Raw genomic sequence first — 57,671 nt, forward strand, 5'->3', positions numbered from 1 at the left:
TCGGATGCCTTGATGTAGATGAGTTTCGGCATCGTGGCGGGGGCGAGGTCGTATTCGTCCTGGAGGCCGGAGATCTGCTCGTCGGGGGCGACCCAGCCGTAGCTCTCCCAGTAGATGCCGATGAAGATGTCGCTCTGCTCGAGGTAGGAGCGGTAGAGGTCGCGGGGTGGGTGGGGGCGGGCGCCGAGTTCGAACATGACGGGGGCCAGGCGCATGCGTTCGATCGCGGCACGCGCTGCGCGTCGTTCGTCGGCGAGCTCGCGCAGGGTCGAGCTGACGAAGACCCGGATCCGCTGATCGGGCGTGCGGATCACGGGCCGGTGAGCCCCAGTCATGTGCACATCATCGCGCGCTCAGCCCCTGCCTGTCATGCGTATGCCTTGAAAATCCGCCGGATGCCGGCCATCCGTCGCCGGAATCGCAGGTTTATACCGCAGCATCCGAACATCGTCAAGAATCCGGCTGGACACGGCGCGTCGAAAGACATATAGTTGGTAGTTGCGCTCTTGGATACCCCCTGCCCTCATATGGTGGTCGGCTGTCTTGCGTGCCCCCGCTTCGCTGCCTTGCGTCGCCTAGCGGAGAGCGGCGCGCGGGATTCGGGGAAATGATCGAGCACTCCACCTGACGACAAGGAAACAGGCCCCGCCGGGCCCACGGAGGTAATCCCCTTGGCTGCTGCGCACAACGCATCCAACCCCACCACCAACCTCAAGAACGGCCGCGGAGCATCCCGCGTATCGTTCGCCAAGATCTCCGACACGCTGGAGGTCCCCGACCTCCTCGCGCTGCAGACCGAGTCGTTCGACTGGCTCGTCGGCAACGAGGCGTGGAAGGAGCGCGTCGCCGACGCTGTCGCGGTCGGCCGCACCGACGTCCCCGAGACGAGCGGCCTCGAGGAGATCTTCGAAGAGATCTCGCCGATCGAGGACCTCAGCGAGACGATGCAGCTGTCGTTCACGAACCCGTACCTCGAGCCCGAGAAGTACTCCATCGAGGAGTGCAAGGAGCGCGGCAAGACGTACGCGGCCCCGCTCTACGTCGAGGCCGAGTTCATGAACCACCAGACCGGTGAGATCAAGACCCAGACGGTCTTCATGGGCGACTTCCCGCTCCAGACCGGCAAGGGCACGTTCATCATCAACGGCACCGAGCGCGTCGTCGTGTCGCAGCTCGTCCGTTCGCCCGGTGTCTACTTCGACCGCACGCCCGACAAGACCTCCGACAAGGACATCGTCTCGTCGCGCATCATCCCCAGCCGCGGCGCATGGCTCGAGTTCGAGATCGACAAGCGCGACCAGGTCGGCGTCCGCATCGACCGCAAGCGCAAGCAGTCGGTCACCGTCTTCCTGAAGGCCCTCGGCCTCACCAGCGAAGACATCCTCAACGAGTTCGCCGGCTACGAGTCGATCGAGGAGACGCTGTCCAAGGACACGATCCTCACGAAGGAAGATGCGCTCCGCGACATCTACCGCAAGCTCCGTCCGGGCGAGCAGGTCGCTGCCGAGGCCGCGCGCGCGCTCCTGGACAACTTCTACTTCAACCCGAAGCGCTATGACCTCGCGAAGGTCGGCCGGTACAAGATCAACCACAAGCTGGGCCTCGACAAGCCCCTGTCCGACTCGGTCCTCACCGTCGACGACATCGTGGCCACCATCAAGTACCTGGTTCGCCTGCACCGCGGCGACACGGTCTTCGAGGGCATCCGCAACGGCGAGACGACCGAGATCCGCCTGGACGTCGATGACATCGACAACTTCGGCAACCGTCGCATCCGCGCCGTCGGCGAGCTCATCCAGAACCAGGTCCGCACGGGTCTGTCGCGCATGGAGCGCGTCGTCCGCGAGCGCATGACGACGCAGGACATCGAGGCCATCACGCCTCAGACGCTGATCAACGTGCGTCCGGTCGTCGCGGCGATCAAGGAGTTCTTCGGAACGTCCCAGCTGTCGCAGTTCATGGATCAGAACAACCCGCTCGCGGGCCTGACCCACAAGCGCCGCCTCTCGGCCCTCGGCCCCGGCGGTCTGTCGCGTGAGCGCGCAGGCGTCGAGGTCCGTGACGTCCACCCCTCGCACTACGGCCGCATGTGCCCCATCGAGACCCCGGAAGGCCCGAACATCGGCCTGATCGGCTCGCTGGCGTCGTTCGCGCGGATCAACGCGTTCGGCTTCATCGAGACGCCGTACCGCAAGGTCGTCGACGGCAAGGTCTCCGAGCAGATCGACTACCTCACCGCTTCCGAGGAGAGCGACTACATCGTCGCCCAGGCCGGCGTCGAGCTGCACCCCGACGGCCGCTTCGTCAACGATCGCGTCCTAGCCCGCCGTGGCCAGGGTGGCGAGGTCGACCTCTTCCACGCGGAGGAGATCGGCTACATGGACGTCTCGCCGCGCCAGATGGTCTCGGTTGCGACCTCGCTCATCCCGTTCCTCGAGCACGACGATGCGAACCGCGCCCTCATGGGTGCGAACATGCAGCGTCAGGCCGTGCCCCTGCTGCGCTCGGAGTCCCCGGTCGTCGGCACGGGCATGGAGGGCTACGCCGCGATCGACGCGGGTGACGTCGTCACCGCCGAGCGCGCGGGCGTCGTCCTCGAGGTGTCGGCCGACGTCGTCACCGTGCAGCTCGATGAGGGCGGCACCCAGGACTACTTCCTGCGCAAGTTCGACCGCTCCAACCAGGGCACGTCGTACAACCAGCGCGTCATCGTCTCGGCGGGCGACCGTGTCGAGGCCGGCGAGGTCATCGCCGACGGACCCGCGACGGAGAACGGCGAGCTCGCGCTCGGCAAGAACCTCCTCGTGGCGTTCATGACGTGGGAGGGTCACAACTTCGAGGACGCGATCATCCTCAGCCAGAACCTCGTGAAGGACGACACCCTCTCCTCGATCCACATCGAGGAGTACGAGGTGGACGCCCGCGACACGAAGCTCGGCAAGGAGGAGATCACCCGCGACCTGCCCAACGTGAGCCCCGACCTGCTGAAGGACCTCGACGAGCGCGGCATCATCCGCATCGGCGCCGAGGTTCGTCCGGGCGACATCCTGGTCGGCAAGGTCACGCCCAAGGGCGAGACCGAGCTGTCGGCCGAGGAGCGCCTGCTCCGCGCGATCTTCAACGAGAAGAGCCGCGAGGTGCGCGACACGTCGCTGAAGGTCCCCCACGGTGAGCAGGGCACGATCATCGCCGTCAAGGAGTTCAACGCCGAGGACGGCGACGACGAGCTCGGCTCGGGCGTCAACCGCCGCGTCGTGGTCTACATCGCCCAGAAGCGCAAGATCACCGAGGGCGACAAGCTCGCCGGCCGCCACGGCAACAAGGGCGTCATCGCGAAGATCCTCCCCGTCGAGGACATGCCCTTCCTCGCGGACGGCACGCCGGTCGACGTCATCCTCAACCCGCTCGGCATCCCGGGTCGAATGAACTTCGGGCAGGTGCTCGAGCTTCACCTCGGCTGGATCGCCAAGCAGGGCTGGAACGTCGAAGGCACCCCGCAGTGGGCGGCGAAGCTGCCCGAGCAGGCTCGCCAGGCCGCGCCCGGCACCAAGGTCGCCACCCCGGTGTTCGACGGTGCGTTCGAGGAGGAGATCGCGGGTCTGCTGGACTCGACGAACGTCACCCGCGACGGCGACCGTCTCATCGACTCGACAGGCAAGACGCTGCTCTTCGACGGCCGCTCCGGCGAGCCGTTCCCGGCACCCGTCTCGGTCGGCTACATGTACATCCTGAAGCTGCACCACCTCGTCGACGACAAGATCCACGCACGCTCGACGGGTCCGTACTCGATGATCACCCAGCAGCCGCTCGGTGGTAAGGCGCAGTTCGGCGGACAGCGCTTCGGTGAGATGGAGGTGTGGGCCCTCGAGGCCTACGGCGCCGCGTACGCGCTCCAGGAGCTCCTCACGATCAAGTCCGACGACATCCTCGGCCGCGTCAAGGTCTACGAGGCGATCGTCAAGGGCGAGAACATCCAGGAGCCCGGCATCCCCGAATCCTTCAAGGTGCTCATGAAGGAGATGCAGTCGCTCTGCCTGAACGTCGAGGTCCTCTCGGCCGACGGCACGGCGGTCAACCTCCGCGACACCGACGACGACGCCTTCCGCGCTGCAGAAGAGCTCGGCATCAACATCTCCAGCCGTTTCGAGTCCTCGTCGATCGACGAGATCTGATCCGGCCAGGCAACGACAGAATTCCGATACAGGAGAACTGAGAACTAGTGCTCGAATCAACAACTTTCGATCAGCTTCGCATCGGCCTGGCCACCGCCGACGACATMCGTCGTTGGTCGTTCGGTGAGGTCAAGAAGCCCGAAACCATCAACTACCGCACGCTCAAGCCCGAGAAGGACGGCCTCTTCGGAGAGCAGATCTTCGGGCCGTCGCGTGACTGGGAGTGCGCGTGCGGCAAGTACAAGCGCGTCCGGTTCAAGGGCATCGTCTGCGAGCGCTGCGGCGTGGAGGTCACCAAGTCCTCCGTCCGTCGTGAGCGCATGGGCCACATCGAGCTCGCCGCGCCCGTCACCCACATCTGGTACTTCAAGGGCGTCCCGTCGCGCCTCGGGTACCTGCTCGACATGGCGCCGAAGGACCTCGAGAAGGTCATCTACTTCGCCGCCTACATGGTGATCTCGGTCGACGACGATGCTCGTCACCGCGACCTCCCGACCCACGAGAGCAACCTCCGCCTCGAGCTGAAGACGCTCGCGGACCGTCGGGACTCGCGCATCGCGACGCGTCTCGCCAAGCTGGAGGAAGAGCTCGCGGCGCTCGAGGAAGAGGGCGCCAAGGCCGACCAGAAGAAGAAGGTCAAGGACTCCGCCGAGAAGGACATGGCAGCCATCCGCAAGAACGCGGATGACTCCATCGCCAAGCTCGAGCGGGTGTGGGAGGAATTCCGCAACCTCGAGGTCGGCGCGCTCAAGGGCGAAGACGAGATCTTCCACGAGCTGCAGGACCGCTTCGGCCAGTACTTCGAGGCCTACATGGGTGCGGAGTCGATCCAGCGCCGCCTCCAGGCCTTCGACCTGGCGGTCGAGTCCGAGAGCCTCCACCTGCAGATCTCCGAGGGCAAGGGCCAGCGCAAGATCCGTGCGATCAAGCGGCTGAAGGTCGTCAACTCGTTCCTGCAGACCGGCATGAGCCCGGCATCCATGGTCCTGGACGTCGTCCCGGTGATCCCGCCGGAGCTTCGCCCGATGGTGCAGCTGGACGGTGGCCGCTTCGCGACCTCCGACCTGAACGACCTCTACCGTCGCGTGATCAACCGCAACAACCGCCTCCGTCGCCTGATCGACCTCGGTGCCCCCGAGATCATCGTCAACAACGAGAAGCGGATGCTGCAGGAGGCCGTCGACGCGCTGTTCGACAACGGCCGCCGCGGTCGTCCCGTCACCGGCACGGGCAACCGTGCGCTGAAGTCGCTGTCCGACATGCTCAAGGGCAAGCAGGGCCGGTTCCGCCAGAACCTGCTCGGCAAGCGCGTGGACTACTCGGGCCGTTCGGTCATCATCGTCGGCCCGCAGCTCAAGCTGCACCAGTGCGGTCTGCCCAAGCAGATGGCGCTCGAGCTGTTCAAGCCGTTCGTCATCAAGCGCCTGATCGACCTCGGTCACTCGCAGAACATCAAGGCCGCAAAGCGCGCCGTCGAGCGCACGCGTCCCGAGGTCTGGGACGTGCTCGAGGAGATCATCCGCGAGCGTCCCGTGCTGCTCAACCGTGCGCCCACGCTTCACCGTCTCGGCATCCAGGCCTTCGAGCCTCAGCTCGTCGAGGGCAAGGCCATCCAGCTGCACCCGCTCGTCTGCGCCGCGTTCAACGCGGACTTCGACGGCGACCAGATGGCTGTCCACCTGCCTCTGTCGGTCGAGGCGCAGGCCGAGGCCCGCATCCTGATGCTCGCGTCGAACAACATCCTCAAGCCCTCTGACGGCCGCCCGGTCACCCTGCCTTCGCAGGACATGATCATCGGCCTGCACCACCTGACCACGGTCAAGGTCGGCGCCAAGGGCGAGGGCCGCGCGTTCGGCTCGGTCGGCGAGGCGATCCTGGCGAAGGACGAGGGCACCCTCGACCTGCAGGCCAAGGTCCGCATCCGCATCCCCGGTCTCACGTTCCTCGAGTCCGAGGGCGAGACGCCCGAGAGCATCGCGACATACGAGCGCAACGGCCTCGTCGAGGCCTCGCTGGGTCAGGCGATCTTCAACGACACCCTCCCGAAGGGATACCCGTTCGTCCGCGAGCAGGCAGACAAGGGCAAGCTGTCGCAGATCGTCAACAAGCTGGCCGAGGAGTACCCCAAGGTCGAGGTCGCAGCATCGCTCGACCGGATCAAGGACGCCGGCTTCTACTGGGCCACGCGTTCGGGCGTCACGGTCGCGCTGTCCGACATCCTGACCCCGCCCAACAAGGCGGAGATCGTCGCGGGCTACGAGAAGCAGGCCGCGAAGGTCCAGGGCCAGTTCGAGAAGGGTCTCACCACCGACGCCGAGCGTCGTCAGGAGCTCATCAAGATCTGGACCGAGGCGACGGATGCCGTGCAGAAGGCCATGCGCGACAACTTCCCGGAAGACAACACCATCAACCGCATGGTGTCGTCGGGTGCTCGTGGAAACTGGCTGCAGATCCGGAACATCGCCGGTATGCGAGGCCTGGTCAACAACCCCAAGGGTGAGATCATCCCCCGTCCGATCATCTCCTCGTACCGCGAGGGTCTGTCGGTGGCGGAGTACTTCATCGCGACGCACGGTGCCCGAAAGGGTCTGGCCGACACGGCCCTCCGTACGGCCGACTCGGGCTACCTGACGCGTCGTCTCGTCGACGTGTCGCAGGACGTCATCATCCGTGAGGACGACTGCGGCACGACGAAGGGCCTCGAGCTTCCGATCGCGGCGCTGGGTGCCGAGAACACGCTCGTCAAGGACGCCAACGTCGAGAACTCGGTGTTCGCCCGGACCCTCGCGTCGGCTGTCGTCGACGCCAAGGGCGAGGTGCTCGCGGACGCCGGCGACGACGTGGGCGACATCCTGATCGACAAGCTCGTCGCGGCGGGTGTCGAGACCATCAAGGTGCGCTCGGTCCTCACGTGCGACTCGGCTGTCGGTGTCTGCGCGCAGTGCTACGGCCGCTCGCTCGCGACCGGCAAGCTCGTCGACATCGGCGAAGCGGTCGGCATCATCGCCGCCCAGTCGATCGGCGAGCCCGGCACGCAGCTGACGATGCGCACCTTCCACACGGGTGGTTCGGCCTCGGCCGACGACATCACGCAGGGTCTTCCCCGCGTGCAGGAGCTCTTCGAGGCTCGCACTCCGAAGGGCGCGTCGCCGATCGCCGAGTCGGACGGTCGCATCACGATCGACGAGACCGATCGGGCCAAGAAGGTCATCCTCACGCCCGACAACGGCGACGAGCCGCACGTCTACCCGGTGCTCAAGCGCGCCACCCTCCTCGTCGAGGACGGCCAGCACGTCACGGTCGGCCAGCCGATCCTGGTGGGCACGCTCGACCCCAAGGAGGTCATGCGTGTGCAGGGTGCCCGCGAGGTGCAGAGGTACCTCGTGAACGGCGTCCAGGGCGTGTACCGCTCGCAGGGTGTGCCGATCCACGACAAGCACATCGAGGTCATCGTGCGCCAGATGCTCCGCAAGGTCACGGTCGTCGACCACGCCGACACGAACCTGCTGCCGGGTGAGCTGGTGGACTTCAAGAAGTACCAGAACATCAACCGCGAGGCCGTGGCCGAGGGCAAGCGCCCCGCGTCGGGTCGTCCGGAGCTGATGGGTATCACGAAGGCGTCGCTTGCGACGGAGTCGTGGCTGTCGGCCGCATCGTTCCAGGAGACCACCCGCGTCCTCACGCAGGCGGCCATGGAGGGCAAGAGCGACCCGCTCGTCGGCCTCAAGGAGAACGTCATCATCGGAAAGCTCATCCCCGCCGGAACCGGACTTGCGAAGTATCGCAACGTCGCGGTCGAGGCGACGGAAGAGGCCAAGAGCGAGCGGTACCCCAACCGCATCTTCGCCTCGGACGGCGCCTACAGCGACGCCGACCTGAGCTACGTCGACTTCGACAGCTTCTCGACGGACGGCTTCTCGGGCGACTACAACTGACCCCGCAGCTGAACTGAACGACGAAGGCCCCGGCATCCGCCGGGGCCTTCGCCGTTCCCTCTGCGCGCGCCGGTCGGGCGCACTGCCCGACGCGGCTTACCGTTGAGGGGGGAGAGGGGCCGGTATGGCGCGCATCGGCGGTCGCAACCTGTGGCTGGCGTGGCCCGCAGGGCTGCTCTGCGTGGCTGTCGTCGGCACGCTCGCCTGGCTGGCGGCACCCGCGGTGCCGGGCACGGTCCGCTTCGTCGGAGATACCCTCCGCGCGGCGACGTCGGCGCCGGCGGCCGCGGCCGCACAGCCCGTCGCGCAGGCCGCGCTCGACGGCACGGCCCCGATCGACTGCCGAGACCTCTATCCGGCGCCCCTGTGGGGCGAGCTCGCCTGGACCCCGCAGGTGCTGCTCGGCCAGTCCCATGCGTCTCCCGCCACCACGGTGACGGCCCTGGTGGACGCCCTCCAGCCGGCGGTGGCGGTCACCTGCACGTGGCGGGCGGCGGCGGGCACCATCGTCTCCAGCCTGTCGGTGGTCTCACCCGACGCGGCGACCATCGCCGACCTCTCCCTGCGCGGCCAGGGTTTCTCGTGCCGGCCCTTCGGCTCGGGCGTGACGTGCCGGCGAAACGGCGACGGAGTCGTCGAGGAGCAGACCGTGCGCGATGGACTGTGGCTGACCAGCGTCGAGACGACGTGGCATCCGGAGCAGTACGGAGCGCGCCTCGCCGCGTTCATCTGGAGCTGATGCCCTCCGGCGGTCAGTCACTCCTGTCTCGATACGGGGCGTTCCTCGCCTCCCCGACAACCGATCTGGGGTGACCGAGTGCCTGCGGCGGTCAGTCACTCCTGTCTCGATACGGCTCGTTCCTCGCCTCCCCGACAACCGATCTGGGGTGACCGAGTGCCTGCGGCGGTCAGTCAGCCCAGATGTGGTTGACGATGCTGGCGGTGTAGCCGGTCGGGGCGAGGTTCGAGTACTGCGTGTCGATGAGGATGTCGTCGCGCCAGAAGAGCGTCCGGCCATCCGTGACCGGATACGTCTCGTTCGGCCACGTCTTCTCGCACCGTGTGCCCTTGTCGGGCGTGTAGCAGGTGAATCCCTGGGTGGTGGCGAGCTCGTTCAGCATGTCCAGCGCCGGGCCGCGCGCCACGCTGCTGATCTCGGTGCGCATCCCCGTCGTGTCAGCCGCAGGGTCGCCCCAGATGCAGATCAGGCTGCCGTCCGGCTGCGCTCCGGACGGGCCGAACGCCGGGTCGTTCAAGGGGATGCCCTCGAGCTGCACCAGCACATTCTCCGACAGCATCTCGCGGCAGTCGTCGGGGATCTCTGCCATTGCGGTCGCGGATGCGCTCGGAGTCGCCGTGGGAGTGGCGGTCCCGCTTGTGCTCGGCGAGACCCCCGCTGACGGAGTGCTGCCGCCGGCCTCTCCCGGCTCAGGCGCGCACGCGGTCAGCGCCGCGACGAGGACGAGGGATGCCGCGGCGCCGAGGAATGCGCGACGACCGGGACGAAGGCGGGCCATGGCGTCACCTTAGTCGGGGCGGTGTGCGCCGCCGGAGGCGAATCGCCGCGGCATGGCTCCCGGGGCATGCACGGTTCCCGCGTTACCCTCGCTCTGCGGGGGAGTGCCCTGCGTGAGGAAGTGGCATCCGATGAGTGACTCGAAGTCGTCCTACGGCGATCCCGTCGAAGAGCCGCAGCCGGTCGACGATGTCGTGGTGCGAGCGGACGAGAGCCTGGCCGAGGCCGAGGCTGCGGGCCGTGACGCCGTCGGCCAGCCGGCATCCGTTGACGAGCCCGCGCCCGAGGCGCCACCCGCCGAGCAGGCAGCCCCGGTCGACGAGCCCGCGCGGGTCGACGAGCCCGCTGCCGTGACGCCCGAACCGGCCGCGGAGGCTGCCGCACCCGAGCGCACCGATGACGAGATCACGGATGCCGCGGCCTACATGGCGGCTTACCGCGCGGCGTCCGACGACATCGACGCACATCACGCGCCCGAGAGCGCCGTCGCCGCGAAGGCGTACGAGACGCCCGGATCGGATGCGTATGCCTCCGACGCGTACGCCGTGGGCCCGAGCGAACCGGTCGCCCCGGTCGAGCCGGCCGCCCCCGCCCAGACAGTCGCTCCTCAGCCGATCTTCGTCCAGGCGCCCGAGGCGCCGCGCGCGCGGGGCAACCGCGCCGCTGCCGGCGCCATCGGACTCCTCGCGGCTCTGAGCTTCGCCGTCCTCTATCTGGGCGCGTGGCTCGGCATCGGACTGCTGAACGGCGAGATCGAGGGCGACGGCATCGTCGAGGCGATCACGACCGCAGTGATGTCGTGGATCTTCTGGGTGCCGACGGTCCTGTTCTTCATCGGCTTCTGGCTGCTCGGCGCGATCATCAATCGCGGTCGATGGGGTCACTGGGTCATCTTCGGCGTCTTCGTCGGCGTCGTGAGCTGGTTCGGCTACATCCTGGGGCTGCTGTTCCAGGAGCCCTTCTGGATGCTCACCCCCACCGAGGGCGTCGAGCTGATCCGGGACAGCATGTTCGCACCGCTGGCCGTCGTCGCGTTCATCATCGGGCGCGAGCTGACGATCTGGTTCGGCGCGTGGGCCGCGGCCCGCGGCAAGCGTGTGACGGAGCTGAACACCGAGGCGATGCGCGAATACGAGCGGACGCTCGAGGCTGGTCCTCAGCTCTACCGTCACTGAGCCGGCCTCACGGGCTCGCCGTCGACGTATCGTCGAAGGGTGAGCTCCGACGATGGCCAGGGGTCCGGTTCCGTCCGGCCGGTGGTCGCGCTCGCGTTCGCGACAGCCGGTTTCGTCGCGCTCCTGATCTTCGGACTCGGGATGACGAGCCTGGTGGTGGATGAGGACGTCATCGCCGTCCGCGGCCTCGGCCAGGTGCCGGGCATCACGGGCACCATCGCCGCGACGGGCGCCTTCGCGCTGAGCCTCTGGATCGCGCTGTGGCGACAGCATCCCGCGCTCTCGGGCGCCGTCGTGACGATGTTCGCCACGGCCCTCGCCTACCCGGCAGGAGTCTGGTTCGGGGCGCTGCTGGCCGACGCCGCACTCGGGGCGGCGGCGAGCGCCGCAGGGGCGGTCCTGTTGTCGTGGTTCGAGATCGCCATCGCCGTGGCTGCCTTCGTCTGCGCGTGGGCCGGGATCGCGCTCACCCGCACGCGTGCGAGCAGGCCCCGATGGCCCTGGGAGGATCCGTTCGACGAGTAATCTCGATTCGCGGCTTCGCTGCACTCGATCCAAGGATCTCGATTCGCGGCTTCGCTGCACTCGATCCAAGGATCTCGATACGCGGCTTCGCTGCACTCGATCGAAGGGAAAACGCGTCGACCGGGCATTCTGGGCTGCGCACCGGCTACCGTTGAGGCGTGGAGCGGTCGCTCGAGACCCAGGTCAGCCAGGCAGTGGATGCCTGGCTGAAGTGGCTGCCCCGCTGGGAGCCGTCGACGCACCGCGGGCGCGTCGCTCCGTGCCGTCGCTGCTTCGGTTCTCCGGTGCTCTCGGCGGCAGGTCTCGGAGGAGACGTCCCCCACGGGGTTCAGCACGGCCTCTCGACGCGCGTCAAGGCGATCGTCGACCATTCGGTCGCCGAGTACACGACCCGCAACCTCCCGATGCTGCAGGCCGAGCTCGAACAGCAGGCCGCGAGAAACCGCGCCCGCACCTATCGTCCCGGCGATGACCTCGAGCCCGAGTTCGAAGGTCTGCCGCTCGACCCCGACCCGGTGCCCGGCGCGCCCTTCCTCTTCACCATCGCCGGACTCGCGGAGGAGGCGGATGCCGGCATCCCGGCCCTGCCTCCGCTCAGCGACGAGGCGAAGGCTGCCCTCCGCCAGGAGGTCGGCCTCGCCGACGACTACGCCAACATGGTGGGGCGAGAGGTGTGCACGATCCTGCTGCACCACCGGCTGCGCATCCAGAGTGCGGTCGGCCAGTACGTCGAGCCGCAGATCGAGGCGCTGCTGGATGAGCTGACGCGCTCCCTGGACGCTCCGTTCGATCCGAACGAGCCGCCCCCGTCCTGATGCCCGAGGCGGGGTCCAGGCGCATTTGTTAGCATGGCCGGGTTTGCGATGCGCGGTGGGCGCCGCCGCCGCGTCGCCGGATGCAGGAGAGGAACCTCGTGGCCACTCGCCTGCCATCAGCGCCTCCGATCCTTCCCGGGCTGACGTATATCCGTCCTCTGGGATCCGGCGGATTCGCCGACGTGTTCCTCTACGAGCAGGACATGCCCCGCCGGGATGTCGCCGTCAAGGTCCTGCCGAGCGATGTGCGCGACCCCGAGCTGCGTCGCATGTTCAATGCCGAGGCCGACGTTCTGGCGCACCTCTCGGCGCACCCCTCGATCGTCACCGTGTACCAGGCCGGCATCTCGGCCGACGGCCGGCCCTACATCGTCATGGAGTTCTGCCCCGGCGGCCTCGCGCTGCGCTACCGCCGCGAGCGGGTGCCCGTGCCCGAAGTGCTCGAGATCGGCGTGCGGATGGCGAGCGCGCTGGAGTCGGCGCACCGGGCGGGGCTCGTGCACCGCGACGTGAAGCCGAGCAACATCCTCGTGACGACCTTCGGCGCGCCCGTGCTCGCTGACTTCGGCATCTCCTCGTCGCTCACGCGGGAGACCGCCGACGAGGTGCTTGCGATGTCGATCCCGTGGAGCGCGCCCGAGGTGGTCGCCGAGCAGACATCCGGCACGATCGCGAGTGAGGTCTGGAGCCTCGGAGCGACCATCTACTCGCTGCTCGCCGGTCACAGCCCGTTCGAGCGGCGCGAGCGCGGGCAGAACACCAAGGAGCAGCTGCGCCGCCGCATCGCGCGGGCGACCTATACGCCGATCCCGCGCCCTGACGTCCCCGCGTCGCTGCAGGACGCCCTCGCCCGCGCCATGACCCGGGATCCCGCCCGCCGCTTCGCGTCCGCGCGGGAGTTCGCCGAGGCGCTGCGGGCCGTCCAGGCGGAGCTCGGCATCTCGCCCACCGTGCTCGAGGTCCCGGTCGAAGAGTGGAGTGCGGCTGCGGCATCCGTCGACTTCGCCGATTCGGCCATGCGGGGCGCGGCGCGCAGTCACGTCGCGCACGACGAGCGCCGCAAGACGCGGGCGGGTGCCGGGGTCTCGGCGCTCGCCAGAGACGAGGACACCGACATCTCGGTGCCCGACCGCGCTCGGCGGAGGATGCTGCCCTGGATCATCGCCGGTATCGCCGTCGTGACCGCCCTCATCGCCGTGGGCGGCGCGATCGTCTACGCCGGAGTGCTCTGAATGCGTCGACGCACGATCGTCGGCGTCGCCGCCGCACTCGCCTCCGCTGCCCTCGTCATCACCGCCAGCGCGGTATGGCCCGGGCTCGATGCCCAGGAGACCCCGGAAGTCGACTCCGCGGTCTGGGCGCTGCAGACGGGGGATGGCCGCCGATACGCGCGCGTCAACACGGCCGTGGGCGAGCTCGACACCGTGCGCAGCATCGCGAACCCGAGCGAGGTGGCACAGACCGCCGACGACGCGTTCGTGTTCTCGGACAGCTACAGCAAGCTCACCCGCATCGACGCGGCGACGCCCGTGGACCTCGATGAGGAGACGCTGCGCGCCTCGCCGTCGACGCCCCCGGGGACGACGGATGTGACGACGGCGGGCGACTTCGCGGCCTACCGGACCGACTCGGGAGCGGTCTTCGTCGGGCGGCTCTCGACGGGTGAGGCGACGCAGATCGACCCCTTCCCGTCGGAGTCCGACGATGCCCCTCAGTACACCGCCGATGCCATCGCGGTCGACGAGCGAGGCATCCTGTTCAGCTATTCCCGCGAGGACTCCTCTGTGCTGCGCTACGACGTCGCGGCGTCCGAGGTGCGCGGTCGCGACCCGCTCGAGGCGGACGGTCTGGCAGCGCCCGTCATCACGGCGGGCGGCGACGACTGGGCCGTCGTCGACTCCGAGGACGGCGACGTCTGGCTGCGCGGAGGGGATGCGGCGACCGCCGTCGACGCGACGGGCGGCGTGGTCGTCGGCGCCCCCGACCCCACCGGCGACGCGGCCTACCTCGCGACCGAGACGGGGCTCATCAGCGTCAGCCTCGACGACGGGGCGGTGAAGAACGAGTTCGGCACCGGATCCACCGTCATCGGAACCCCCGCGCGCCCGATCGTGCACGAGGGAACCGTCTTCGCGGCCTGGCTGCCTCAGGGCGACGCGGAGGGGGTGCTGTGGAGCGCGAAAGGCGGACCGAAGCCCCTGGACTACGGCGGCCGGGCCCTCGGCGACGAGCGGCGCCCGCAGTTCGTGGCGACCGAGGCGGCCGTCATCCTCAACGAGACCCGCAGCGGCTGGGTGTGGACGGTGCCGGACGCGAAGCTCGTCCCCTCCAGCCAGGACTGGTCGCTCGACGATCGCACGAACCCGGATGCCGAGCCCAGTGACGAACAGCTCACGATCATGATCGATCCGAAGCCGCCCATCGCCGAGCCCGACGCGTTCGGCGTGCGGGCAGACAGCCTCGTCACACTCCCCGTGCTCCTCAACGACCACGACCCGAACGAGGACGTGCTCTCGATCGACCCCACCTCGGTGACGGGCCTGGACCCCGGGTTCGGCACGACGTCGATCACGGACGACGGGCAGCGCCTCGCCGTACGCCTCGCACCTGATGCGGCAGGCGCCGCCACGTTCACGTACGCCGTCACCGACGGCACCGCCGCCGCGGGGCTCCTCTCCGCCCCGACGACGGTCACGATCCAGGTCGCGCCCGACGACCTCGAGTCTGCTCCGGCATGGTGCGGGGTCGACGGATGCCTCGTCCCCTGGCCCGAACCCGAAGTCGCGCCCGGGGGGACGGTGACCGTTCCCGTCCTGCCCGGGTGGGTCGACCCGGAAGGCGACCCGCTGCTGCTGCTGTCTGTCGAGAACCCCTCCGGACGCGGCAGCGTCGCCGCGACACCGAGCGGTGAGGTCGTGTTCCAGCACGCCGACGACGGCAGCGGCGCCGAAGAGCTGATCGAGCTCGCCGTCACCGTCTCAGACACACGCGGGGTCACGACCACCAAGCCGCTGCTGGTGCGCGTCTCGCCGGAGCCGAAGCTGTACGTCCAGCCGTTCGCCGTGGTCGACACCGTCGACGCGGGGCTCACCGTCGACGTGGCACCGCACGTCACGGGCACGGCCGGCGCACTGGCCCTCGAGTCGGTCCGCGTGCTCGACGGCGCCGCGGCGACGGCGACCGTCGTCGGGGGAACGACCGGCTTCGACTTCTCGGCGCAGAGCCCGGGTGCTTTCCGCGTCGGATTCACGGTGACGGACGGACTCAGCGATGCCGATGGCACCGTCCGCATCACGATCCTCCCCGCGGACGCGCCGCCGGAGCTCGCCACGGCACCCGTCGTCGCCTTCGTGCATCCCCAGCAGGACGCGACCCTCGACGTGTTCGCGGCGGTTTCGAATCCGACCCGCCGGGTGCTCCTCCTCAGCAATGTCGTCGTCAACGCCGACGTAGGCACATCCCTCTCCGTCGACACGGTGGGGCAGAACAACCTGCGAGTGTCGGGCACGACCGCTTCGGGGGCGGCCGGGCGCCTGGGGACCGTGGCATACACCGTGAGCGACGGCACCGAGGACCGCGGCGCGAGCGTTCAGGGAGAGGCGACGGTCTACTTGCTGCCTCCGGCCCCCGAACTCGCCCCGATCGCGGTGGACGACACGATCGTGGTGCGCGCGGGATCGCAGATCGACATCCCGGTGCTCGACAACGACTTCGCGCCGGCCGGTGGCCGCCCGACGCTCGACCCGTCGTCCGTGGCCTCATCCAGTGCCGACGCTCTCGCCTTCGCCTCGGGAGACCTGCTGCGCTACCTCGCCCCCGAGGAGCCGGGGGAATACGGCATCCGGTACTCCGTCTACACGAGCGGCTCCCCGGCGCTGGCCGACACCGCGGACGTGCGCATCCAGGTGCTGTCCGCCGATGCCAACCGCGCTCCTCTGCCCGAGACCCTCGAGGGGCGCGTGCTCAGCGGCGCGTCGGCGCTCATCCAGTTCGACGGGTTCGGCATGGACCCCGACGGCGACGTCGTGACGCTCGACCGGATCCTGACCCAGCCCGACAGCGGGGCGGCGACGATCTCAGCCGACGGCTCGTCGATCCTCTACTCCAGCGTGCCGGGTCACCGAGGTCAGGTCTCGTTCCGCTATCGCGTCGTGGACGAGCTGGGTGCGACGGGGGAGGGAACGGTCCGCGTCGGAGTGCTCGACGGCGAGTCCAACCCGAGTCCGATCACGTTCACCGACTACGTCCAGGTGCAGGCCGGCGCCGACCGCACGATCCGGGTGAGTCCGCTCTCGAACGACCTCGACCCCACGATGGGGGAGCTGGCTCTGCAGGAGGTCCGTCCCGACCTCCCACGCGCGTTCGCGGACGGCAGCGAGAATCCCGAATTCACGCGGACCGCCGGGCTCATCGCCTCCCAGACAGACACCACCGTCCTGATCGAGGCGGGCACCCAGCCCACCACCATGTCGTTCCTCTACGACGTCGTGTCCAGTTCGGGCAACACCGGTCGCGGACGCATCGTGGTGCAGGTCGTGCGCGAGAGCGTGCCCGACTATCCGGTCGTGGCGGACACCGTGCTCACCGTCGAGAATCGCGACGACTTCGCGGAGGGCGTCGACGTCATCGCCGGCAAGGCGACCTGGTCTGCCGGAGAGGTGGACGACCTCGCCGTGTCCCTCTGGGGAGATCCGGAGGGAGTGTCCGTCTCCGGCACCGAGCTGCGCGGAAAGCTTCCCCCGAAGACCCGCCTGATCCCCTTCGCCGTGACCGGCGAGGGGCCGTCCGGCACGGTGACGAGCTACGCCTTCCTCCGCGTGCCCGGTGATGACGACGTCTCGCTGGCGCTCCGCAGTGGCGCCCAGACTCCGGAGGCTGCGGAGCTGTCCTCGGTGTCCTTCGATATGGCGACCCTCGTGGCACGGCCCCCTTCGACCCGCCTCGAGGTGGGCGAGGACCTGCGCGTCTCCGGTGCACGGGCCGAGGCCGGATGCGTCATCGAAGGGGGCACGACCATTCGGTATGACGCCGGCGCCGGCGCCCCGTGGGTCGACGCGTGCCAGGTGCCGGTCCGTCTGCAAGGCCAGGATGACTGGACCTACCTCTCGGTGCCGATCACCGTCATCCCGGTCGACCCGCAGCCCGAGCTGCATCCCGCGTCGCTCACGGTCGGCCCCGGCGAGACCGCGACGTTCGATCTGACCCAGATGACCACGTGGCAGCTGCGGGAGGACTGGGACGGCATCGAGTACGCGGTGGAGCACGCCGGCGCTGCCTTCACCGTCTCTCAGGAGGGCTCCACGGTCAGGGTCACCGGCGCGGACACCGCGGTGCCCGGCGCCGAGGAGGTCGCGATCGTCTCGGTGACGAGCCATCCGGCCGTGGCATCGGCGCGGCTCATCCTTCGGGTGGGGGCGGCGCCCTCGACTCTGCCGCAGGGTGCGTCGGTGACACAGCAGTGCTCCCAGGCGGCCGGGTCGTCGTGCGCGATCACCGTCGTAGGCGGACCGGGTGAGGTCAATCCGCTGCCCCGCACGCCTCTGGAGGTCATCGAGGTCCGGCCCACAGGGGCATGCGCCGGCGTGAGCTTCCAGCGCGCGTCGGCATCGTCCGTCGTCGCCTCGTGGACTCCGGATGCTGTCGGCGCGACGTGCACGGCATCCTTCTCCGTGCAGGACGCCCAGGGGCGCCGCACGAACGCCGATCGCGACGGGAGGCTTCTGCTCGACCTGCAGGGGTTCCCCCGCGCGCCCGCGAGCATCGCTCAGACCGGTTACGCCGACGGCACCCTCACGCTGCGCGTCGACCCCGGTGAGGCGCGCCTCGCCTACCCCGGGATCACGGGGTTCATCGTCCGCTCCGGTGGCGTCGAGGCCGGGCGGTGCTCGGCGGACGGAACCTGCCCCCCGATCTCGGCGCCGAACGGCGAGCGTCGCACCTATGAAGCCGTCGCCGTGAACGCGGTGGGCGAGTCGCGCGCCAGCGTCCGGACCGACGCCTGGGCCTACAACGCCCCGACAGCGCCGGCAGCGGTGACGGCGCGTCCGGTCGTGACGCCGAACGGCGAAGGCGGCATCGTCGCCCTCTCGATCGCCGGGATCGACCCGGCGCAGACCGGGGCCGTCGAGGTCACCAGTCCCGGCGGTGAGACGGCGCGGATTCCGGTGCGGCCCGGACAGCAGCAGATCGACCTCCCGTCCTATCGCGTCGGCTCGAACGCCGGCACTCCCGTCACCGTCGTGCCGTTCTCGCGCTTCGAGCTGCCCGCGGGTCTCGGCGGCACCCAGGCGGGCAACGCGGTGACCGTCTCGGCCAACGGCATCGGCGCGCCCCGTGATCCGGTGCTCACGCTCAGCGCAGAGGCCCTGGGAGACGGCACCTCGACGGTCACCGCGCGCGGAGCAGCCGTGCTCAACGGCGACGGCTCGGCCCTGCGCTATGGAATCGTGCGGGACGGCGAGGCGTGCACCACGACCGCGGACGGCGCCAGCGCCACGTTCCCGGGGCTCCCGGACGGCGAGGAGTACCGCTTCACGCTGTGCGTGGACTCGTGGTACGACGGGTCGTCCTTTGGGCGGGCGACGACGTCCCAGAGCGTGCGGGCGGTGCAGAGCGGCAAGGCGCCGAAGGGGTGGACCTTCACCGTCGACGGACAGCCCGACGTCACGGACGGCCGCGCCGAGTGGGTCATCCGCTCGCAGCCCGTGTCGACCGAGCGCGTCCCGAACCGCAACCACGTCGAGTTCTCGGGCTGGCCGACGGGCGTGTTCGACCGCGACCCGGCGATCCAGGTCCGGTATGTGCACGACTTGTGGGGGACCTCGACGCCACCGTCGACCGTGGTGCCGGCGGCGGGCAGTGCGCCCTATCAGCTGCAGGCCACCTGGTGGGTGGAGTCCTGCAGCGGCGGCGGCACACTGACGGCGCGCTGGTCGTCCTCGAACACGGCCCAGGGGACGGCGACCGTCAGCTTCTCCAACGCCGACCTCGTCTACTACGACAAGAACAACAAGGTGCTGGCGCACACCGCCGGCACCTGGGAGGTGCCGCGCGGCGCGGTCCGTGTCGACGGCATCGGCGTGACCGCAGGCTGGAGCGCGCAGGGGTGGGGCCTCTCGAACGCCACCCGCACCATGAGCGCGCAGTGCCAGCCCAACGATCCTCCCGATCCGCAGCCCACCCCCACCCCCACGCCCACCCCGTGATCGCTCCGATCCCGCACGAGACCCCTCCTCGAAGGACACCGCAGATGACCCTGACTCAGGAGCAGGCGACCTGGTTCGCTCAGACCTTCGCGCAGATCGCCGACAACGTCGAGCGCGCGATCCTCGGCAAGCGCCACGTCGTCGAACTGGTGCTCACGGCGATGCTGAGCGACGGCCACGTGCTGCTGGAGGATGTCCCGGGAACCGGCAAGACGTCGCTCGCGCGGGCGCTCGCGCAGTCGGTGCAGGGCACGAACACGCGCATCCAGTTCACGCCCGACCTGCTCCCGGGCGACATCACGGGGATCACCGTCTACGACCAGAAGGAGGGCCGGTTCGAGTTCCACGCGGGCCCGGTCTTCGCCAACATCGTGCTGGCGGACGAGATCAACCGCGCGAGCCCGAAGACGCAGTCCGCCCTCCTGGAGGTCATGGAGGAGGGGCGAGTGACGATCGACGGCGTCACGCGTCCGGTCGGAGTCCCCTTCCTGGTGCTCGCCACGCAGAACCCGGTGGAGCAGGCGGGCACCTACCGGCTGCCCGAGGCGCAGCTCGACCGGTTCATGATGCGCGCGTCCCTCGGCTATCCCGACCACGCCTCGACGGTGCGGATCCTCGACGGGGCAGCCTCGGCGACCGAGGAGCTGTCCCCGATCATCACTCCGCAGGCCCTCGTCGGCATGGCCGATCTCGCCCGCGACGTGTACGTGGACGCGCTGGTGCTCGACTACATCGCGCGACTCGTGGATTCCACGCGCTCCGCCGACGAAGTCCGCCTGGGGGTCAGCATCCGGGGCGCGCTCGCACTCACCCGCGCCGCCCGCACCCGCGCCGCTTCGCAGGGCCGCACCTACGCGACCCCGGACGACGTGAAGGCGCTCACGGTCTCGACGCTATCGCACCGGCTCATCCTGCATCCCGAAGCCGAGTTCGACGGCGTGACCCAGGAGGCCGTCGTCGGCCAGGTGCTGCTCGACGTCGCACCCCCATCCCGCCGCGAGGCCGTATGAGCCTGACCGAGTCCCGCCTGACGCGTTCTGCCGCCGCCACCGGCTCCGGTGTCGGCGAGTCGACGCGCACCGTCGCGCCGCTCACACGCGGCCGCACCCTCGTGCGACTGGCCGTGTGGGCGACGGTGACGTGGCGCGCGCTCGGGGCGGGGATCCGGACCGCGGCCGACTGGGCGTCCCGCACCGTCCGGCCGGCGGGCGTGCTCGTGGCGGTGGCCGCCTCGGCGGGACTCGTGCTCGGCATCGCCTTCGGATGGGTCGAGTGGATGGTGGCGGGCTCGATCGCGGCGCTGCTGCTGATCATGGCCGTGCCGTTCCTCTTCGGCGCACGATCGTACGACGTCGACCTGACCCTCGCTCACGAGCGCGTCGTCGCCGGCGACGGCATCTCGGGCGAGATCGTCGTGCGCAACCACGGTCGGCGGACCGCTCTCCCGGGCCGGATCGACATCCCCGTGGGGGAGGGGCTCGTCGAATTCGGGGTTCCGCTGCTGCGACCCGCGCACACGATCGCGCAGCCCGTCGACATCCCGAACCTCCCCCGGGGCATCATCACCGTCGGTCCCGCCACGACCGTCCGCAGCGACCCGATCGGCCTCCTGCGCCGTGAGCACGCCTTCGAGGACGCGCACGAGGTGTACGTCCACCCGCGGACCGCGACGGTCCCCTCCACGAGCGCCGGACTCATCCGCGACCTCGAGGGAAACCCCACGAGGCGACTCGTCGACTCGGACATGTCGTTCCACGCCATCCGCGAGTACGCGCCCGGCGACTCCCAGCGGCAGATCCACTGGAAGTCCACGGCCAAGACCGGCCAGCTGATGGTCCGCCAGTACGAGGAGTCCCGGCGCTCGCGCATGGCGGTTGTCCTCGCCATCGCCGAGCACGAGTACGCCGACGCCGATGAGTTCGAGCTGGCGGTGAGCTGCGCCGCCTCCGTCGGCCTCCGCGCGGTGCGCGATGCCCGCGATCTCGACATCGTGGTCGGCTCCGAGGTGCCGCGCGTCGTCAGAGGGCGGCTGCGCTCGGTGCAGCACATCCCGGCCGTCTCGCCGCGGGTGCTCCTCGACGGGTTCAGCGGCATCGACAGGCTCGAGAACACGATGCCGGTCGAGGATGTGTGCCGCCTCGCCGCCGAGGCGAACGACCGACTCTCGATCGCCGTCATCGTCACGGGTTCCCGCGTCTCGCTCACCCGCCTGCGGCAGGCTGCGCTCGGCTTCCCCGTCGACACGGCCGTCCTCGCTGTCATCTGCGACGAGCGTGCGCATCCGCGGATGCAGCCGCTCGCCGGACTCACGGTGATGACGGTGGGCACCCTCGATGACCTCTCAGGCCTGCTGCTGCGCGGAGCGACGACATGAGTGCGCGGAGCGACGACATGAGCGGGGTCGACCTCGCCGGCGGCCGCGACGAGGCCGAGCGTCGCCGGCGCACGGCGGAGACCCGCAGGATCGTCACCGGCACGCTGTTCACCGCAGCTATCGTCGCGATCGCGGCGATCGCTGCGTGGCCGGTCTATCGTGAGGGCTCGTTCCCGCTCCTCGTCGGCGTCTCCACGGTCGCCGCCGCGGGCATCGCGGTCCTCGTGACGCTGCGCGGATGGGGAGGATGGATGACGGCCGCCGCCCTCGCGGTCGCCTTCCTGCTCGTCGGCATCCCGCTGGCCGTTCCGTCGAGACTGGGAGGATTCGCCGAGCTGCTGGGCGGCTTCTCCGACCTGGCGACCGGCGCACTCTTCGGATGGAAGGACCTTCTCACCGTCGATCTTCCGGTGGGGACGTACCGCAATCTGCTGGTGCCGGCGCTCGTGGTCTTCCTGGTGGGCACCTGCGTCACCCTGGTGCTCTCGTGGCGCGCGGATCGCGCGGCGCTCGCCGCCGCCCCGATCGGCCTCGCGATGGTGTCGTTCGGCCTCCTCTTCGGCAGCACCTCCACCAGCAGGCCGATCGCGCTGGGCTCGCTGACGCTGTTCGCGCCGGTCGAGACGGCGATCGGCATCGCCGCACTCGTCGTCACCCTGCTGTGGCTGGCATGGCGGACCAGGGACGAGCGCATGCGGGCGCTCCAGCGCGCCGCCGCCTCCAGCGGAGTCCGCATCTCGCGTCGCACCTCCGGGGCCGACCGTCGCCGCGCGGCGCTCGGCGCGGCGATGCTCGTCAGCGCGGTCGTGCTCGTCACCGCCGTCGTGCCGTTCGCCGCTCGCGGGGCGGACCGGACCGTGCTCCGCTCGGCGATCGGACCCGACATCGAGCTCGCTGCTGAAGCGAGCCCGCTGTCGGGCTACCGTTCGCTGTTCGCGGAGGATCGCGCCGCAGAGGTGCTCTTCGCGGTGTCGCCGGAGGCTGGAGCGCCGTCGCGGATCCGGCTGGCGACGCTCGACAGCTATGACGGCGAGGTCTTCCGCGCCGGCGGCGGGGATTCCGCCGAGCAGGCGCAGTTCGTGCGAGTGCCCGCCTCGCTCGACGCCGGTGACGGCGAGCGGGTGCGGGCGCGCATCTCCATCGATGCGCTGGACGGGATCTGGATGCCGACAGCCGGGCGACTCGTCTCGGCCCGCTTCGCCGGCGAGCGTGCCGCCGGTCTCGCGGACGGCTTCTACTACAGCGCCGAGGCCGAAGCCGGAGTGCAGACGGCAGACGGCGGACTCGCCACGGGGGATTCGTACGAGGTGGAGGCGGTCGAGCCCCGGCTGCCGGCACTCGCCGAGATCGAAGCGCCCGGTGGCGCACGCTCCGCCGTCGAAGCGCCCGACAGCCTGACGACGTGGGTCGAGCGGCACCGCACCGGCTCGGGGGGTGCGGCCCTCGAGGGACTCGTGGCGCTCCTTCGAGAGCGCGGCTACCTCAGCCACGGCCTCTCGCTCGAGACCACCGCGAGCGCCTGGGTCGACGAGATGCCCGGCTACCGGCTGCAGCCGAGCGCCTCGGGGCACTCCCTCGCCCGGGTGGGGGCGCTGTTCACGCGTCTGCTCGATCGTGAGACGGACCCCCGGGCCGCGGCATCCGGAAACTATGTCGCAGCCGTCGGCGACGACGAGCAGTTCGCCGTCGCCGTCGCCTTGATCGCGCGAGAACTCGGGTTCCCGTCGCGCGTGGTCATGGGGGCGCGGCTCACGTCGGCCGAACCGGGGCTGCCGGCATGCGAGAACGGACTGTGCCGCGCACAGGACCTCGCCGCCTGGACCGAGGTGCAGGACGAGGCCGGCCGGTGGGTGCCGGTCGATGTGACCCCGCAGCACGAGAACTCCCCGAGCCTCGAGGTGACCGAGCAGCGCGACCCCGAGAACGTCACGGAGGTCCGACCCGACTCCGTCGAGGAGGTCCTGCCTCCCGACCCCGTGCAGGAGGACTCGGGAGCCGACGACTCCGAACCCCCCGCGGACGGTGTCGACCTCGCCTGGCTCGGACCGGCGCTGCGGATCACGGGCATCGCGGTGGCCGTCTTCGTCCTGATCTTCGGCCCGTTCCTCACGGTCATCCTGGCCAAGGCGATCCGGCGTCGCGGGCGCAGGAGGCACGGTGCCCCTGCGTCGCGCATCGCGGGCGGCTGGGACGAGTATGTGGATGCCGCGGTCGACGCCGGACGCGGCGCTCCGCACGCCTTCACCCGGGGTGAGCTGGCATCGGAGTACGCCACGGCCTCGGGAGCGGTGCTCGCCGAGGCGGCCGACCGTGCGGTCTTCTCGCGCATGACGATGACCGCAGACGAAGCGGACGAGTTCTGGCGGATCGTCGAATCCGAGCGCCGGGTGCTCGCGCGCGAGGGTGGCGCGTGGCATCGCCTCCGCGCGACCGTATCGTTGAGATCGTTCGTCCGATACCTGGCCCCCTCGACAGGGCGTCGGGAGCGTACAGCCGAAAGGGAGAAGCGCCGCATCGCTCAGCAGGCGCACACATCGCTATGACCAACCTCGAGCTGTGGAACACCGTGGCGATCGCCACGACGTCGCTGCTGGCAGCGCTCCTCATCTACATCTGGACCGCGATCTCGCTCGGCGCCGTCTTCCGCAAGAGCGGGGAGCCGGCGTGGAAGGGCTGGGTCCCGATCCTCAACATCGTGGTCCTCTTCCGTCTCGCCGGGCTGTCGGGATGGCTCGTGCTGCTGTTCATCTTCCCGATCGCCGGCTGGATCGCACTCCTCGTGGCCGTGCAGCGCATCAACGTGTCGTTCGGCTACGGCGGCGGGATGACGGTGCTCGCGTTCTTCCTCTTCCCGGTGTGGGCGAGCATCGTGGGCTTCGGACCCGAGCGCTGGGTCGGACGCGAGGTCGGGGAGCACCGCGGGCCTGTGCGTTCGACGATGGCCGGCGCCGCAGAGCACGGCTCAGAGGCGGCGCCCCCGGCTGCGGCATACGCTCCGCCCCCCGCGTACGGCCGTGCTTCTCAGACGGGCGAGCGGCCCGCCCCCCAGACGGGATGGACACCGCCTCCCGCGCCCCCGCAGTCGCTCGCCGCGGTGCCGGGTGCGGTCGGCGCGGCCCGCGGCCCCCACCACGACGACGCACCTCCGGCGCCGGTCGACTCCGTGCCCGCAGGACGCGAATCCCGCGAGGCGGCGAGCGCCGCAGCGCCCGCGGACACGCCCACGCCCGCGCCCACGGCATCCTTCCCCGACTCGTCGTTGACTGCCGAGACGCCTGCTGCCGTGCCGGACGATCGGTATGCCGACGACACGTCCTACCCTGCGCCCGCGGCGCCCGCGGCGCCCGCGGCCTGGGCGCCCGCTGCCGCGGMGGCTCCCGCTGCCGCGCGGGGCAAGGGGGAATCCGACGATACGCCCTACCCTGCGCCGGCCGCGCCTCAGGGCCCGGACGCGCAGGACGCCCAACTCGACGAATATGACGGTCCGCGCTTCGTCCGCCGGTCGTCGACTCCGGTCGAGCCGTTCGACGACGACCTCGACGAAGACGATGAGTGGAGCCTCGATGCGGTGCCGGGGTCGGTGACCAGCGAGGTGACCGGCGCCGTGACCGGTGCGCCTGCACCGGTCTCCGCGACTCCGGCGTGGGCGCGCGTGGACGAAGCGCCCGAGGCGGACGCCGCACTGCCTCCCGTCACACGCGTGCCCTCGGCATCCGAGCCCGTGGTCGCCCGTGAGCCGTGGGCGCCCTCGCACTCCCCGCTGCCGGGTGAGGGCGAGGCGTTCCCCGAGAGCTCGGGCCCCGTCTCGGCGATCGCCGGGGCTCCGGATGCCGGCGGCCCACGGTCGGCGCTGGCCTCCGTGTCGGCGCTGCACACGAGGCCGCACATCCCCGACGAGGACGACGACCTCGAGCAGACGATCGTCGCCCGTCGCAAGCGCACGCCGTGGGTGCTGGTGGCGCCCACGCGCGCCCGGATTCCGCTGACCTCCGAGACGGTGATCCTCGGGCGACGGCCGGCCCGCGATCCCGAGTTCCCCGACGCGCAGCTCATCTCGCTCGACGACGACACCCGGACGATCTCGAAGACACACGCACGCCTCGAGCTGCGCGACGAGCGCTGGTTCATCACCGACCTGGACTCGACGAACGGCGTGCTGTTCGCGACCCTCATGGGCACCGAGGTTGCGGCCACCCCCGGCGAGGCGACCGAGGCCGGCGACCGCTTCCTGCTCGGCGATGCTGAGGTGTCGCTCACCAGGAGCGAGGAGTGACCGGTGCCGAGCGGGAGGACGATCTCGCCGACGACACCATCCGCGTGCCCCGTGGCCAGGCCGATGAGGGCGACCCCACTTCGCGCGTCCCGCGTGCAGCCGCCTCCGCTCAGCCGATAGGCCCGGGCGCCGATCAGCGGGAGTCCCTGGGCTCGCCGGCCGAGCATGGTGAGCCGGCAGAGCCCGCCGATGACCTCGACCACCTGGACGACGCCACTGCCATCTCCCGAGGGCGTGTGGGCGACGAGACCCAGCCCGCGCAGGACTCGGACGGCGGTCCCGGGCCGCGCCGCCGCGCCGGCGAGGACGCCGCCGCCGAGGGAGTCGACGCCGACGAGCCGGAAGACGGCTCCACGGTGGTCGCGCGGCGCGAGTCCCGCCGGCGCGCAGCTCGCGAGGAGCTCGCGGCCGCACCCGCGCCCGCCGTGGACAGCGCCGGCGATTCCCCGGCGGCCACCGGACGGATTGCGCAGGTCCCGGGCGAGACGCCCCCGATCTACAAGCCGCGTGCCCCCGAGCCAGTCATCTCCACACGGTCTGCTCCGCCCTCGCGGCCGCCGCAGCCCCCGGTCGATACGCGCGCTGAGATCCTGTATCGCCGACGTCGCGCCCGTCAGCTGGCGCTCGTCGCGGTGATGGCGGGATGCTTCCTCGTCACGGTGCTGGTGGCCGGACTGCTCGCGCTGACGACGTTGATCGGCCGCTAGGGGATTCACGGCGGTCCCGTCATCGCGGCTCGTTTGCCACCCCTCCGCCCGTGCCGTATCATTGATCGGGTGTGCGTTCGCGCGCGCCCTCCAACGTGCCTCGGCGCCGACGAGGGTCGCGAAGCCCGCACCTCCGGGATTGTCCTGCGAACAGGCCACCCCCACGGCATATCCACCACCCCGATAGCAGCAGTGCTCCTGGCGCGCGGTGGATCTGTGGTGAAACCACGAACGCTGTCACCGTGCAGCATTACATAGGAGAGAACGTGCCAACCATTCAGCAGTTGGTTCGCAAGGGTCGCTCGCCCAAGGTCACCAAGACCAAGGCGCCGGCGCTCAAGTCGAACCCGCAGCAGGCAGGCGTGTGCACCCGCGTGTACACGACCACCCCCAAGAAGCCCAACTCGGCGATGCGCAAGGTCGCCCGTGTCAAGCTCCGCAACGGCTCTGAGGTCACCGCCTACATCCCCGGCGAGGGCCACAACCTCCAGGAGCACTCGCTCGTGCTCGTCCGCGGAGGCCGTGTCAAGGACCTCCCCGGTGTCCGCTACAAGATCGTGCGTGGCGCTCTCGACACGCAGGCCGTCAAGAACCGCAAGCAGGCTCGCAGCCGCTACGGCGCCAAGAAGGGTTAAGGAACATGCCTCGTAAGGGACCAGCCCCCAAGCGCCCCGTCGTCAACGACCCGGTCTACGGCGCTCCGATCGTCAGCCAGCTCGTCAACAAGATCCTCGTCGACGGCAAGAAGTCGATCGCCGAGTCGATCGTCTACACCGCCCTCCAGGGCGTCGAGGCCAAGAACGGCCAGGACGCCGTCGCCACCCTCAAGAAGGCCCTCGACAACGTGCGTCCGACCCTCGAGGTCAAGTCGCGTCGCGTCGGCGGCTCGACCTACCAGGTGCCGATCGAGGTCAAGCCCCACCGTGCCAACACGCTGGCGCTGCGCTGGCTCGTGAGCTACGCCAAGGGCCGTCGTGAGAAGACGATGATCGAGCGCCTCCAGAACGAGATCCTGGATGCCTCGAACGGCCTGGGTGCCGCGGTCAAGCGCCGCGAAGACACCCACAAGATGGCCGAGTCGAACCGCGCCTTCGCGCACTACCGCTGGTAACCAGCGCGGCGGCCGAGCCGCACTTCGACACTCACCGTGTCCGAAGCGCCGGCTCGGCCGCCACCCCTGCCTGATCGTCACGAACGATCGACTGGATTTCACAAGTTAGGACACCCCTGTGGCACAAGAAGTGCTCACCGACCTCAACAAGGTCCGCAACATCGGCATCATGGCGCACATCGATGCCGGCAAGACGACGACGACCGAGCGCATCCTGTACTACACGGGAACCAACCACAAGATCGGCGAGACCCACGACGGCGCCTCGACCACCGACTGGATGGAGCAGGAGCAGGAGCGTGGCATCACGATCACCTCTGCTGCTGTGACCTGCTTCTGGGACAAGAACCAGATCAACATCATCGACACCCCCGGTCACGTCGACTTCACCGTCGAGGTCGAGCGCTCGCTGCGCGTCCTCGATGGCGCCGTCGCCGTCTTCGACGGCAAGGAGGGCGTCGAGCCCCAGTCCGAGACCGTCTGGCGTCAGGCCGACAAGTACGACGTCCCGCGCATCTGCTTCGTCAACAAGATGGACAAGCTCGGCGCTGACTTCTACTTCACCGTCGACACGATCATCAACAAGCTCAAGGCGAAGCCGCTGGTCATCCAGCTCCCCATCGGCGTCGAGAACGACTTCGTCGGCGTCGTCGACCTGGTCGAGATGCGTGCCCTGGTGTGGGCGGGCGACGCCAAGGGTGATGTCACCATGGGCGCCAAGTACGACGTCCAGGAGATCCCGGCCGACATGGCCGATGTTGTGGCGAAGTACCGCGAGATCCTGCTCGAGACGGTCGCCGAGTCCGACGAGCACCTCCTCGAGAAGCACTTCGGCGGAGAAGGACTCACCGTCCCCGAGATCAAGGCCGCCATCCGCAAGATGACCGTCAACTCGGAGCTCTACCCCGTGCTCTGCGGCTCGGCGTTCAAGAACCGCGGCGTTCAGCCGATGCTCGACGCGGTCGTGGACTACCTCCCGTCGCCGCTCGATGTGCCGGCGATCGAGGCGCACGACCCGAAGAACGAAGAGACCGTCATCCTGCGGCACTCCGACCGCGACGAGCCGTTCACGGCGCTCGCGTTCAAGATCGTGACGCACCCCTTCTTCGGTCGCCTCACCTACATCCGCGTGTACTCCGGTCACCTGGACTCGGGTGGACAGGTCGTCAACTCGACGAAGTCCAAGAAGGAGCGCATCGGGAAGATCTTCCAGATGTACGCCAACAAGGAGAACCCGGTCGACTCGGTCACCGCGGGTCACATCTACGCGGTCATCGGTCTCAAGGACACCACCACGGGCGACACCCTGTCGGACGCGCAGCACCAGGTCGTGCTCGAGTCGATGACGTTCCCCGAGCCGGTCATCGAGGTCGCGATCGAGCCCAAGACCAAGGCCGACCAGGAGAAGCTGGGTCTCGCGATCCAGAAGCTCGCCGAGGAGGACCCGACGTTCCGCGTCGAGCAGAACTCCGACACGGGCCAGACGGTCATCAAGGGCATGGGCGAGCTGCACCTCGACATCCTGGTCGACCGCATGAAGCGGGAGTTCAAGGTCGAGGCCAACGTCGGAAAGCCGCAGGTCGCGTACCGCGAGACGATCCGCCGCTCGGTCGAGAAGCACGACTACACGCACAAGAAGCAGACCGGTGGATCGGGTCAGTTCGCCAAGATCCAGTTCACGATCGAGCCTCTCGAGGTCACGGCCGACAAGACGTACGAGTTCGAGAACAAGGTCACCGGTGGCCGCATCCCGCGCGAGTACATCAGCCCGACCGACCAGGGTTTCCAGGACGCCATGAACGTCGGCGTGCTCGCCGGCTACCCCATGGTGGGAGTCAAGGCGATCCTGCTCGACGGCGCTTCGCACGACGTCGACTCGTCCGAGATGGCGTTCAAGATCGCGGGCTCGATGGGCTTCAAGGAGGCCGTCCGCCGCGCTGATCCGGTCATCCTCGAGCCGATCATGGCCGTCGAGGTGCGCACGCCCGAGGAGTACATGGGCGACGTCATCGGCGACCTGAACTCGCGTCGTGGCCAGATCCAGTCGATGGAGGACGCCGCAGGCGTCAAGGTGGTCCGTGCGAACGTGCCGCTGTCCGAGATGTTCGGCTACATCGGCGACCTGCGCTCCAAGACCTCCGGTCGCGCCGTCTACTCCATGGAGTTCGACAGCTACGCCGAGGTCCCGCGCAACGTCATGGACGAGATCGTCCAGAAGAACAAGGGCGAGTAAACCGCTCGGGATGCTGCGGCCTGAGCCGACGTCGGCGCGGGCCGCAGCATCCGCCCCCTGGTCCTGAGCGTGTCGACGGACCACACCTCCACAACTTCACAGATTCCCAATAACGCTCTCGGCTAAGCTGAGAGACATTCCCCGTAGAGACCCGGTCGCAAACCAGTGCCCGGAGCCTCTACACGAACGTCCTGAGGAGGACCCAGTGGCTAAGGCCAAGTTCGAGCGCACCAAGCCGCACGTGAACATCGGAACGATCGGTCACGTCGACCACGGCAAGACCACGCTCACCGCTGCGATCTCGAAGGTGCTCGCTGACAAGTACCCGTCGGCCACCAACGTTCAGCGCGACTTCGCGTCGATCGACTCCGCTCCCGAGGAGCGCCAGCGCGGCATCACGATCAACATCTCGCACGTCGAGTACGAGACGCCGAAGCGCCACTACGCGCACGTCGACGCCCCGGGTCACGCTGACTACATCAAGAACATGATCACCGGTGCCGCTCAGATGGACGGCGCGATCCTCGTGGTCGCCGCCACCGACGGCCCGATGGCTCAGACGCGTGAGCACGTGCTGCTCGCCAAGCAGGTCGGCGTGCCGTACCTGCTCGTCGCGCTGAACAAGTCCGACATGGTCGACGACGAGGAGATCCTGGAGCTCGTCGAGCTCGAGGTCCGCGAGCTGCTCTCCAGCCAGGACTTCGACGGTGACAACGCTCCGGTCGTCCGCGTCTCGGGCCTCAAGGCTCTCGAGGGCGACGCCGAGTGGACCGAGAAGATCGTCGAGCTCATGGAAGCCGTCGACGAGTCGATCCCCKACCCGGTGCGTGACAAGGACAAGCCGTTCCTCATGCCCATCGAGGACGTCTTCACCATCACGGGCCGTGGCACGGTCGTCACGGGCCGCGCCGAGCGTGGCACGCTCGCGATCAACTCCGAGGTCGAGATCGTGGGTCTGCGCCCGACGCAGAAGACGATCGTCACCGGTATCGAGATGTTCCACAAGCAGCTCGACGAGGCATGGGCCGGCGAGAACTGTGGTCTGCTCCTCCGCGGCACCAAGCGTGACGACGTCGAGCGCGGCCAGGTCGTCGTGAAGCCCGGTTCGGTCACCCCGCACACCAACTTCGAGGGCACGGCGTACATCCTGTCCAAGGAGGAGGGCGGCCGTCACAACCCGTTCTTCACGAACTACCGCCCGCAGTTCTACTTCCGCACCACGGACGTCACCGGCGTCATCTCGCTGCCCGAGGGCACCGAGATGGTCATGCCCRGCGACACCACCGACATGACGGTTGAGCTGATCCAGCCCATCGCCATGGAAGAGGGCCTCGGCTACGCGATCCGTGAGGGTGGCCGCACCGTCGGCGCCGGCACGGTGACCAAGATCATCAAGTAAGTCTTCTCGACTCACTGAGCAAAGGGGTCGGACCTTCGGGTCCGSCCCCTTTGTCGTGCGCCGGCAGTGCCAGGACGCGGTCATACCGCCCGTCGACCGACGATCGACCCTGATTGACGGGATGCCCCCTCCCAGGGAGCATGGTCCGAGAGGCCGACGGCCGCGAAGGGGAGTGCCGCATGGGAATCGACGACATGCTGAACCAGGGCAAGAAGCAGTATGAAGCCCACAAGGACAAGATCGAGGGCTTCCTCGCCTCTGAGCAGGGCGAAGCGGCCAGCGACAAGGTCTTCGACAGCGCCGCCGACATCGCGAAGAAGATCTCACCCGACCAGTTCGATGCGAAGGTCGACGCCGTCCGTGCCGAAGCGGATCGCCGCGTCGGCACCGAGCGGGACGGCACCGCCCCAGAGGCGGATCGGGACGTCACCACCGGGGGAGACGACGCAGACACAAGCCGAACGGTCTGAGCGGCGACGCGCGCCGGGTCAGCGCGGCATGACGGGGCGGCGTCAGAGCCGCGTCATGCCGCCGTCGCGCCCGGGATGAGGGCAGCGCGGAGCGTCTTGAGGAGGATCACCACGTCACTGACGAGGGACCAGTTCTCGACATAGGCGAGGTCGAGTCGCACGGACTCCTCCCACGACAGGGTGGACCTCCCGCTGATCTGCCAGATGCCCGTGATGCCCGGCTTCACCAGGAACCGGCGGTGGACGTGCTCGTCGTAGCGCGCGACTTCGGTGGGCAGGGCGGGCCGAGGACCCACCAGCGACATCGAGCCGCCGATGACGTTGAACAGCTGGGGAAGCTCGTCGAGGCTGTAACGGCGGAGCCATCGACCGATCGGAGTGACTCGCGGATCGACGAGCATCTTGAACAGGATCTCGTTCCCGGCGTCGCGCTTGCCCGACAGCTCCGGCAGCATGGCCTCGGCGCCGTCCACCATCGTCCGGAACTTCAGCATCCGGAAGTGGCGGCCGTCCAAGCCGACGCGGTGCTGCCAGAACAGCACGGGCCCGGACGAGGTCGAGGCGATGACCAGGGCGATGACGCCCATCAGCGGGCTGATCAGGACCACGCCGACCGTCGTCAGGGTGAGATCGAGGGCGCGCTTCACGAAGCGCTGGCCCTTGCTGTAGCGCGGGGTCTCGACGTGGATCAGCGGAAGCCCGGCGACCGGTCGGGTCTGGATGCGCGGGCCGACGACATCCGCGATGGCGGGAGCGAGAACGAGGTGACGGCTGCCGGTCTCGAGAGCCCAGGAGATGCGCTTCACTCCCGACGGCGGCAGTTCGTCGGCGCTCGTGACGGCGACGGTGTCGGCGTCGACGTACTGGAGCACGCCGAGGACTTCGTTCACACCGCCGAGAATCGGGATGTCGGTGTCGCGCACCGTGCCCCCCGCCTTGCCGCCCGGGGTGCACGCCCCGACGATCCGGTAGCCGGCGCTCGGCGTGCGCCGCAGCGCCGTGCCGATCTGCGCGACGGATGCCTCGGAGCCCACCAGCAGCACCGTGGCACTCCAATTCCCGCGCGCGCGCTGGCGGATCAGCCACTTGCGCCAGAGCCATCGTTCGAGAAGGAGTGCGGCGACGCCCACGGGCAGACTGATGAGCAGGTAGCCGCGGGCGACATCGACCCGCAGGAGGAACGCGGCGATGGCGATGAGGCCGAACAGACGGGTGCTCACCGAGATGATCCGCACGTACTCCGCGGTCCCCGTGCCGATCGCCCGGTCGCTGCGTGAGTCGGCGAGGCTGAGGCCCCACATCCACAGGATGAGCAGGGTGGCCGAGAAGAGCCAGTACGAGACGGCGCTGAGCCGGGAGTCCTCACGGATCGAGACTTCGGCGTTGCCGAGGCCGAACCACGCCACCTGCGCCCCATAGACGACCAGGGTGAGAACGAGCAGATCGCTGATCCAGAGCCGCCTGGCGTACCGGGCGCGCCAGTCGGCACCTCCCCGCGCGTCGTGCTCGGAGGTCGTCGGATCGACCCGTACTCGCCGCGACGACCGGTAACCAGTCGCTCTCGGGGACGGCTCCCACACCGATCCCACCACTTTCGACGTCACAGTTCCCCTTCCCCCACCAGGGCTGACGGTGCGAGCGGAGCCCTTCGTCATTCCCCCCGGCGACGGACACTCTTCGGCAACGTCTTTGACGCGCGGAATGCGTCGCAGTATCCTAACCCGCTCCCGGTTCCCGCGGTAGGGAGAAGCGGAACCCGCGAATACGCCCATAGTCCCCAAGCGCGACACGCCCGGGTTTGCGACACGCCCGGGCGACCCGTAGACTAGTGAGGTTCCACATTCCGGCGCCCCTCTTGGCGTGCGCTGGATCACTGCCAGGGCAGTGCATAGGCGGCGCGACAGCGCGACAACCTAGGCCGCGGGCAGTAGAACGAAAATCCCCACAAAACTCGGCTCCACGAGGACGCTTGCGTCCGCGCGTGCCGGGATGCGGGACCGGATGCCCCGGCATGCGGATTGACAGCAGAACAGCGGTGCAGCATCCCTCGACACGCTCGGGACCGAGCGGCCGCAGAGAGAAGTGCCTGGCGTGCAAGCGCCATCGTGCGTCCAATGCCCCTGGGAAGTCCAGGTCGGTATGACGCGATATAGAGAGTGAGCAGACAATGGCGGGACAGAAGATCCGCATTCGCCTGAAGTCGTACGACCACGCAGGGCTCGACAGCTCGGCGCGCAAGATCGTCGACACCGTGACCCGTGCGGGCGCGACCGTTGTGGGCCCCGTGCCCCTTCCGACCGAGAAGAACGTCGTGTGCGTCATCCGGTCGCCCCACAAGTACAAGGACAGCCGCGAGCACTTCGAGATGCGCACCCACAAGCGTCTGATCGACATCATCGACCCGACGCCCAAGGCTGTCGACTCGCTGATGCGTCTCGACCTTCCGGCCGATGTCAACATCGAGATCAAGCTCTGAGGTTCGACATGGCTGACATCAACTCCAAGATTTCCAAGGGGCTGCTGGGCACGAAGCTCGGCATGACCCAGGTGTGGAACGAGAACGGCAAGCTCGTTCCCGTCACCGTCATCGAACTCGCGCCCAACGTGGTGACTCAGATCCGCACCCCCGAGGTCGACGGCTACAACGCCGTGCAGATCGCGTACGGGCAGATCGACCCGCGCAAGGTGAACAAGCCCCAGTCGGCGCACTTCGAAGCAGCCGGCGTGACGCCGCGTCGCCACCTCACCGAGATCCGCACCGCGGATGCCGGCGAGTACACGCTGGGCCAGGAGCTCACCGTCGACGCCACCTTCGAGGCCGGCCAGCTGGTCGACGTCGTCGGCACCAGCAAGGGCAAGGGCACCGCGGGTGTCATGAAGCGCCACAACTTCAAGGGCGTCTCGGCTTCGCACGGTTCGCACCGCAACCACCGCAAGCCCGGCTCGATCGGCGCATCGTCGACCCCGAGCCGCGTCTTCAAGGGCATGCGCATGGCCGGCCGTATGGGTGGCGAGCGCGTGACCGTCCTCAACCTCACGGTGCACGCCGTCGACGCCGAGAAGGGTCTGCTGCTCGTCAAGGGCGCCGTCCCCGGTGCTCGCGGTCGCATCGTCTACGTCCGCAACGCAGTGAAGGGTGCCTGAACTCATGGCTGACTCGACTCTCGCGCTCGACGTGCGCAAGGCCGATGGCAAGAAGGCAGGCTCTGTCGAGCTGCCCGCCGCGATCTTCGACGTCAAGACGAACATCCCGCTGATCCACCAGGTCGTCGTCGCGCAGCTCGCGGCGGCTCGCCAGGGCACCCACTCGACCAAGCGTCGCGGTGAGGTCTCGGGCGCCGGCCGCAAGCCCTTCAAGCAGAAGGGCACGGGTAACGCCCGTCAGGGCTCGATCCGCGCGCCGCACATGACCGGGGGTGGCATCGTCCACGGCCCGAAGCCGCGTGACTACTCGCAGCGCACCCCCAAGAAGATGGTCGCCGCCGCGCTCCTCGGTGCGCTCAGCGATCGCGCTCGCGGTGACCGCCTGCACGTCGTCGACTCGTTCGGCATCGAGGGCGCTCCTTCGACGAAGGCCGCCGCTGCGGTCCTCGCCGAGCTCGCCGCGATCAAGAACGTCCTCGTCGTCATCGAGCGTGACGACGAGCTCACCATCAAGAGCGTCCGCAACCTGGCGTACGTCCACGTCCTGCCCGTCGGCCAGCTCAACGCCTACGACGTGCTCGTCTCGGACGACATCGTCTTCACCAAGGCCGCCTACGACGCCTTCGTCGCGAAGAAGCTCGCCGCGAACGCCGCAGCAGAGGCCGACACCGAGGAGGTCTCGGCATGAGCAACATCGCCGTCAACAAGGACCCGCGCGACATCATCCTGAAGCCGGTCGTTTCGGAGAAGAGCTACTCGCTCATCGACGAGGGCAAGTACACGTTCCTCGTGGACCCGCGTGCCTCGAAGACCGAGATCAAGCTCGCCATCGAGAAGATCTTCGGCGTCAAGGTCGCTGCGGTCAACACGATCAACCGCGTCGGCAAGGCCCGCCGCACCCGCTTCGGCACGGGAAAGCGCAAGGACACCAAGCGCGCCATCGTGACGCTCAAGTCGGGCACCATCGACATCTTCACGGCCGTCGGCTGACGGTCGGGACAGAGGACTAGAGAACTATGGCTATTCGCAAGTACAAGCCCACGACCCCGGGTCGCCGCGGCTCGTCGGTGGCCGACTTCGCCGAGATCACCCGATCGACGCCGGAGAAGTCGCTCCTCCGCCCGCTCGCCAAGACCGGTGGCCGCAACAACCAGGGCCGCATCACCACCCGCCACATCGGTGGTGGCCACAAGCGCCAGTACCGCGTCATCGACTTCCGTCGCAATGACAAGGACGGGATCGACGCCAAGGTCGCCCACATCGAGTACGACCCCAACCGCACGGCGCGCATCGCGCTGCTGCACTACGCCGACGGCGAGAAGCGCTACATCATCGCGCCGAACAAGCTGTCGCAGGGTGACGTCGTCGAGTCGGGTCCCGGTGCTGACATCAAGCCCGGCAACAACCTGCCGCTGCGCAACATCCCCACCGGTACCGTGATCCACGCGATCGAGCTCCGCCCCGGCGGCGGCGCGAAGCTGGCCCGCTCGGCCGGTGTGTCGGTTCGCCTCGTGGCGAAGGACGGCCCCTACGCCCAGCTGCGTCTCCCCTCGGGCGAGATCCGCAACGTCGACGCGCGCTGCCGCGCCACGATCGGCGAGGTCGGCAACGCCGAGCAGTCGAACATCAACTGGGGCAAGGCAGGCCGCAACCGCTGGAAGGGCATCCGCCCGACCGTCCGCGGTGTCGCGATGAACCCGGTCGACCACCCGCACGRTGGTGGTGAGGGCAAGACGTCCGGTGGACGTCACCCCGTGACTCCGTGGGGCCAGAAAGAAGGCCGCACGCGTCACGCCAACAAGGAAAGCGACAAGTACATCGTCCGTCGTCGCAACGCCGGCAAGAAGCGCAAGTAGGAGTAGAGGAAGATGCCTCGTAGCCTTAAGAAGGGCCCCTTCGTCGACGAGCACCTGCTTCGCAAGGTCGTCGTCCAGAACGAAGCCGGTACCAAGAACGTCATCAAGACCTGGTCGCGCCGCTCGATGATCATCCCGGCCATGCTGGGTCACACGATCGCCGTGCACGACGGACGCAAGCACATCCCTGTGTTCGTGTCCGAGACCATGGTCGGCCACAAACTGGGCGAATTCGCGCCCACCCGCACCTTCCGCGGCCACGTGAAGGACGACAAGAAGGGCCGCCGCCGCTGACGCGGGGGCAGAGGAGAGAGAAATGGTGGAGTCCATCGCACGTGTGCGACACATCCGCGTGACCCCTCAGAAGGCTCGTCGTGTCGTCGCCCTCATCAAGGGCAAGCAGGCTCAGGAGGCCCTGGCCATCCTGAAGTTCGCGCCGCAGAGCGCGAGCGAGCCGATCTACAAGCTCGTGGCTTCGGCGATCGCCAATGCACGGGTCAAGGCCGACCAGGTCAGTGAGTACCTGGACGAGCAGGACCTGTACATCAAGAACGCCTTCGTTGACGAGGGGACGACGCTCAAGCGTTTCCAGCCCCGCGCTCAGGGTCGCGCTTTCCAGATCAAGAAGCGCACGAGCCACATCACGATCGTGCTCGCGACGCCGGAGACCGCTGAGGCGGCCCCCGCAGCCAAGACCAGCAAGAAGGCGAGCAAGTAATGGGACAGAAAGTAAACCCGTACGGCTTCCGCCTCGGCATCACGACCGACCACGTGTCGCGGTGGTTCTCGGACTCGACGAAGCCGGGCCAGCGCTACGCCGACTACGTCGCCGAGGACATCCGTATCCGCAAGCTGCTGCAGTCGAACCTCGACCGCGCGGGCGTCAGCAACATCGAGATCGAGCGCACGCGTGACCGCGTCCGCGTCGACATCCACACCGCCCGCCCGGGCATCGTGATCGGCCGCCGCGGCGCCGAGGCCGAGCGCATCCGCGCCGACCTCGAGAAGCTGACCGGCAAGCAGATCCAGCTCAACATCCTCGAGGTCAAGAACCCCGAGGCTGACGCCCAGCTCGTCGCGCAGGGCATCGCCGAGCAGCTCTCCGCTCGTGTGGCTTTCCGCCGCGCGATGCGCAAGGGTCTGCAGGGCGCTCAGCGCGCCGGTGCCAAGGGCATCCGCATCCAGGTCTCCGGCCGCCTCGGCGGCGCTGAGATGAGCCGCTCGGAGTTCTACCGCGAGGGTCGTGTGCCCCTGCACACGCTGCGCGCGAACATCGACTACGGGTTCTACGAGGCGAAGACCACCTTCGGCCGCATCGGCGTGAAGGTCTGGATCTACAAGGGCGACCTGACCAACAAGGAGCTCGCGCGCGAGCAGGCCAACGCACCGAAGGCACCCCGTGGTCGTGACGACCGTGGCGGCGACCGTGGTCGTCGGGCACCCCGTAACGAGGCCCCCGTGGCAGAAGGAGCGTCGGCGTAATGCTCATCCCTCGTAAGGTCAAGCACCGCAAGCAGCACCACCCGGGCCGTTCCGGTCAGGCGACCGGCGGCACGAAGGTCAGCTTCGGCGAGTTCGGCATCCAGGCCCTGACGCCCGCTTATGTGACCAACCGTCAGATCGAGTCCGCTCGTATCGCGATGACCCGTCACATCAAGCGTGGTGGAAAGGTGTGGATCAACATCTACCCCGACCGTCCGCTCACCAAGAAGCCGGCCGAAACCCGCATGGGTTCCGGTAAGGGTTCGCCCGAGTGGTGGGTCGCAAACGTCAAGCCGGGTCGCGTCCTCTTCGAGGTCGCCGGCGTCAACGAGGAACTCGCTCGCGAGGCCCTGACCCGTGCCATTCACAAGCTGCCTCTCAAGGCACGCATCATCAAGCGCGAGGAGGGCGACGCGTAATGGCGATCGGCACCAAGCAGCTCGCCCCGAGTGAGCTCGATACGTTCGAAGACCAGCGCCTCGTCGAGGAGCTGCGCAAGGCCAAGGAAGAGCTGTTCAACCTGCGCTTCCAGTCGGCCACCGGCCAGCTCGAGAGCCACGGCCGCATCCGTGCGGTCAAGCGCGACATCGCGCGGCTCTACACCGTGATCCGTGAGCGCGAGCTGGGCATCCGTGCCACGCCCGTGGCCGTCGAGGTCCCGGCGAAGGCGAAGAAGACGAAGGCCAAGAAGGCGGATGCCGCTGACAAGGCCGTGAAGGAAGAGGCTGAGTGATGGCCACCACCAAGAAGGACGCCGAAGAGACGACCGCGGTCGCCTCGGGACACGAGTCGTCTGCGCACGACGTCCGCGACGAGAACGCCCGTGGCTACCGCAAGTCGCGTCGCGGCTATGTCGTGAGCGACAAGATGGACAAGACGATCGTCGTCGAGGTCGAGGACCGCGTGAAGCACCCCCTCTACGGCAAGGTCATCCGTCGGACCTCCAAGGTCAAGGCGCACGACGAGGGCAACACTGCCGGCATCGGCGACCTCGTCCTCATCAACGAGACCCGTCCGCTGAGCGCCACCAAGCGCTGGCGTCTGGTCGAGATCCTCGAGAAGGCCAAGTAAGCCCTCGGGCTCACTTGGAACCCAAGGAGTAGAGAACAGTGATTCAGAACGAATCCCGCCTCAAGGTCGCCGACAACACCGGCGCCAAGGAGCTGCTCACGATCCGCGTGCTCGGTGGCTCCAACCGGCGCTACGCCGGCCTGGGTGACGTCATCGTCGCCACGGTCAAGGACGCGATCCCGGGCGGCAACGTCAAGAAGGGCGACGTCGTGAAGGCTGTCGTCGTTCGCACCAAGAAGGAGACGCGCCGTCCCGACGGCTCGTACATCAAGTTCGACGAGAACGCCGCCGTCATCCTGAAGAACGACGGGGAGCCCCGCGGCACCCGCATCTTCGGACCGGTCGGCCGCGAGCTTCGTGACAAGAAGTTCATGAAGATCGTCTCGCTGGCGCCGGAGGTCATTTAGTCATGGCGAAGATCAAAAAGGGTGACCTCGTTCAGGTCATCTCGGGTGCGAAGCCCGAGCGTGGCGGAGACCGCGGCAAGCAGGGCAAGGTCCTCGAGGTCCTTACCGAGCAGAACCGCGTCATCGTCCAGGGCGTGAACTACGTCACCAAGCACACCCGCGTGGGGCAGACCCAGCGCGGCACGAAGACGGGTGGCATCGAGACCTTCGAAGCCCCCATCCACATCTCCAACGTCGCCATCGTCGACCCCTCGACCAAGAAGCCGACCCGCGTCGGCCGCCGGGTCGAGGAGCGCACGAAGGACGGCGTGAAGCGCACGGTTCGCGTGCGCTACGCGAAGAAGTCAGGCAAGGACCTCTGAATATGAGCACCGCCACTGCCGTGGAGGCTGGCAAGATCCAGCCCCGCCTCAAGCAGAAGTTCAACACCGAGATCAAGAAGCAGCTGCAGGACGAGTTCGGCTACGCGAACGTCATGCAGATCCCTGGTCTGGTCAAGGTCGTGGTCAACACGGGTGTCGGCGAGGCAGCTCGCGACAGCAAGGTGATCGATGGAGCGGTCGACGACCTCACCAAGATCACCGGTCAGAAGCCCCTCGTGACGAAGGCCCGCAAGTCCATCGCGCAGTTCAAGCTGCGCGAGGGCCAGCCCATCGGCGCGCACGTGACCCTTCGCGGCGACCGTGCGTGGGAGTTCATCGACCGGCTCGTGAACCTTGCGCTGCCCCGTATCCGCGACTTCCGCGGCCTCTCGGCCAAGCAGTTCGACGGTCACGGCAACTACACCTTCGGTCTCCAGGAGCAGTCCGTGTTCCACGAGATCAACCAGGACAAGATCGACCGCGTGCGGGGTTTCGACATCACCATCGTCACCACCGCGAAGACGGATGCCGAGGGTCGGGCGCTCCTGCGCCACCTGGGCTTCCCGTTCCGCGCGGACGACGACAAGGCGTGACGCATCGACAGGCTCAGCGTCCACGGTCGCTGAGCCTGTCGTGCGCCGCTCCACAACTGAATATCGCCCAGTCATAGAAGGTCGCCTGCCCTGTAACGGCATCCGAAACCTCATGAACGAAGGAAACAACACATGACAATGACAGACCCGGTCGCAGATCTGCTGACCCGTCTGCGCAACGCGAACTCGGCGCACCACGATTCCGTGTCGCTGCCGAGCTCCAAGCTCAAGACTCACATCGCCGACATCCTCAAGCAGGAGGGCTACATCGCCGGCTGGGTCGTCGAAGACGCCCGCGTCGGCCAGACCCTCACCCTGACGCTGAAGTACGGCCCGAACCGCGAGCGGTCGATCGCCGGCATCAAGCGCGTCTCGAAGCCCGGTCTCCGTGTCTACGCGAAGTCGAGCGAGATCCCCACGGTTCTCGGTGGCCTCGGTGTCGCCATCCTGTCCACCTCCTCCGGTCTTCTCACCGACCGTCAGGCCGAGCAGAAGGGCGTGGGTGGGGAAGTCCTCGCCTACGTGTGGTGATCTGACATGTCCCGTATCGGTCGTCTCCCGATCGACATCCCCGCCGGCGTGACCATCACGGTCGACGGCCAGGACGTCGCGGTCAAGGGCCCCAAGGGCGAGCTCACGCTCACCGTGGCGCGTCCCATCGAAGTCAAGGTCGAAGAGGCGCAGGTGCTCGTCACCCGCCCCGACGACGAGCGCGCCTCGCGTTCGCTCCACGGCCTGACTCGCACGCTCATCAACAACAACATCGTCGGTGTCACCCAGGGCTACACCAAGGGCCTCGAGGTCGTCGGCACGGGTTACCGCGTCGCTCAGAAGGGCAGCTCGGTCGAGTTCGCCCTCGGCTTCTCGCACCCCGTCCTGATCGAGCCGCCGGCAGGCATCACGCTGACGGTCGAGGGCAACAACAAGCTCACGGTCAGCGGCATCGACAAGCAGGCCGTCGGTGAGGCGGCTGCCAACATCCGCAAGATTCGCAAGCCTGAGCCGTACAAGGGCAAGGGTGTGCGCTACGCCGGCGAGGTCGTTCGGCGCAAGGCCGGAAAGAGTGGTAAGTAACCATGGCTGTCAAGTCAAAGTCCGACGCCCGCGCGCGTCGTCACGCCCGTCTTCGCAAGAAGGTCGTCGGCACCCCCGAGCGTCCCCGCCTCGTCGTCACCCGTTCGGCACGCCACGTGTTCGTTCAGCTCGTCGATGACAGCAAGGGCCACACGGTCGCTTCCGCCTCGACGCTGGAAGCCGACCTTCGCGGCGCCGATGGCGACAAGACGGACAAGGCACGCAAGGTCGGCGAGCTCGTCGCCGAGCGTGCGAAGGCCGCCGGCGTCACCGACGCCGTGTTCGACCGTGGCGGCAACCGCTACGCAGGCCGTGTCGCGGCGATCGCCGACGGCGCCCGTGAGGGAGGTCTGAACCTGTGAGTGAAATCAAGGAGAGCAACGTGACCGAGCAGGCTGCAACCGAGGCCGCTCCCGCGGTCGAGGTCGCCACCGAGCGCGAGCCGCGCCGCGGTGGTCGCGAGCGCAACCCCAACCGCGACCGCGGTGGACGTGACCGCGAGCAGAGCCAGTTCCTCGAGCGCGTCGTCACCATCAACCGCGTGTCGAAGGTCGTCAAGGGCGGTCGTCGCTTCAGCTTCACGGCGCTGGTCGTCGTGGGCGATGGCAACGGCGTCGTCGGAGTCGGCTACGGCAAGGCCCGCGAGGTGCCGCTGGCGATCTCGAAGGGCGTCGAAGAGGCCAAGCGCAACTTCTTCCGCGTTCCCCGCACCGGTGGGACCATCCCGCACCCGGTGCAGGGCGAGGCTGCCGCCGGTGTCGTGCTCCTTCGTCCGGCCGCCGCCGGTACCGGTGTCATCGCCGGTGGCCCGGTGCGTGCCGTGCTCGAGTGCGCCGGCATCCACGATGTGCTGTCGAAGTCCCTGGGCTCGTCGAACACGATCAACATCGTCCACGCGACGGTGGCGGCGCTGAAGCAGCTCGAGGAGCCGCGTGCGGTCGCCGCGCGCCGTGGCCTCGAGTTCGACCAGGTCGCCCCCGCCCGTCTCGTCCGTGCCGAGGCTGAGGCCACGGCTGCTGCGAAGGCAGGTGTCTGATGGCCGCGCGCCTGAAGGTTACCCAGGTCAAGTCCAAGGTGAGTGAGAAGCAGAACCAGCGTGACACGCTGCGTTCGCTCGGTCTCAAGCGGATCGGCGACACCGTCGTCCGTCCCGACGACGCGCAGACGCGCGGCTACGTCAAGACCGTCGCGCACCTCGTCAAGGTTGAGGAGATCGACTGATGGCTGAGAAGGCCGTGAAGAACAAGGACGAGGTGGCCCCGGCCGCCGCGCCCAAGAAGGCAGCCGCCAAGAAGCCGGCTGCTGACAAGGCCCCCAAGAAGGCCGCCGCGAAGAAGGATGCTCCGGCATCGCGTCCCGGTGTCCTCAAGGTCCACCACCTGCGTCCGGTCCCGGGCTCCAACACCCCGAAGACCCGTGTCGGTCGCGGTGAGGGCTCGAAGGGCAAGACGGCCGGTCGTGGCACCAAGGGCCAGAAGGCCCGCTACCAGGTCAAGGCCGGCTTCGAGGGTGGGCAGATGCCCCTCCACATGCGCACTCCCAAGCTGCGCGGGTTCAAGAACCCGTTCCGCGTGGAGTACCAGGTGGTCAACCTCGAGAAGCTCGCCGAGCTCTACCCGAGCGGTGGCGACGTCACCGTGGGCGACCTCGTCGCCAAGGGTGCGGTTCGCAAGAACGAGAAGGTCAAGGTGCTCGGCACCGGAGACATCGCGGTCAAGCTGACCGTGGCGGTCGACAAGGTCTCGGGTTCCGCCGAGCAGAAGATCGTCGCCGCGGGCGGCACCGTCAAGTAGTACCCAGCAGGGGTCGGAGCAGCGCTCCGGCCCCTGCTGTCGTCCCCAGCGCAGAGCCCTCGCAATGTCGACGGCGATCCGCTGGGTTACTCTGGTTGACGGCGCGCCCAGTCCGCGCCGGCATCCCTTCTGGAGGCAGCCTCTTGTTCAGCGCAATCGCGCGGGTCTTCCGTACACCCGACCTTCGTCGGAAGATCGCATTCACCCTGGCGATCATCGCCTTGTACCGGCTCGGCGCTCACGTGCCGGCCCCCTTCGTCGACTTCCCCAACGTCCAGGAGTGCCTCAAGCAGTCCGCGGGCACCGAGGGACTGCTGTCGTTGGTCAACCTCTTCTCCGGCGGTGCACTGCTGCAGCTGTCGATCTTCGCGCTCGGCGTCATGCCGTACATCACCGCGACGATCATCGTCCAGCTCCTGCGCGTCGTCATCCCGCACTTCGAGACCCTCTACAAAGAGGGCCAGTCGGGCCAGGCGAAGCTCACGCAGTACACCCGCTACCTGACGATCGCGCTCGCACTGCTGCAGTCGACGACGCTGGTGACGGTGGCCCGCAGCGGCCAGCTGTTCGGCACGTCCGGCATCCCGGCCTGTGAGCAGCTCCTGACGAACGACGTGTGGTGGGCGCAACTGCTCATGATCATCACGCTGACCGCCGGCACCGGCCTCATCATGTGGTTCGCGGAGCTCGTCACCGAGCGCGGCATCGGCAACGGCATGTCGATCCTCATCTTCACGTCGATCGCGGCGGCCTTCCCCGCGTCGATGTGGGCGATCTGGCAGACCAAGGGCTTCGAGGTGTTCCTCCTCGTGCTGGCCGTCGGTGTCGTGGTGGTCGCCCTCGTCGTGTTCGTCGAGCAGTCGCAGCGCCGCATCCCGGTGCAGTACGCCAAGCGCATGGTGGGTCGCCGCACCTACGGCGGAACCAACACGTACATCCCCATCAAGGTCAACATGGCCGGTGTCGTGCCCGTGATCTTCGCCTCGTCGCTGCTGTACATCCCCGCGCTGATCGCCCAGTTCAACCAGCCGCAGCCCGGCGAGCAGGTTCCGGCATGGGTGGCGTGGGTTCAGCAGTACCTCGTGCGCGGCGATCACCCGCTCTACATGGCGCTGTACTTCCTGCTCATCGTCGGCTTCACCTACTTCTACGTCGCGATCACGTTCAACCCCGTCGAGGTCGCCGACAACATGAAGAAGTACGGCGGGTTCATCCCCGGCATCCGTGCAGGCCGCCCGACGGCCGAGTACCTCGACTACGTCCTGACGCGCATCACGCTGCCCGGCTCGATGTACCTCGGCTTCATCGCCCTTCTGCCCCTCATCGCGCTGGCCGCGGTCGGTGCCAACCAGAACTTCCCGTTCGGCGGCGCATCGATCCTGATCATCGTCGGCGTCGGACTCGAGACGGTGAAGCAGATCGACGCGCAGCTGCAGCAGCGCCACTACGAAGGGCTCCTTCGATGACCGCTCACGGCCACCGTCCCGTCCGCCTGCTGATCGTCGGGCCCCAGGGCTCCGGCAAGGGAACTCAGGGCGTGCGCATCGCCGAGAGCCTCGGCATCCCCGTCGTGTCGACGGGCGACGTCTTCCGCGAGAACGTGGCCCAGGGCACCGAGCTCGGCCAGCAGGTCAAGAGCATCATCGACTCGGGGCGCCTCGTGCCCGATGAGCTGACCAGTGCGGTCGTGCGCGACCGCCTCTCGCAGCCGGACGCGAGCGCCGGGTTCCTCCTCGACGGCTACCCTCGCAACCTCGCGCAGGTGCAGCACCTCGACGCGTTCCTCGAGGAGCGCGAAGAGGCCCTCGACGCGGTCATCGTCCTGGCCGTGCCGCGCGACGAGAGCATCGCCCGGCTGCACAAGCGCGCGGCCGAGCAGGGCCGGGCGGACGACACGAACGACGCCATCTCGGCTCGCCTGGCGATCTACGAGAACGAGACGGCTCCGATCCTCGATGTGTACGGCAGCCGGGGGATCGTCGACGAGATCGACGGCGTGGGCTCTCTCGACGAGATCACCGACCGTATCTCGCAGGCGCTMGACGCGCGCGGTTTCGCGCGGTCGGCTGCGGCCTGACGTGGTGGCCCTCCGCCGATCGATCTACAAGTCGCCCGCCCAGCTGCGGTCGATGATCGAGCCGGGGCTCATCACGGCGGCGGCGCTCGATGCGGTTCGGGCGATGATCGCCCCTGGCGTCACGACTGAGGAGCTGGATGCCGTCGCCTACGACGTCATCCGCTCGCGCGGCGCACGCTCGAACTTCCAGATGGTGCGCGGCTACCGGCACACGATCTGCGCGTCGGTGAACGAGCAGGTGGTGCACGGCATCCCGTCAGCCCGGGTCCTCGAGCCCGGCGACATCGTCTCGATCGACGCCGGCGCCGAGTTCCAGGGCTGGAACGGCGACTCGGCCTTCACCGTCGTGGTCCCCGACCCGACGCGCCCCGAGGTCGTCGCGGAGCGGGAAGAGCTGTCGCGGGTGACCGAAGGGTCGCTGTGGGCGGGAATCGCCTCGCTCGCCTCGGCGCGCCACCTCGCCGAGATCGGCGCCGCCGTCCAGGACCACATCGATGCGTCCGGGCATGGGTACGGCATCCTGCGCGACTATGTCGGCCACGGGATCGGACGGAAGATGCACGAAGCGCCGTCCGTCTTCAACTACCGCGTTTCCGATCCTGGTCCTGAGGTCCGCCCCGGGCTCGCGCTCGCGATCGAGCCGATGGTGGTCATCGGCGACCAGGCGACGTTGGTCGAGGACGACGACTGGACAGTCTCGACGATCGACGGCACGGCGGGTTCCCACTGGGAGCACAGCGTCGCGGTGCACGATGACGGCATCTGGGTCTTCACCGCACCCGACGGCGGCAGGGCCGGCCTGGCACCGTTCGGTGTCACGCCTGTGCCCGTCGCGTAGTTCCGCAGAGCACAGGAGGAGAGCGGCATGGCCGAGCGCAAGGTGAACTGGTTCGCGATCTGGATCAGCGTAGGGGTCGTCGTGGTCCTGCTGATCATCGCGGGCGTCGTGGTGTGGGGCAACAGCCAGGCCACGGCACCGGGCGAGGCGCCGCAGGCGTCGAACATCGACGCGAAGACGGGGGCGATCGCCGTGGGCGACGGCCCCGATGACCTCGCGACGTACATCGACTTCATGTGCCCCGTGTGCGGGCAGTTCGAGGACATCTACGGCGAGACGATCCAGGGCCTCGTCGACGACGGCTCGATCACGCTGAACATCCATCCGATCTCGATCCTCGACCGGGCCTCACAGGGCACCGAGTACTCGACCCGGTCGGCGAACGCCATGTACTGCGTCGCGGTCGCCGATGCCGAGGCATCCCTCCCGTTCCTCCAGGCGATGTACGCGAACCAGCCCGAGGAAGGTTCGACCGGTCTCACGGACGACCAGATCCTCGCGATCGCCTCGGGCGTGGGCGTGACGGGCATCGACGACTGCGTCAACAACGGCAGCTACTCCAAGTACGTGACCGCGATGACGGAGGAGACGCCCGTCCAGCCAGACGCAGCAGGCATCGGCACGCCCACCGTGCTGCTGAACGGCGAGTTCGTCAAGCTGACCGGCGACCCCCAGAAGGACCTGGTCGACGCCCTTCAGGGCTGAGGGTGGGCGCGGTTTGCCGCGGCATCCTTTATCACGTATGCTTGTTCTTTGGTGCGTTGCGCCTGTATTGGCGTGTCCAAGCACCAAAACCCCCATCCACCGCAGATCGATCGGTCTGCACAAGTGTTAGCGAGCGTATGGCGAAGAAAGACGGTGTCATCGAGATCGAAGGCGTGATCTCCGAGGCGCTGCCCAACGCGATGTTCCGCGTTGAGCTGAGCAACGGACACAAGGTCCTCGCCACGATCTCGGGCAAGATGCGGCAGAACTACATCCGCATCATCCCGGAAGACCGCGTGGTCGTGGAGCTCAGCCCCTACGACCTCACCCGCGGGCGCATCGTCTACCGCTACCGCTAGACCGATCGAGAAGTAACACCCCAGGCGGTTCCGCCTGCCCGGTGAAGACAGCGAAACAGGAAAATCATGAAGGTCAATCCCTCCGTCAAGCCCATCTGCGACCACTGCAAGGTCATCCGCCGCCACGGTCGCGTCATGGTGATCTGCAAGAGCAACCCGCGTCACAAGCAGCGCCAGGGCTGATCGGATGCCGCGCCCGGCGCGGCCCGTGAGCTCACAACTCAACACACACAAAGGCAGGATCAGAACCCGCGAGAGCGGGGGACACCTCGGGCGGAGGCCCGAGCACCGATCCTGCTCCACACCTCCACTCACTCCCAGGAGAACCGCATGGCACGTCTTGCCGGCGTAGACATCCCGCGCGACAAGCGCGTGGTGATCGCCCTTACCTACATCTACGGTGTCGGACGCACCCGCTCCAACGAGATCCTCGCTGCGACGGAGATCGACGAGAACATCCGCGTCAAGGACCTCACCGACGACCAGCTGATCGCGCTGCGCGATCACATCGAAGGCAACTACAAGGTGGAGGGTGACCTCCGTCGCGAGGTCGCCGCCGACATCCGCCGCAAGGTTGAGATCGGCTCGTACGAGGGCGTCCGCCACCGTCGCGGCCTGCCCGTGCGCGGTCAGCGCACCAAGACGAACGCACGCACCCGCAAGGGCCCGAAGCGCACCGTCGCCGGCAAGAAGAAGGCGCGCTAGGCCGCCGCCTGCGCTCAGGACTCAGGAGAACAAGCACATGGCACAGGCCAAGTCAGCCGCGCGCAAGCCGCGCCGCAAGGAGAAGAAGAACATCGCGCTGGGCCACGCCCACATCAAGTCGACGTTCAACAACACCATCGTCTCGATCACCGACCCGTCGGGCGCCGTCATCAGCTGGGCGTCGTCGGGTGGCGTGGGCTTCAAGGGCTCGCGCAAGTCGACGCCGTACGCCGCCGGCATGGCCGCGGAGTCCGCTGCCCGCCAGGCGCAGGAGCACGGCGTCAAGAAGGTCGACGTCTTCGTGAAGGGCCCGGGCTCGGGTCGCGAGACCGCGATCCGCTCGCTCCAGGCCGCCGGCCTCGAGGTCGGCTCGATCAACGACGTCACGCCCCAGGCTCACAACGGCTGCCGTCCCCCGAAGCGCCGCCGCGTCTGATCCTCAGAGGCTTTCCATACGTCGGTCCGCCCGGCGGCCTACTCGTTTGTTGAGTAGGCCGCCGCAGGCGCCCGTATCGAAACATCAGGATGCCTCGGCCTGAGGCATCCGCTGCACAAAACTCAACACCTCACCCACCGCACGTGTCATATAGCGGGCACGTGATCGAAAGGAACACATAGTGCTCATCGCACAGCGTCCGACCCTGACCGAGGAGAAGATCGGGGAGTTCCGCAGCCGTTTCATCATCGAGCCGCTGGAGCCCGGCTTCGGCTACACGATCGGCAACGCGCTCCGTCGCAGCCTCCTCTCGTCGATCCCCGGTGCGGCCGTCACGAGCATCCGCATCGACGGTGTCCTCCACGAGTTCAGCACCATCCCCGGTGTCAAGGAGGATGTGACCGAGATCATCCTGAACATCAAGCAGCTCGTCGTCTCGAGCGAGCGCGATGAGCCCATCACGGCGTACCTGCGCAAGACGGGTGCCGGTGAGGTCACCGCCGCCGACATCTCCGCTCCCGCCGGCGTCGAGATCCACAACCCCGACCTCGTCATCGCGACCCTGAACGACACCGCGAAGTTCGAGCTCGAGCTCACGATCGAGCGTGGCCGCGGCTATGTCTCGGCGACGCAGAACCGCAACGAGTACGCCGAGGCCGGACAGGTTCCGATCGACTCGATCTACTCGCCGGTCCTGAAGGTCAGCTACCGCGTCGACGCCACCCGTGCGGGTGAGCGCACCGACTTCGACAAGCTGGTCCTCGACGTCGAGTCCAAGCCCTCGATCGCGCCGCGCGACGCCGTCGCCTCGGCCGGTCGCACGCTCACCGAGCTGTTCGGTCTCGCCCGCGAGCTGAACGTCGAGGCCGAGGGCATCGAGATCGGCCCGCCGCCGGTCGAGACCGTCCTCTCCAACGAGCTGTCGATGCCCATCGAGGATCTCGACCTGTCGGTCCGCTCGTACAACTGCCTGAAGCGCGAAGGCATCAACACGGTGTCCGAGCTCGTCGCCCTCTCGGAGACGCAGCTGATGAACATCCGCAACTTCGGTCAGAAGTCGGTCGACGAGGTGCGCGACAAGCTCATCTCGCTCGGCCTGTCGCTGAAGGACTCGGTCCCCGGGTTCGACGGCGCGCACTTCTACGGCGGCTACGACGACGAGACCATCTGACCGGATGCCGCGCACCCGGCTTCGCGGCCGGGTCGAAGCATCCGTGAGACCGACTTTCTTCCTCTGGAGTAATTGATATGCCCAAGCCCACCAAGGGTCCCCGCCTCGGAGGCGGCCCCGCACACGAGCGCCTGATGCTTGCGAACCTCGCGGCCGCGCTCTTCACGCACAAGAGCATCACGACGACCGAGACGAAGGCCAAGCGCGTTCGTCCCCTCGCCGAGCGCCTCGTCACGTTCGCGAAGCGCGGCGACCTGCACGCGCGTCGTCGCGTGCTGTCGGTCATCGGCGACAAGACCGTCGTGCACGAGCTCTTCACCGAGATCGCGCCGCTCGTCGCCGACCGCCCGGGTGGCTACACCCGCATCACCAAGGTGGGCAACCGCAAGGGCGACAACGCCCCCATGGCCGTCATCGAGCTCGTCCTCGAGCCGGTGAACCCGAAGGTCAAGGCCAAGAAGGCCGCTCCGGCCGCCGCTGCCGCCAAGGTCGAGGAGCCCGCCGAGGACGAGGCCGCTGAGGTCGAGGCGACGGACGACAACGCCACCGACGACACCGCAGCCGAGGCCGGCGCCGAGTCGCCCGAGGAGGGCGCTGCCGCCGAGGCCGCCGCCGAAGAGGCCGTCGTCGACGACGCTGCTGGCGAGAAGAGCGAGTAACACCGCTTCTCGCGCGGATGCCGGCATCCGGCATCCCTGCATTCACGAGACCCGCTGGACCTTCTGGTCCCGCGGGTTTCGTGCTTTCCGAGGACGTGACGCGGGGACCGGGCCACGGACGTCACGGGAGTCACTATCGGGCGCTCGCGGCATCCCGCTAGTCTGAGCGCATCCCCCGGGGGCCGGGGGTTTCGGGGTTCAGGAGCGTGCGTCACGCGCATTTCCGGCGGCCGGGCTGTGGAGTCCGACCAGAGCGAGCCGGCTGCGGCAGCAGCCCAGTGGGTGGGCACACCGCAGCCTCGTCGGCGCGCCGGTCTGTCGATCTACTCGATCCTCCTGATCATGCTGCTGTCGGTGAGCGTGCTCTCGAGCATCGTCGTCGGGGTCATCGGGTATCTCAACGGCACTCAGGCACTGCGGGCGATCGCGACCGAGAAGCTCGTCGAGATCCGCGAGAACCGGGCGCGGGAGGTCGTCCAGCTGTTCGGGACGATCGAGAACGCAGTGCGCCTGAGCGCGATGAACGAGACGAGCAAGCAGGCGGCCCTCGCCTTCAGCGAAGGATTCGCGCAGCTGGACGGGTCGCAGCTCGATCCCGCGGCATCCACTGCTGTGGACGACTACTACGACGAGACTTTCGCCACCCAGCTCGCCGAGGCGACCGGTCAGGATGTCGACGGGGCGACCTTCGCACCGCGGGATGCCGCCGCGCGCTACCTGCAATATCACTACGTCATCCCCTACGAGACCTGGGAGGACGCCATCGTGGTCGATGACGCGGGCGACGGCAGCGCCTGGACGGCCGCCCACGCGAAGTACCACGACTACTACCGGGCGATGACCGAGCTGCAGCGCTTCGAGGATGTCCTGATGCTCGACACGCAGGGCAATGTCGTCTACACGGCGTTCAAGGGAGTCGACCTCGGGGCGAACCTGCTCGAGGGGCCCTACCGGCTGTCGAACCTCGCCGATGCGTACCGGCAGGTGATGAGCCGCAACATCGCGGGTGAAGTGGTGTTCTCCGACTTCTCGGCCTACAGCCCGAGCCTGGGGAATCCCGCGGGGTGGGCCGTCACGCCGATCTCCGTCGATGACCAGGTCGTCGGTGCGCTCGCGATCGAACTCCCGATCGACCGGATCAACGAGGTCATGACCGTGGGCGGCGAGTGGGCCGACAACGGCCTCGGGGAGACCGGCGAGACCTATCTGGTGGGCCGGGACGGCACGATGCGCTCCATCTCGCGCCAGTTGCAGGACGAACCGGATGCGTATCGCTCGTCCGCGGTGGCGGCGGGACTCTCACCCGGGGCTGCGGCGCTCAGCGTTCAGAACGGCAACACCCTCCTGCAGCAGGTCGTCACCGCAGACGCCGTCGCCCGCGCGCAGGCGGGCGAGGACGGGGCGATCGTCGAGCGCAGCTATCTGGGACGCAACTCGATCACGGCGTACGCGCCGCTGGCGGTCGGCGACCTCGGCTGGGTGATCGTGGCGCAGGAGAGCTATGACGAGGCGATGGCGCCCGTCGAGGATTTCACCCGCAACCTGTTCCTTTCGACGGCCGCGATGATCATCTTCGTCTGCCTCCTCTCGCTGGTGCTCGCGCAGGTGTTCGTGAGACCGCTGCGGCGACTCAAGCTCGCAGCCCAGCGCATCGCGGCGGGCGAGGAGGGCGTGCAGGTCGACGCGGGGTCGAGCGATGAGCTCGCCGACGTCGCGACCGCCTTCAACGACATGAGCCGCAGCCTGCAGATCAAGTCCGACCTCATCGAGCGGCAGGAGAAGGCGAACGAAGCCCTGATGCTCTCGTTCATGCCCGAGGGGATCGCCGACCGCTACAAGCACGGCGACGACGCGATCACGCAGGACAACGACGACGTCACGGTGATCTTCGCCGACATCGTCGGCTTCGAGGAGCTGGCGCTCACACTGTCGTCCGGCGAGGCGATCGCGAAGCTCAACGATCTCATCCGCATCTTCGACGAGGCGGCCGAGCGGTACGGGGTCGAACGCGTGCGGACGACCCGGCAGTCGTACGTCGCGAGCGTCGGACTCGGGACGCCGCGGGTCGACAACTCGCGGCGGGCGGTCGAGTTCGCGATCGAGCTCCACACGATCCTCGAGCGCTATTCGGCCCAGCAGGGTCTCGAGCTCGACCTCCGGGCCGGCCTCGATTCCGGGCAGGTCACGAGCGGTCTCATCGGCCGCGCCCGGATCGTCTACGACATGTGGGGGGATGCTGTGAACCTCGCCTATCGCGTGCAGGGCGACTACGACGAGGCGGGCATCTACCTGACGCAGCGCGTCGCCGACCGTCTCCCCGACACCATCACCCTCGTACCCGCGGGCGAGGTCACGACGAAGAGCGGAACGCAGCGCGTGTGGCGCGTGGAAACCAGCGTCCCGGTCGTCGGGGGCTGAGGCATCCGTGATCGTGCGGTCTGAACGGCAGGGGGCCTCGCGATGAGCGGGATCACGACGCAGCCGTGGTTCTGGCCGGCGGTCATCGTCTCGGTCGGGCTTCCGCTCGTGCTGATCGGCCTGACCGAGTTCGCCAACATGCTCCAGCGCACCGGCAGCAGGGCTGCGCCCATCGTCCTGATGGTGCGCAACTACCTCGTGCCGGTGGCCGGGGTGCTCGTGCTGCTGAGCCAGCCCGGTGCCTGGGAGGGCTCCGGCACCTGGCCGAAGGTGATCTGGACGATCTTCGGGCTCCTCGTCATCGTCGTCACGATCAACGCGGTCAATCACCTCGTCTTCCACCGGGCCGAGAAGGGCTCGTGGCGCGACCGGTTCCCGACGATCTTCAGCGACCTCATCCGGTTCGTGTTCATCATCGTGGGTGTCGCGCTGGTGTTCTACTGGGTCTGGAATGCCGATGTGGCGGGGGTCTTCGCCGCGCTGGGCATCACCTCGATCGTGGTGGGCCTTGCCCTGCAGAACGCGGTCGGCTCCATCGTCTCGGGGCTCTTCCTCATCTTCGAGGCGCCGTTCCAGCTGGGGGACTGGATCGACACCGGCAGCGTCCGCGGGCAGATCATCGAGGTCAACTGGCGGGCGGTCCACCTCGACACGGGGAACGGCATCGTGGTCATGCCGACGGCGGAGCTCGCCGAGGGGTCGTTCACCAACCTCTCGCGGTCGGTGGACCCGTACTCCGCGACGAAGGAGGCATCCTTCTCCACCGACGATCCGCCGCTGCGAGTCCGTGAGATGCTCATCGACGTCGCGCGCGAGATCCCGCTCGTCTCGCCCGATCGCGAGCCCACCGTGGCGTCGGCGGGGGGAGCGAAGTACCGGGTGTCGATTCCGCTGCAGTCGCCGGGCGACGAGGGTGCGGTGCTCGACGCCTTCACCACGCGGCTCTGGTACGCCGCACGCCGCGCGGATCTCCACCTGGACGGCGACCTCACCGACGACTGGAACAGCGCGGACCGGCTTCTCGCGGCCCTTCGGCAGGTGTCGCCGGCTCTGAGCCTCCACCCCGCCGAGGCCGAGGCGCTCGCCGAGACCGCCCGCCTCGAGCGGTACGCGCAGGGCGAGGTGATCCTGCGGCCGGGAACGGTGCCGCACGCCACGCGCTTCATCCTCTCGGGGCGCGTGATGCTCGGAGTGCCGACCGATTCGGGATTCGTGCAGATCACCGAGCTGTCGCGAGACGACGCCGTCGGGCTCACCGCGCTCACCCGCAGCCGGACCATCTCGCGGGCGATCGCGCTCACCGAGGTGGAGGTCGTGAAGATCCCCGTCAGCGTGCTCGACGACATCGTGCGCGCGCATCCGTCCCTCGCGCGCGAGGTCGTCCGCGAGAACGACAACCGAGTCCGGCTGGCGCGGTCGGCACTCGAGGCGGTGGGCGAGCGCCTCGACCCCACGCGCCGGGTCATGGGGTGAGGCGGCAATAGGCTGAGGCGGTGCGGATCCGCCTCGACATCGCCTACGACGGAACCCAGTTTCGCGGGTGGGCGCGCCAGCCCGGGCTGCGCTCGGTGCAGGGCACGCTGGAGGATGCGATCACCCGCGTGCTCGGCGGAACCCCGCGGCTCGTCGTCGCCGGTCGGACGGACGCGGGGGTGCATGCGGCGGGACAGGTCGCGCACCTCGACCTCGATGAAGACCAGGTCGCCCGACTCGTGGCGCGGCCGGGGCGGCAGGATGCGGCATCCGGAACCGCTCCTGAACCTGCCGCGCGGCTCGCGCCCCGCCTCCGCGGCGTGCTGGGCGCCTACCCGGACGTCGCCGTTCACGCCACTTCGCTTGCGCCCGCGGGTTTCGACGCCCGGTTCTCGGCCGTGTGGCGACGCTATGAGTACCGCGTCGCCGACCGCGTGTCGGGGTACGACCCGCTCGAGCGGCTGCGGACCACGAACGTCCGCGCAGACCTGGATGTGGATGCGATGGATGCTGCTGCCCGCAGCCTGATCGGGCTCCACGACTTCGCCGCCTACTGCAAGCCGCGTGAGGAGGCGACGACGATCCGGACGCTCCTCGAGTTCGACTGGCATCGCGATGCGACCGGCATCCTGATCGCGAACGTCAAGGCCGATGCCTTCTGCCACTCGATGGTGCGAGCGCTGGTCGGCGCCTGCGTCGCGGTGGGGGAGGGGCGCCTCGAGGTGGACGACGTCGCCTCGATCCGCGACGACCGCGAGCGCGTGCCCGAGGTGAAGGTGCTCGCGGCGCGCGGGCTCACCCTGACCGCTGTCGGTTATCCGGCCGACGAGCAGCTGGCGGGGCGCGCCGAGCAGACGCGGGCGCGTCGTGACCGCGAGTAGATCGCCACTCGGAACCGGGCACAGACCCCCGGCACAGCCGGCGCGTCACAGCACCGCAATACGCGGCCCGTACACTTCCGATGTGCCCCGTACCCTTCTCGTCGACGCCGTCGGCTCGTGCATCGCGATCGATCTGAGCGGCCTCGACCCCGACGACGAGGCGGCGGTCCGCACGGCCTGGGCGGATGCCATCATCCCGGACGGGACGGATGCCGCGCCCGAGCCGGCGGGGACGGTGAGCGCGCTCGGCACCGACCGGGTGCAGATGCTCTCCAGCCTTTCGCAGACTGTCACGCTCGCGGCGATCGATGCCGCACGAGGACGGGCGTGGATGCTGCACGCCGCCGGCATCGCGATGCCCGACGGCAAGGTCGTGGTGTTCGTAGGTCCATCGGGGCGCGGCAAGACGACCGCGGCGCGCGCGCTCGGAGAGACGTACGGCTACGTCTCGGACGAGACCATCGCGATCGACGAGGACGGCCGGGTCTGGCCGTACCGCAAGCCGCTGTCGGTCATCGAGGATCCGGCCGCCCCGAAGACGCAGATGGCTCCGTCCGACCTTAACCTGACGCCGCTCCCCGCCGCGGAGCTGCACGTCGCGGCCATCGTCATGCTGGATCGGGATGCCGCACATCCCGAGGCCCCGGTCGTCGAGGACTCCGATCTCGGAGACGTGCTCGGCGAGCTGGTCGCGCAGACGAGCTTCCTCCCCGACCAGCACGCCGCGCTGCGGTTCATCGCCGCGCTCGCGACCGCGACCGGCGGCATCCGCACGGTGAAGTACCGCGAGGCGGTGACGCTGCCGGCGATCGTCCCGCAGCTCGTCGCGCGGCCGGCGGCGCCGCTCGTGCTGCCGGAGCTGCCGCAGCACGAAGCGCCCGCGTCCGACGTGGCGCTCGCTGCGAGTCGTGGGGACGCCGCCGACTCGGCCCTCACGGGCGCCCGCTTCTCGCGCGTCGCCGTCGCCGACGAGGTCGCGCTCGAGCACCCCGATCGCATCGCGATCCTCACCGTCGACGCCGAACAGCGGGGGCACGTGAGTGTCCTCGGCGGCATCGCGCCCGCGGTCTGGCGCGTCGCCGAGAACGCCACGCTCGGCCAGTTCGTGGATGCCGCGACCAGCACCTACGGCGAGCCCGACGGCTTCGATGCCCGGGCTGCCGTGCTCATCGCGACCGGCGAGCTCTTGGACGCCGGGCTGCTCACCTCGGATGAGCCGCTGCTCACGCGCCGCGCAGACGTCGCATGGGTCGAGGGTGAGGAGCGGATCATCGCGCTTCCGCTCAGCCCCTCGGGGGATGGCGCGATCGCCGCGCCGACCGCACTCGCGGGCTCAGCCGCACTGATCTGGGAGTGGCTGGAGCAGCCGATCACGCTGACCCAGCTGACCGCCCGTGCCGCGGCGGCCGCCGGCGCGGCAGAGGTGGGCAACGCCGCCACCGTGGTCGAGGACGTGGCGGACTTCGTCGCCCAGCTGGTCGAGTCGCGGCTGATCGCGTCGCAGCCCGCAGCCTAGCCGCGACCCTCAGGTGCGGCGGGCCGCGCGCGCCCCTCTCGGGGCGAGGTGGAGGCGAACATTCGCACTGCTATGGTGAGGCTAGCGAAGGCGCCCATGGGCGCCTTCGCTTTTTCGTACCGACCTCACTATCGCTTCAACTCGACCTTGGAGACCATGTTGAGCGCCGCCCACACAGCACTTCCGACCAACTCTCCCGAGACACGAGAGCCCGCACTCGGCAGACGTCAGCTGCTCAAGGCCGGCGCCTGGGGGGCTCCGGCGCTGGTGATGACGGCAGCGGCGCCCGCGGCATCCGCGAGTCACCCCGATGGCCCGCAGCTGAAATTCGAGAACTTCGGCCCGTACCTCGACCAGGATCAGGGGCAGTATGTCGGTGTCATCCTCAACGGGCGAGTCTTCGTCGACTATGCGGCACCCAGCCAGCCCGTCGGCAACGTCACGGTGACAATCTCCTTGCCCGCAGCCTTGTTCTCCACGACGTCGACGGTGACCTTCCTGTCGGGGTCTGGGAGCAACTGGGCCAAAGTCGGGTCTGGCGTGCTGCAGGGGAGCGTGGTGACGTTCACCTTCATCTCGGCGCTGAACCTCACCACCACGGGGCCGAGCGATACGGGCACCTACAACGTGAGCTTCTCCAGTATCGAGATCCTCGCCCCGGGCACCATCGCGGTGGGCGGCATCGCCCTTGCCCCCCACGCGAAGTCGTTGGCGGGGGAGCTGACGATCACAGTCCCCTCG

General features: G+C 68.5%; 56 protein-coding genes (1 of these 56 running past the window's edge). 53 read left to right on the top strand and 3 right to left on the bottom strand.

The annotated features are described in order from the left end of the window. Positions 1-335 (bottom strand): DUF4062 domain-containing protein (locus tag AC1DP3_RS14630; protein WP_477294499.1); only part of this gene is annotated, 335 nt, incomplete at its 3' end. A 336-nt stretch (positions 336-671) separates the two neighbouring features. Between AC1DP3_RS14630 and rpoB the strand changes: the two genes are divergently transcribed. From rpoB to AC1DP3_RS14645, 3 genes are all read left to right on the top strand, one after another. Beyond that, positions 672-4,172: a DNA-directed RNA polymerase subunit beta gene (rpoB, locus tag AC1DP3_RS14635; RefSeq protein ID WP_477294501.1), complete on the top strand. Its 3,501-nt coding sequence runs from the start codon at positions 672-674 to the stop codon at positions 4,170-4,172. A 47-nt stretch (positions 4,173-4,219) separates the two neighbouring features. After that, positions 4,220-8,107, top strand: coding sequence for a DNA-directed RNA polymerase subunit beta' (gene rpoC, locus AC1DP3_RS14640; protein ID WP_477294503.1), 3,888 nt, complete (start codon positions 4,220-4,222; stop codon positions 8,105-8,107). Between the two features lie 124 nt (positions 8,108-8,231). Beyond that, on the top strand, positions 8,232-8,846 hold the full coding sequence (locus AC1DP3_RS14645) for a hypothetical protein (RefSeq protein ID WP_477294505.1): 615 nt from the start codon (positions 8,232-8,234) through the stop codon (positions 8,844-8,846). 169 nt (positions 8,847-9,015) lie between these two features. Here the strand turns inward: AC1DP3_RS14645 and AC1DP3_RS14650 are convergent, their stop codons facing one another. After that, complete coding sequence (locus AC1DP3_RS14650) at positions 9,016-9,624, bottom strand: hypothetical protein (RefSeq protein ID WP_477294506.1); 609 nt, start codon at positions 9,622-9,624, stop codon at positions 9,016-9,018. 130 nt (positions 9,625-9,754) lie between these two features. Between AC1DP3_RS14650 and AC1DP3_RS14655 the strand changes: the two genes are divergently transcribed. The 15 genes from AC1DP3_RS14655 to AC1DP3_RS14725 all read left to right on the top strand — a co-directional run bounded on the left by AC1DP3_RS14655 (position 9,755) and on the right by AC1DP3_RS14725 (position 31,910). Further along, positions 9,755-10,798 carry an ABC transporter gene (locus AC1DP3_RS14655; protein WP_477294508.1) on the top strand — a complete coding sequence of 348 codons (1,044 nt, stop codon included), beginning with the start codon at positions 9,755-9,757 and terminating at the stop codon, positions 10,796-10,798. 39 nt (positions 10,799-10,837) lie between these two features. Then, the gene (locus AC1DP3_RS14660; RefSeq protein WP_477294510.1) at positions 10,838-11,323 is read left to right on the top strand and encodes a hypothetical protein; all 486 of its coding nucleotides are present in this window, start codon (positions 10,838-10,840) and stop codon (positions 11,321-11,323) included. 158 nt (positions 11,324-11,481) lie between these two features. Further along, positions 11,482-12,138: a spermidine/putrescine ABC transporter substrate-binding protein gene (locus tag AC1DP3_RS14665; RefSeq protein ID WP_477294512.1), complete on the top strand. Its 657-nt coding sequence runs from the start codon at positions 11,482-11,484 to the stop codon at positions 12,136-12,138. A gap of 98 nt (positions 12,139-12,236) precedes the next feature. Beyond that, a complete protein-coding gene (locus tag AC1DP3_RS14670) occupies positions 12,237-13,370 on the top strand; it encodes a serine/threonine-protein kinase (RefSeq protein WP_477294513.1) in 1,134 nt (377 codons plus the stop codon). Further along, positions 13,371-19,343, top strand: a complete 5,973-nt coding sequence (locus AC1DP3_RS14675) for an Ig-like domain-containing protein (protein WP_477294515.1) — start codon at positions 13,371-13,373, stop codon at positions 19,341-19,343. Positions 19,344-19,387: 44 nt separating this feature from the next. Beyond that, on the top strand, positions 19,388-20,353 hold the full coding sequence (locus AC1DP3_RS14680; protein ID WP_477294517.1) for an AAA family ATPase: 966 nt from the start codon (positions 19,388-19,390) through the stop codon (positions 20,351-20,353). Then, complete coding sequence (locus AC1DP3_RS14685; RefSeq protein WP_477294519.1) at positions 20,350-21,717, top strand: DUF58 domain-containing protein; 1,368 nt, start codon at positions 20,350-20,352, stop codon at positions 21,715-21,717. The genes AC1DP3_RS14680 and AC1DP3_RS14685 overlap by 4 nt, the downstream gene beginning before the upstream one ends. Next, positions 21,714-24,260 (top strand): transglutaminase TgpA family protein, encoded by a 2,547-nt coding sequence (locus tag AC1DP3_RS14690; RefSeq protein WP_477294521.1) that lies wholly within the window; start codon positions 21,714-21,716, stop codon positions 24,258-24,260. Before AC1DP3_RS14685 ends, AC1DP3_RS14690 begins: the two co-directional genes overlap by 4 nt. Further along, the gene (locus tag AC1DP3_RS14695; protein ID WP_477294523.1) at positions 24,257-25,990 is read left to right on the top strand and encodes a DUF5684 domain-containing protein; all 1,734 of its coding nucleotides are present in this window, start codon (positions 24,257-24,259) and stop codon (positions 25,988-25,990) included. The genes AC1DP3_RS14690 and AC1DP3_RS14695 overlap by 4 nt, the downstream gene beginning before the upstream one ends. Beyond that, positions 25,987-26,697 carry a hypothetical protein gene (locus AC1DP3_RS14700; protein WP_477294525.1) on the top strand — a complete coding sequence of 237 codons (711 nt, stop codon included), beginning with the start codon at positions 25,987-25,989 and terminating at the stop codon, positions 26,695-26,697. The genes AC1DP3_RS14695 and AC1DP3_RS14700 overlap by 4 nt, the downstream gene beginning before the upstream one ends. A gap of 266 nt (positions 26,698-26,963) precedes the next feature. Then, the gene (gene rpsL, locus AC1DP3_RS14705; RefSeq protein WP_056223944.1) at positions 26,964-27,332 is read left to right on the top strand and encodes a 30S ribosomal protein S12; all 369 of its coding nucleotides are present in this window, start codon (positions 26,964-26,966) and stop codon (positions 27,330-27,332) included. A 5-nt stretch (positions 27,333-27,337) separates the two neighbouring features. Beyond that, complete coding sequence (gene rpsG, locus AC1DP3_RS14710; protein ID WP_477294527.1) at positions 27,338-27,808, top strand: 30S ribosomal protein S7; 471 nt, start codon at positions 27,338-27,340, stop codon at positions 27,806-27,808. Between the two features lie 118 nt (positions 27,809-27,926). Beyond that, positions 27,927-30,041: an elongation factor G gene (fusA, locus tag AC1DP3_RS14715; RefSeq protein ID WP_477294530.1), complete on the top strand. Its 2,115-nt coding sequence runs from the start codon at positions 27,927-27,929 to the stop codon at positions 30,039-30,041. Between the two features lie 205 nt (positions 30,042-30,246). Beyond that, positions 30,247-31,440, top strand: coding sequence for an elongation factor Tu (gene tuf, locus AC1DP3_RS14720; RefSeq protein WP_477294532.1), 1,194 nt, complete (start codon positions 30,247-30,249; stop codon positions 31,438-31,440). 179 nt (positions 31,441-31,619) lie between these two features. Continuing rightward, positions 31,620-31,910 carry a hypothetical protein gene (locus tag AC1DP3_RS14725; RefSeq protein ID WP_477294534.1) on the top strand — a complete coding sequence of 97 codons (291 nt, stop codon included), beginning with the start codon at positions 31,620-31,622 and terminating at the stop codon, positions 31,908-31,910. Between the two features lie 53 nt (positions 31,911-31,963). Here AC1DP3_RS14725 and AC1DP3_RS14730 read toward each other — a convergent pair whose 3' ends face one another. Beyond that, the gene (locus AC1DP3_RS14730) at positions 31,964-33,514 is read right to left on the bottom strand and encodes a sugar transferase (RefSeq protein ID WP_477294536.1); all 1,551 of its coding nucleotides are present in this window, start codon (positions 33,512-33,514) and stop codon (positions 31,964-31,966) included. Positions 33,515-34,077: 563 nt separating this feature from the next. Between AC1DP3_RS14730 and rpsJ the strand changes: the two genes are divergently transcribed. From rpsJ to AC1DP3_RS14905, 35 genes are all read left to right on the top strand, one after another. Beyond that, the gene (rpsJ, locus tag AC1DP3_RS14735; protein WP_013584016.1) at positions 34,078-34,386 is read left to right on the top strand and encodes a 30S ribosomal protein S10; all 309 of its coding nucleotides are present in this window, start codon (positions 34,078-34,080) and stop codon (positions 34,384-34,386) included. 8 nt (positions 34,387-34,394) lie between these two features. Then, on the top strand, positions 34,395-35,054 hold the full coding sequence (gene rplC / locus AC1DP3_RS14740; protein ID WP_477294539.1) for a 50S ribosomal protein L3: 660 nt from the start codon (positions 34,395-34,397) through the stop codon (positions 35,052-35,054). Positions 35,055-35,058: 4 nt separating this feature from the next. Continuing rightward, positions 35,059-35,742 carry a 50S ribosomal protein L4 gene (rplD, locus tag AC1DP3_RS14745; RefSeq protein WP_477294541.1) on the top strand — a complete coding sequence of 228 codons (684 nt, stop codon included), beginning with the start codon at positions 35,059-35,061 and terminating at the stop codon, positions 35,740-35,742. After that, positions 35,739-36,044 (top strand): 50S ribosomal protein L23, encoded by a 306-nt coding sequence (gene rplW, locus AC1DP3_RS14750; protein ID WP_477294543.1) that lies wholly within the window; start codon positions 35,739-35,741, stop codon positions 36,042-36,044. Before rplD ends, rplW begins: the two co-directional genes overlap by 4 nt. Before the next feature lie 26 nt (positions 36,045-36,070). After that, on the top strand, positions 36,071-36,910 hold the full coding sequence (rplB, locus tag AC1DP3_RS14755; protein WP_477294545.1) for a 50S ribosomal protein L2: 840 nt from the start codon (positions 36,071-36,073) through the stop codon (positions 36,908-36,910). 12 nt (positions 36,911-36,922) lie between these two features. Then, a complete protein-coding gene (gene rpsS, locus AC1DP3_RS14760) occupies positions 36,923-37,204 on the top strand; it encodes a 30S ribosomal protein S19 (protein WP_045275479.1) in 282 nt (93 codons plus the stop codon). A gap of 22 nt (positions 37,205-37,226) precedes the next feature. Then, positions 37,227-37,628: a 50S ribosomal protein L22 gene (rplV, locus tag AC1DP3_RS14765; protein WP_477294548.1), complete on the top strand. Its 402-nt coding sequence runs from the start codon at positions 37,227-37,229 to the stop codon at positions 37,626-37,628. Next, complete coding sequence (rpsC, locus tag AC1DP3_RS14770; RefSeq protein ID WP_477294550.1) at positions 37,628-38,392, top strand: 30S ribosomal protein S3; 765 nt, start codon at positions 37,628-37,630, stop codon at positions 38,390-38,392. The genes rplV and rpsC overlap by 1 nt, the downstream gene beginning before the upstream one ends. Continuing rightward, positions 38,392-38,811 carry a 50S ribosomal protein L16 gene (gene rplP, locus AC1DP3_RS14775; protein WP_141881980.1) on the top strand — a complete coding sequence of 140 codons (420 nt, stop codon included), beginning with the start codon at positions 38,392-38,394 and terminating at the stop codon, positions 38,809-38,811. The genes rpsC and rplP overlap by 1 nt, the downstream gene beginning before the upstream one ends. Next, complete coding sequence (rpmC, locus tag AC1DP3_RS14780; RefSeq protein WP_477294552.1) at positions 38,811-39,125, top strand: 50S ribosomal protein L29; 315 nt, start codon at positions 38,811-38,813, stop codon at positions 39,123-39,125. Before rplP ends, rpmC begins: the two co-directional genes overlap by 1 nt. Then, positions 39,125-39,463, top strand: coding sequence for a 30S ribosomal protein S17 (gene rpsQ, locus AC1DP3_RS14785; protein WP_477294554.1), 339 nt, complete (start codon positions 39,125-39,127; stop codon positions 39,461-39,463). The genes rpmC and rpsQ overlap by 1 nt, the downstream gene beginning before the upstream one ends. A gap of 38 nt (positions 39,464-39,501) precedes the next feature. Beyond that, on the top strand, positions 39,502-39,870 hold the full coding sequence (gene rplN, locus AC1DP3_RS14790; protein WP_243075627.1) for a 50S ribosomal protein L14: 369 nt from the start codon (positions 39,502-39,504) through the stop codon (positions 39,868-39,870). A 2-nt stretch (positions 39,871-39,872) separates the two neighbouring features. After that, complete coding sequence (gene rplX, locus AC1DP3_RS14795; protein ID WP_477294557.1) at positions 39,873-40,232, top strand: 50S ribosomal protein L24; 360 nt, start codon at positions 39,873-39,875, stop codon at positions 40,230-40,232. 2 nt (positions 40,233-40,234) lie between these two features. Continuing rightward, positions 40,235-40,825: a 50S ribosomal protein L5 gene (gene rplE, locus AC1DP3_RS14800; RefSeq protein WP_477294559.1), complete on the top strand. Its 591-nt coding sequence runs from the start codon at positions 40,235-40,237 to the stop codon at positions 40,823-40,825. Positions 40,826-40,957: 132 nt separating this feature from the next. Then, positions 40,958-41,356 (top strand): 30S ribosomal protein S8, encoded by a 399-nt coding sequence (gene rpsH, locus AC1DP3_RS14805; protein WP_477294561.1) that lies wholly within the window; start codon positions 40,958-40,960, stop codon positions 41,354-41,356. A gap of 6 nt (positions 41,357-41,362) precedes the next feature. Further along, on the top strand, positions 41,363-41,899 hold the full coding sequence (rplF, locus tag AC1DP3_RS14810) for a 50S ribosomal protein L6 (RefSeq protein ID WP_477294563.1): 537 nt from the start codon (positions 41,363-41,365) through the stop codon (positions 41,897-41,899). A gap of 2 nt (positions 41,900-41,901) precedes the next feature. Continuing rightward, a complete protein-coding gene (gene rplR / locus AC1DP3_RS14815; protein ID WP_477294565.1) occupies positions 41,902-42,261 on the top strand; it encodes a 50S ribosomal protein L18 in 360 nt (119 codons plus the stop codon). Beyond that, positions 42,258-42,935 (top strand): 30S ribosomal protein S5, encoded by a 678-nt coding sequence (rpsE, locus tag AC1DP3_RS14820; protein WP_477294567.1) that lies wholly within the window; start codon positions 42,258-42,260, stop codon positions 42,933-42,935. Before rplR ends, rpsE begins: the two co-directional genes overlap by 4 nt. Further along, positions 42,935-43,120: a 50S ribosomal protein L30 gene (rpmD, locus tag AC1DP3_RS14825; RefSeq protein ID WP_194424257.1), complete on the top strand. Its 186-nt coding sequence runs from the start codon at positions 42,935-42,937 to the stop codon at positions 43,118-43,120. Before rpsE ends, rpmD begins: the two co-directional genes overlap by 1 nt. Then, a complete protein-coding gene (gene rplO, locus AC1DP3_RS14830) occupies positions 43,120-43,692 on the top strand; it encodes a 50S ribosomal protein L15 (protein WP_477294569.1) in 573 nt (190 codons plus the stop codon). Before rpmD ends, rplO begins: the two co-directional genes overlap by 1 nt. A gap of 143 nt (positions 43,693-43,835) precedes the next feature. After that, a complete protein-coding gene (gene secY / locus AC1DP3_RS14835) occupies positions 43,836-45,158 on the top strand; it encodes a preprotein translocase subunit SecY (protein WP_477294571.1) in 1,323 nt (440 codons plus the stop codon). Beyond that, positions 45,155-45,769 carry an adenylate kinase gene (locus AC1DP3_RS14840; RefSeq protein ID WP_477294573.1) on the top strand — a complete coding sequence of 205 codons (615 nt, stop codon included), beginning with the start codon at positions 45,155-45,157 and terminating at the stop codon, positions 45,767-45,769. The genes secY and AC1DP3_RS14840 overlap by 4 nt, the downstream gene beginning before the upstream one ends. A gap of 4 nt (positions 45,770-45,773) precedes the next feature. Beyond that, the gene (gene map / locus AC1DP3_RS14845) at positions 45,774-46,607 is read left to right on the top strand and encodes a type I methionyl aminopeptidase (protein WP_477294639.1); all 834 of its coding nucleotides are present in this window, start codon (positions 45,774-45,776) and stop codon (positions 46,605-46,607) included. Positions 46,608-46,634: 27 nt separating this feature from the next. Further along, the gene (locus tag AC1DP3_RS14850; RefSeq protein WP_477294575.1) at positions 46,635-47,312 is read left to right on the top strand and encodes a DsbA family protein; all 678 of its coding nucleotides are present in this window, start codon (positions 46,635-46,637) and stop codon (positions 47,310-47,312) included. Between the two features lie 137 nt (positions 47,313-47,449). Next, positions 47,450-47,671, top strand: coding sequence for a translation initiation factor IF-1 (infA, locus tag AC1DP3_RS14855; RefSeq protein ID WP_017201569.1), 222 nt, complete (start codon positions 47,450-47,452; stop codon positions 47,669-47,671). A 66-nt stretch (positions 47,672-47,737) separates the two neighbouring features. Beyond that, positions 47,738-47,854, top strand: a complete 117-nt coding sequence (gene rpmJ / locus AC1DP3_RS14860; protein WP_005050492.1) for a 50S ribosomal protein L36 — start codon at positions 47,738-47,740, stop codon at positions 47,852-47,854. A 147-nt stretch (positions 47,855-48,001) separates the two neighbouring features. Beyond that, the gene (gene rpsM, locus AC1DP3_RS14865; protein WP_477294577.1) at positions 48,002-48,376 is read left to right on the top strand and encodes a 30S ribosomal protein S13; all 375 of its coding nucleotides are present in this window, start codon (positions 48,002-48,004) and stop codon (positions 48,374-48,376) included. Positions 48,377-48,413: 37 nt separating this feature from the next. Continuing rightward, the gene (rpsK, locus tag AC1DP3_RS14870; protein WP_477294579.1) at positions 48,414-48,812 is read left to right on the top strand and encodes a 30S ribosomal protein S11; all 399 of its coding nucleotides are present in this window, start codon (positions 48,414-48,416) and stop codon (positions 48,810-48,812) included. A gap of 181 nt (positions 48,813-48,993) precedes the next feature. Beyond that, on the top strand, positions 48,994-49,983 hold the full coding sequence (locus AC1DP3_RS14875; RefSeq protein ID WP_477294581.1) for a DNA-directed RNA polymerase subunit alpha: 990 nt from the start codon (positions 48,994-48,996) through the stop codon (positions 49,981-49,983). Between the two features lie 77 nt (positions 49,984-50,060). Further along, positions 50,061-50,642 carry a 50S ribosomal protein L17 gene (gene rplQ, locus AC1DP3_RS14880; protein WP_477294583.1) on the top strand — a complete coding sequence of 194 codons (582 nt, stop codon included), beginning with the start codon at positions 50,061-50,063 and terminating at the stop codon, positions 50,640-50,642. A gap of 237 nt (positions 50,643-50,879) precedes the next feature. After that, the gene (locus AC1DP3_RS14885; RefSeq protein WP_477294585.1) at positions 50,880-53,060 is read left to right on the top strand and encodes an adenylate/guanylate cyclase domain-containing protein; all 2,181 of its coding nucleotides are present in this window, start codon (positions 50,880-50,882) and stop codon (positions 53,058-53,060) included. A gap of 42 nt (positions 53,061-53,102) precedes the next feature. Continuing rightward, on the top strand, positions 53,103-54,533 hold the full coding sequence (locus AC1DP3_RS14890; protein WP_477294587.1) for a mechanosensitive ion channel domain-containing protein: 1,431 nt from the start codon (positions 53,103-53,105) through the stop codon (positions 54,531-54,533). Positions 54,534-54,553: 20 nt separating this feature from the next. Next, positions 54,554-55,414, top strand: a complete 861-nt coding sequence (gene truA, locus AC1DP3_RS14895) for a tRNA pseudouridine(38-40) synthase TruA (RefSeq protein WP_477294589.1) — start codon at positions 54,554-54,556, stop codon at positions 55,412-55,414. Between the two features lie 82 nt (positions 55,415-55,496). Beyond that, a complete protein-coding gene (locus tag AC1DP3_RS14900; protein ID WP_477294591.1) occupies positions 55,497-56,930 on the top strand; it encodes a PqqD family peptide modification chaperone in 1,434 nt (477 codons plus the stop codon). Positions 56,931-57,089: 159 nt separating this feature from the next. Continuing rightward, a protein-coding gene (locus tag AC1DP3_RS14905; RefSeq protein WP_477294592.1) for a hypothetical protein crosses the window boundary here: on the top strand, positions 57,090-57,671 show its 5' portion. It continues 6 nt past the right edge of the window; 582 of the gene's 588 nt are visible here — the first part of the coding sequence; its start codon is at positions 57,090-57,092; the stop codon falls past the right edge of the window.

The sequence above is a fragment of the Microbacterium sp. P5_B6 genome (assembly GCF_056400345.1).

Bases quoted from the DNA above. Each gene is read 5' to 3' on its own strand.
- rplX (WP_477294557.1), top strand. From the start codon at position 39,873: ATGGCGAAGATCAAAAAGGGTGACCTCGTTCAGGTCATCTCGGGTGCG.
- AC1DP3_RS14675 (WP_477294515.1), top strand. From the start codon at position 13,371: ATGCGTCGACGCACGATCGTCGGCGTCGCCGCCGCACTCGCCTCCGCT.
- rpsH (WP_477294561.1), top strand. From the start codon at position 40,958: ATGACAATGACAGACCCGGTCGCAGATCTGCTGACCCGTCTGCGCAAC.
- AC1DP3_RS14650 (WP_477294506.1), bottom strand. From the start codon at position 9,624: ATGGCCCGCCTTCGTCCCGGTCGTCGCGCATTCCTCGGCGCCGCGGCA.
- infA (WP_017201569.1), top strand. From the start codon at position 47,450: ATGGCGAAGAAAGACGGTGTCATCGAGATCGAAGGCGTGATCTCCGAG.
- rpsC (WP_477294550.1), top strand. From the start codon at position 37,628: ATGGGACAGAAAGTAAACCCGTACGGCTTCCGCCTCGGCATCACGACC.
- rplF (WP_477294563.1), top strand. From the start codon at position 41,363: ATGTCCCGTATCGGTCGTCTCCCGATCGACATCCCCGCCGGCGTGACC.
- rplC (WP_477294539.1), top strand. From the start codon at position 34,395: ATGGCTGACATCAACTCCAAGATTTCCAAGGGGCTGCTGGGCACGAAG.
- AC1DP3_RS14645 (WP_477294505.1), top strand. From the start codon at position 8,232: ATGGCGCGCATCGGCGGTCGCAACCTGTGGCTGGCGTGGCCCGCAGGG.
- rplW (WP_477294543.1), top strand. From the start codon at position 35,739: ATGAGCAACATCGCCGTCAACAAGGACCCGCGCGACATCATCCTGAAG.
- rpsM (WP_477294577.1), top strand. From the start codon at position 48,002: ATGGCACGTCTTGCCGGCGTAGACATCCCGCGCGACAAGCGCGTGGTG.
- rplD (WP_477294541.1), top strand. From the start codon at position 35,059: ATGGCTGACTCGACTCTCGCGCTCGACGTGCGCAAGGCCGATGGCAAG.
- rpsJ (WP_013584016.1), top strand. From the start codon at position 34,078: ATGGCGGGACAGAAGATCCGCATTCGCCTGAAGTCGTACGACCACGCA.
- rpmD (WP_194424257.1), top strand. From the start codon at position 42,935: ATGGCCGCGCGCCTGAAGGTTACCCAGGTCAAGTCCAAGGTGAGTGAG.
- rpmJ (WP_005050492.1), top strand. From the start codon at position 47,738: ATGAAGGTCAATCCCTCCGTCAAGCCCATCTGCGACCACTGCAAGGTC.
- rplP (WP_141881980.1), top strand. From the start codon at position 38,392: ATGCTCATCCCTCGTAAGGTCAAGCACCGCAAGCAGCACCACCCGGGC.
- AC1DP3_RS14890 (WP_477294587.1), top strand. From the start codon at position 53,103: ATGAGCGGGATCACGACGCAGCCGTGGTTCTGGCCGGCGGTCATCGTC.
- rpsK (WP_477294579.1), top strand. From the start codon at position 48,414: ATGGCACAGGCCAAGTCAGCCGCGCGCAAGCCGCGCCGCAAGGAGAAG.
- AC1DP3_RS14655 (WP_477294508.1), top strand. From the start codon at position 9,755: ATGAGTGACTCGAAGTCGTCCTACGGCGATCCCGTCGAAGAGCCGCAG.
- rplV (WP_477294548.1), top strand. From the start codon at position 37,227: ATGGTGGAGTCCATCGCACGTGTGCGACACATCCGCGTGACCCCTCAG.
- rplR (WP_477294565.1), top strand. From the start codon at position 41,902: ATGGCTGTCAAGTCAAAGTCCGACGCCCGCGCGCGTCGTCACGCCCGT.
- AC1DP3_RS14690 (WP_477294521.1), top strand. From the start codon at position 21,714: ATGAGTGCGCGGAGCGACGACATGAGCGGGGTCGACCTCGCCGGCGGC.
- AC1DP3_RS14680 (WP_477294517.1), top strand. From the start codon at position 19,388: ATGACCCTGACTCAGGAGCAGGCGACCTGGTTCGCTCAGACCTTCGCG.
- AC1DP3_RS14685 (WP_477294519.1), top strand. From the start codon at position 20,350: ATGAGCCTGACCGAGTCCCGCCTGACGCGTTCTGCCGCCGCCACCGGC.
- rpsQ (WP_477294554.1), top strand. From the start codon at position 39,125: ATGGCCACCACCAAGAAGGACGCCGAAGAGACGACCGCGGTCGCCTCG.
- rplQ (WP_477294583.1), top strand. From the start codon at position 50,061: ATGCCCAAGCCCACCAAGGGTCCCCGCCTCGGAGGCGGCCCCGCACAC.
- rpsS (WP_045275479.1), top strand. From the start codon at position 36,923: ATGCCTCGTAGCCTTAAGAAGGGCCCCTTCGTCGACGAGCACCTGCTT.
- rplE (WP_477294559.1), top strand. From the start codon at position 40,235: ATGAGCACCGCCACTGCCGTGGAGGCTGGCAAGATCCAGCCCCGCCTC.
- AC1DP3_RS14725 (WP_477294534.1), top strand. From the start codon at position 31,620: ATGGGAATCGACGACATGCTGAACCAGGGCAAGAAGCAGTATGAAGCC.
- rpsG (WP_477294527.1), top strand. From the start codon at position 27,338: ATGCCTCGTAAGGGACCAGCCCCCAAGCGCCCCGTCGTCAACGACCCG.
- rpmC (WP_477294552.1), top strand. From the start codon at position 38,811: ATGGCGATCGGCACCAAGCAGCTCGCCCCGAGTGAGCTCGATACGTTC.
- rplO (WP_477294569.1), top strand. From the start codon at position 43,120: ATGGCTGAGAAGGCCGTGAAGAACAAGGACGAGGTGGCCCCGGCCGCC.
- AC1DP3_RS14850 (WP_477294575.1), top strand. From the start codon at position 46,635: ATGGCCGAGCGCAAGGTGAACTGGTTCGCGATCTGGATCAGCGTAGGG.